Genomic DNA, 57,671 nt, shown 5'->3' with positions numbered 1-57,671 from the left:
AGGCGAGGCCGCGGTCGCCATAGCGGTCGGCCAGGCCGGCCAGGAAGACATCCGGCGGGCACACCAGCACGTCGGTGCCATCGGGCAGGTTTTCGACGATGTCGCGGACGAGCTTGTCGGCCATGGCCGGCGAGCCATGCATCTTCCAGTTTCCAGCGACCAGCTTCTTGCGCATGGCTTGGTTTCCCGGCGGGATCAAGGGGGCGGCAGGATAACGGCGGATACCCGGGCGGCAAAGCTGCAATGCCGCATGGAACCCGCCGCATGTGGCGTTCACCGAGGGTACCGCATGCTTTAGGCCTTTGAGCTTGTCGGTTCCGGCCTATCATCCCCCTATGCGCACCTTGAGAATCCTCTTCATCGCCCTGCTCCTCGCCGGCATGGGCCCCGTTTTCGCCCAGGACGGGGATGCCCCGGCCACGCCTGCCCAGCAGCTGGACGACCTGCGCGGCCAGCTCGACGGCGTCGAAAAGGCCATGAAGGCCAACGACATCACCGATGGCCAGATCGACGACCTGCGTACCCAGGCCAACGACATCAGCGGCAAGGCCGGCAAGGTGTCGGGCTCCATGCAGGGCACGCGCGATGCCGCCAAGGCCCGCCTCGACCAGTTGGGCCCGCCGCCCACGGGTGGCAACAAGGAGCCGCCGGAAGTCGTCCAGGCCCGTCGCGACGCCCAGAAAGCCTTCGATGCAATCGACGGCCAGATCAAGCAGGCCGATGCCATGGGCCTCGAAGCCCTGCAGACGGCGAACGCCCTGTCCGACCTGCGCCGCACCCGCTTCCAGGACCGCATTTCGCGCCAGACGTATTCCCCGTTGTCGCGCCCCTTCTGGTCTGAACCCGCCAAGGCCTTCCCGCGCGATTCGGCCAACATGCGCGATTTCGCCACCCAGGCACGCGCGGATATCGCCGATAGCTGGACGAACGGAAATCGCACCGCGCTCGTCAGCTGTGTCCTGCTCGGCCTGCTGCTCATGACCGCCGTGCGGTTCTGGATCGAGTCGCGCGTGCGCAGCCTGACGGCCAACCGCATGCCACCCGGCCGCCTGCGCCGTTCGGCGCTCATCGTCGGCATCACGCTGACCTCCGCCCTCACGACCGGGCTGGGCACGCAGCTGCTCTATATCGGGCTCAACTGGCGCGACACGTTCAGCGACGAAACCAACGAGGTCGCCAAGGCCATCGTCCGCCTCGTCTTCTTCGGCGCGTTCATCGCCGGGTTGGGCCGCGCGCTGATCTCCGCCAAGCGGCCGTCATGGCGCCTGCCGCCGATCTCGGATGAGACGGCGCTGAGCCTGCGCCGCTTCCCGATGCTTTTCTCGCTCGCGGTGGTGGTGTTCTATTTCCTGCGCGTGCTCAACCGCATCGTGGGCACCAGCCTCGCGGCCGAAGTGCTGACGAGCAGCCTGCAGGCGGTCGTGCTTACCATCCTGACGGCGCTCGCGCTGATCCGCCTCAGCCGCACGCACAAGGCGGTGGAGGAAGGCAGCACCGAGCCGCCACGGCCCATCTGGGCGAGCCTGTTCATCGCCGCCGCGTGGGTCGCCATCGTCGCGTCCTGGGTCGGCCTGCTCGCCGGCTTCATCGCGTTCGCCTCGTGGATGGCGGGCCAGGTGGTGTGGACGCTGATCGTCATCGCCGCCATCTACCTGGCGATGCGCCTGGTCGACGACCTCTTCGAAACGCTGCTTTCGGAGAAAGGCCCGATGAGTGCACGGGCGCAGGCCATCTTCGGCACGCACCCCAAGCTGCTGGACCAGGCTGGCGTGCTGCTCTCGGGCGTGTCGCGCCTCGCGCTGTTCCTGTTCGGTGTCACCGCGGTGATCTCGGGCTTCGGCGCCGGCACGTCCGATATCCTCGACCTGGCCAGCAAGATCCAGCAGGTAAAGATCGCAGGCGTGCCGCTCGCGCCCACCCAAATCCTCGTTGGCATCGGCGTCTTCTTCGTCGGCCTGCTCGCGGTGCGCGTGGTCAAGAGCTGGATGGCCGACCAGTACCTGCCGCGCACCAGCCTCGACCCGGGGATGCGCACGTCGCTCACCACGCTGCTGGGCTACGTGGGTATCGTCATCGTCGTGTCGATCGCCCTGCTCTCGCTGGGCCTTTCGCTGCAGAACATCGCGTGGGTGGCATCCGCCCTCTCCGTCGGCATCGGTTTTGGCCTGCAAGCCATCGTGCAGAACTTCATCTCCGGCCTCATCCTGCTCGCCGAGCGCCCGGTGAAGGTCGGTGACTGGGTGGTGCTCGACGATGCGGAAGGCGATATCCGCCGCATCAACGTGCGCGCCACCGAAATCCAGGTGGCCGACCGCTCCACCATCATCGTGCCGAACTCGTCGTTCATCACCAAGCCTGTCCGCAACATGACGATGGCCAACCCGCAGGGCCGCGTGTTGATCAAGTTGCCGATGCCACTGGATTCCGACCCGGTCGCCGTGCGCGACCACGTGCTCGAAGCGATGCAAGGGCACCAGGGTGTATCCGAGGCACCCGCGCCGTCGGTCACGCTCGACAGCATCGACCGCGCCGCGATGACCTTTTCGATCACGTGCTACGTCGGCAGCCCGCGCGATGTCGGGGGTGTGAAGAGCGACCTGCTGTTCGACATCATCGCGCGCCTGCGCGGCGCGGATATCCCGCTGCTGCGGCCGCAGGACCTCGTGTTGCGCACGGGCGGCAGCATGCAGGACATCGCCGGGCCCACCGGGGCGGGCGCACCGAAGGCATCGACCGACCCGGAAAGTTGACTCCTGCATGTGTAGGAGCCCACTTGTGGGCGACAGCTTCTAGCGAAAGAGCAACAGATCCTGCTGAGTTGTCGCGAAAAGATGTCGCCCACGGAGTGGGCTCCTACATAGGGCGGCTTACTTTGCGGGGGTAAGCCGCAGGTCCTGGAAGTCGAAGCTGAAGTCGGTCAGCGGCGATACCGGCTCCATGCGCACCTCGCGCACCTTGCCGTCGGGATCGAGCTCGAAGTTGACGAACGCGTCGCCGTTGAGCGAGCGGTCGTTCCAGTGGGCGATGAACGTATCGTGCTGCCAGGGGTCGAGGGTGCCGGTGAGCTGCGCGGTCTTCGTAAAGCTCATGACCAGCTTGCCGCCCTGCTTCGCCACCTTGACGTCGCCATACCAGGGGTCGCGGTACGTGCCCACGTAGCCGTCGAGCGGCAACGAGGGCTTCGCACCCTTCATGCGCGCGGCCTCGTGCTTCTTCATGCTGTCGTCGGCATTGCCTTCGGCCTTCTTCACCTGCGCGGCGTACGCGGCGATCCAGTCGGTCTTCGGCGCATCCATGAAGGCGTCGAGCGCGCGCATGGTCACGGCCTGGAACGCCGCGCCGCTCTCCTGGTTGGTGAGCACCACCACGCCCAGGTGCAGGTCGGGCACCATCGTGAGGCGCGAGACCATGCCCGGCCAGCCGCCGGTATGCCACACAAGCTTGTGGCCGCGGTAATCAGAGACGAACCAGCCCTCGCCGTAGCCGGAGAAATTTGGCGTGGCGGCCTTCAGCTCCGGCACGCTGGGCTCGTTGATGCGGATGGGGGTGATCAGCGACCACATCTCCTTCTGACGCGCGGCCGAGAACAGGCGCTGCTGCTTGCCGGCCGCGTCGGTATACACACCGCCCGCGAGCTGCATGTTCATCCACTTGGACAGATCGTGCACGCTGGAATAAATGCCGCCGGCCGACGGGTTGTTGTTCCACGACATGGGCTCGACCGGCTTCAGGTCCTTGAAATCGAACTTGGCATGGCCAATGGCCGTGTCGTCACCGGGGTTGATGTGGTCGGGCGCGCTGGTGATCGATTCACCCATGCCCAGCGGCTGGAAGATGCGCTCGCGGACGAAGTCCGCCCACGGCTTGCCCGAGACCTGCTCGATCACGAGCCCTGCCACCGCGAACAGGATGTTGTCGTACGCGTACTCGGCGCGGAAGCTGTTGGTGAGCGGCACGTAGCGCAGGCGTTCCACCACCTCCTTCGTGGTGTATGAGGTGGCCGGCCAGTACAGCAGGTCGCCCGCGCCCAGGCTGAGGCCGCTGCGGTGGGCAAGCAGGTCGCGCACGCGCATCTCGCGGGTCACGTACGGGTCCGACATCTGGAACCACGGCAGCCGATCCACGACGCGGTCGTTCATGTCGAGCTTGTTCTCGTCGGCGAGGATGGCCAGCGAGGCGGCGGTGAACGCCTTGGTGTTCGATGCGATGGCGAAGCGCGTGTGCGCATCGACCTTGGCCGGGTCGCCCAGCTTGCGCACGCCCGAGCCCATCTCCAGCACGACCTTGCCGTCCTTGACGATGGCCACGGCGATGCCGGGAACGTCGAACTGCTTGCGGGTGGCGTCGACGTAGGCATCGAAATCGGCCAGTGCCGCGGGGCGCGCGGCCGTGCTGGCCGCGGCGGCCGGCGCCATGGCGGTGTCCTGGGCCTGCGCGGCCAGCGCGAAGGCGAACGACGTGACCCCGAAGGCGAGGAGGTGGTGGAGACGCGGCATTGGGTAACCCCTGCTGGAAAAACGGTGTTCCAGACTATGCCGCGCCGGGGCCGCCGGCGGAAGGGACCGCTTAGGCCTTGCTTTTCTGGCTGAAGATAACGCTGCCCAGGATGATGGCGCCCGCGAGGGCCATGGTGGGCGTGAGCGCTTCACCCAGGAACATCCACGCCCATGCCACGCCGAACAGCGGCACCAGGTAGGTGGACGTGGCCGCGCGCGGCGCGCCGATCTTCTGGATAAGGCGGAAGTAGAACGCGTACGCAAGCCCGGTGGAGAGCACGCCCAGCGCCACGACGCAGGCCCATGACTTCGCCGGGATGGGGGCATCCGGCCAGGTGAGCCAGGCCAGCGGCGCGGTGAGGATCGTGGCGCCCAACAGGCAGCCCGCCGCCACGGCGGTGGGCGCGATATCCGAGAGGAACCGCTTGATGAGGTTGCCCGCCAGGCCGTAGCAGAACGACGCGGCGGCACCCGCCAGCGCGGCCATGCCGACGTTGTCGCCCGCCGTCTTGCCGCTGGCGAGGATGACCACGCCGATGAAACCGGCCACCAGCGCGATGGCCTTGCGGGTGCCGATCTTCTCGCCGAAGCCAACGAAGGCCACCAGGGCCGCGAAGAGCACCGTCATGCTGTTGGCGATGGCGCCGATGCCGGCGGGAGCGCGCTCGGCGCCCCACGCGAACAGGGTGAACGGGATGGCGGCGCTGAGGCCACCGAGCAGCAGCATCTTCCACAGGTGCGCCACGCGGATGGTGGCGCGCGCCCGCCACAGTAGCGGCAAGAGGATGGCCGAGCCAAAAGCGAGGCGCGTGGCCACCATGGGGAACGGGCCGAAATCCTTTGCCGCCACGCGCATGAACAGGAACGAGCCGCCCCAGATGGCACCCAGGGCCACCAGCTCGGCGCCAGTGCGCCAGTCGCGCGCGGCCACGGGGGCGATGGGGTCGAGGGGGGTCTGGGCGGCGGCTGACATGCGAACCTCACTTGTGGCTAGGCGACCATTGTCGCTGGAACATGGGGCCGGACAAGCGCATTCTTTGCACGCCAGCCTATCAAACGATTCAACTCTCGCCATGCGCTCCGCCCTGCTACCTGCCCTCGCCGCCTTCGCTTCCGCGGCCCGGCACCAGAACTTCGCGCATGCCGCGGAGGAACTGCACCTCACCGCCAGCGCGGTGAGCCACCACGTGCGGAAGCTCGAGCTTGCGCTCGGGGTCAGCCTTTTCCAACGGCACGCGCGTGGCGTGGCCCTGACACCCGAGGGCCGTTTGCTGGCAGATGCCGCCGGCTCGGCGCTGGGCGAGGTGGAGTCGGTGCTCGACAGCCTGCGCCAGCACCGCCGCGACAACGGCGTACGCATCAGCGTGCTGCCCTCGCTGGCGGGCACGTGGCTGGTGCCGCGGCTGCACCGCTTCGTCGGGGCCCACCCCCATATCCGCTTGTCCATCGACACCGACCGTACCCTCGTGCGCTTCGACGAAGGCGGCCCCGACCTTGGCATCCGCTATGGCCTGGGCGCGTGGACCGGCCTCACCTCGCGCTTCCTCATGGACGACTCGCTGCAGCCACTGGCGCCGCCAGCGCTGGCCGCGAAGGTGCGCGAGCCAGCCGACGTGGCCACCCTGCCCCTGCTTGCCGACATCGCCCCCGAAGGCTGGCGCGAATGGTTCAAGGCGGCGGGCGTGCGCTACCCGCGCACGGGCACCATGCATACGCTCAGCGATTCGGCCGATGGCCTGAACGCCGCGGCGACAGGCCTGGGGGCCGTGCTCGCGCGCTCGCGCCTCGCTGCCGCTCACCTCGCCGACGGCCGCCTCGTGCGCCTGCCCGGCCCCGCGCTGCCCACGCGCTATGCGTACTACGTGGTGCACGCGGCCAACCGCTCGCCGACGGCGGCGGCCCACGCCTTCATCAGCTGGCTGGAGCGCGAAGCGGCAGCAAAACCCTCGTAGGAGCCCACACCCGTGGGCGATAGCTTCTAGCGAAGAGCTACAGGCCCTGCTGCGTCGAGGCGAAAGCTGTCGCGCACAAGTGCGCTCCTACTAATCGACGCCGACGAAGCCGCCGGTCTGGTGGGCCCAGAGACGCGCGTAAAGACCACCACGCGCAATGAGCTCCGCATGGGTACCCGTTTCCACGATCGCGCCCTTCTCCATCACCACGAGGCGGTCCATGCGCGCGATGGTGGAAAGGCGATGCGCGATGGCGATGACCGTCTTGCCCTGCATCAGCGTCTCGAGGCTTTCCTGGATGGCGGCCTCGGCCTCGGAATCGAGGGCCGAGGTGGCCTCGTCGAGCACGAGGATGGGCGCGTCCTTCAGCAGCACGCGCGCGATGGCGATGCGCTGGCGCTGGCCACCGGACAGCTTGACGCCACGCTCGCCGGCATGGGCGTCGTAGCCGGTGCGGCCTTCGCCATCCGATAGCAGCGGGATGAATTCATCGGCGCGCGCCTTGCGTGCCGCCTCGGCCATCTCGGCATCGCTGGCATCGGGCCGGCCATAGAGCAGGTTGTCGCGGATGGACCGGTGCAGCAGCGAGGTATCCTGGGTTACCACGCCGATCTGCGAGCGCAGCGACTCCTGGTTCACCCGGGCGATGTCCTGCCCATCGATGAAGATATGGCCATCCTCGAGGTCGTACAGGCGCAGCAGCACGTTCACCAGCGTGGACTTGCCCGCACCCGACGGGCCGACGAGACCGATCTTCTCGCCCGGGCGCACGATGAGGTCGAGCCCGCTGATGACGCCGCCGGCCTTGCCGTAGTGGAAGTGGATGTCGTCGAAACGCACCTCGCCATGCGCCACGCGCAGCGGCACGGCATCGGGGCGGTCGACCACGGTGCGCTCCTGCGAGATGGTGGTGATGCCATCCTGCACAGTGCCGACGTTGTCGAAGATGCCGTTCACCACCCACATGATCCAGCCGGACATGTTGTTGATGCGGATGACGAGGCCAACCGCCAACGCCACCTGGCCCGTCGACACCGTGCCACGCACCCACAGCCACAGCGCCAGCGCGCTGGTGCCGGCGATGAGCAGGCCGTTGATCGAGGTGATGGAGAAATCCATCGTGGTGATCATGCGGTTCTGCGCGCGCACCTTGTCGGTCTGCTCGCGCATGGCTTCCTTCGCGTAGGCCTCCTCGCGGTTGGTATGCGCGAACAGCTTCAGCGTCATGATGTTGCTGTAGCCGTCGACGATGCGGCCCATGAGCTTGGAGCGCGCCTCGGAGGCATGCCACGAGCGGTCCTTCACGCGCGGCACGAAGAACGCCAGCATGCCGATGTAGCCAGCGATCCACAGCACCAGCGGCAACGCCAGCCAGACATCGGCCTTGGCGAAGAGGTAGATGGACGTGGCCGCGTACACCGAGACGTACCACATGGCGTCGACCACCTGCACCGCCGACTCGCGCAGCGAGGGCGAGGTCTGCATGATGCGGTTGGCCACGCGGCCGGCGAAATCGTTCTGGAAGAACGCCAGGCTCTGCTTCAGCACGTAACGGTGGTGCTGCCAGCGCACCATGTTGGTCATGCCGGGGTTGAGCGTCTGGTTCACCAGCAGGTCGTGCAGGCCGATGGCCACGGGCCTCAGCACCACCACGACGAAGGCCATCCATGAAAGGGTTTGCCAGTGGGTCTGGAAGAACACCGCGGCGGGCGTCTTCTGTGCCATGTCGACCACGCGGCCAAGGAAATCGAACAGCGCCACCTCGATGAACGCCACGGCCAGGCCCACCGCGAGCGCCACGGCGAAGATTTTCCACACCTGGCGCAGGTAGTAGGCGTAGAAGCGCACCACGCTCTTCGGCGGCGCCGTATCGGGCGCGTCGCGGAAGATATCGATAAGGGATTCGAACCAGCGGAAAATCATGGGGCGCATTGTAAACCCACCCCATGTCCAACGCATGCCGCCAAGGTAGGAGCCCACCTCGTGGGCGACATCTCCTCGCGAAAACACATAAGCCCTGCAGCAGCGGTACGAAAGGCGTCGCCCACAGGGTGGGCTCCTACGGGAGCTTGCGGTCCAGGGCCACGTAGAGGAGGCCCAGCCCCAGGAACAGCGCGCCGACGATGGCGGTGTTCACCAGCACCGTGGCGTAGCCCAGTTGGGTGACATCCATGAACGGATACGGGTACTCATGCACCGCGGCGCCGCGCAGGAAGGTCCACGCGGCGAACAGCCCGGGGAACGCGAGCCAGCGCAGCGCGTCGCCCCAGGCGAGCTGGCGGTGCGGCAGCAACGCCGCCCACCAGGCCACGTAGAGCACGGGCACGATGTAATGCAGCAGGCGGTCGGCCACGAGCTGTAGCCCCTGCGGGTGCCACTGGCCCTGCAACACCGTGGCATAGACCAGGCAGGTGACCGTGATGGCCAGCGCCGCCAGCCCACGCCATCGCGCGCCACGCAAGGCGCGCAGCACGCGCCAGTTGCCGCCGGTGGCGGCGGCGCCGGCCACCATCGCCACCAGCAGGTTCGACAGGATGGTGAAGAAGCTGAAGAAGCGCACCGTGGCTTCCAGCACCGGGCCGGACCACAGGATGAGCCAGTACTGCAGCATCAACGCTGGCCACGCCAGCGCGGCCACGACGACGGCAAAGAGGTTGGCAAGGGCGGCACGCTGGGGCATGCCGCGCAGTATCAGCGAGGCCAGCCGTTATTGGAACGGTCGCGGTCGGGCACCTTGTGGTCGGGGTCGATCACGGCCCCCACGATCTTGCGGTTACCCGGCACGGTGAGGTCGAAGCTCTTGTGCTGCTGCCAGGTTTCCACCGGGATGCGGATATCGCGGGTGGTCTTGTCGTCGAAGGTGACCCGCAGCGTCGCCGGCATCACCAGCTGGTCACGGTTCTCGATCGTCACGACCGAACCGGCCACCTTTGCCACGGCGAGGTCGAGCTGCCAGTTGTTGGCGTACCAGCCACGCCAGAACCAGCCGAGGTCCTCACCCGCTTCGCTTTCCATCAGGCGGAAGAAATCCGACGGCGTGGGGTGCTTGTACGCCCACGTGGCGATGTACTTGCGGAAGGCGGGGTCGAAGCGCTCCGGCCCGATGATCTCCTCGCGCAGCAGCACCAGGCCCAGCGCCGCCTTGTAGTAGGTGGCGGGGTGGCGGTACTTCTCCTTCACCATGTCGGCGCCCATCAGCAAGGCGGGCGCGTCCTGGTCGGCCAGCAGCGGCAGGATGCCATCGACGGGGTTACCGCCTTTGGGCGCGTACTCGCCATCGCGCTTGGGCCCGAACTCGCCGTGGTTGAACGCGTCCATCTCGTACACGTCGATGAAGGTGTTGAAACCTTCGTCCATCCACGCGTTGCGGCGCTCGTCGCTGCCCACGATCATCGGGAACCACGTGTGGCCGATCTCGTGCGCGGTGACCATGTGCAGCGGTTTCGCCGGGGCCTTCATCGGGTCGAAGACGATGCCCGGGTATTCCATGCCGCTGGCGGCGCTGCCGCCCTCGTTGATGGCCACGGGGTATGGGTAGGGATACCACTTCGTGGAGAAGTGCTCGACGGACGCCTTCAGGAACTCGGTGGAGCGGCCCCACAGCTGCGGCGTGGCGCTTTCCACCGGGTACACCGACATGGCGAGCGCCTTCTTGCCCTCCGGCAGGTTGATGCGCGCGGCATCCCACACGTACGCGGTGGAGGCGCCGAAGGCCACGTCGCGCGTATCGTGCATCGTGAACTTCCACGTCAGCGTGCCGCCCTGCTTCGGGCGGCTCGACGGGTCGGTGACCTCGGCCGGCGTGCGGATCATCACCGTGGCATCGCTATCGCGCGCCTTGGCCAGGCGCTGCTGCTGCGCTTTGGTCAGCACCTCCCCGGGGTTCACCAGCTCGCCCGAACCCGCCACGATCATGTTGGACGGCACGGTGATCGCGTAATTGAAATCGCCGTACTCGAGGTAGAACTCGCTGTTGAGGTAGGGCGCGGTATCCCAGCCGCGCAGGTCGTCATAGACGCACATGCGCGGATACCACTGGGCCATCTCGTAGATGTTGCCGTTCTTCGAGGGATCGAAGCCCGTGCGGCCGCCGAAATCGCCCGGCAGGTCGTACGAGTACTCGATGGTCACGTCGACCTTGCCGCCCTTCGCGTCGAGCGGCTGGGGCAGGCGCACCTGCATGCGCGTATCGGCCACCACGAACTGCGCCTTGCTGGCCGTGCCGCCCTGCTTCACCGTCACCGAGGCGATGCGGTAGCCGTCGGTGAACTGCTTCGGCATCCTGTCGCCGGTGAAGTTGCCGCGGGCGGACTCGGTGAAGCGGTTCTCGTCCAGCTGCAGCCAAAGCACGTCGAGCGCGTCGGGGCTGTTGTTGGTGTAGTGGATGGTGGCCTTGCCCACCAGCGTGTTCTTTACCGGGTCGAGCGTGGCGGCCAGGTCGTAGTCGGCACGGTTCTGCCAGAACAGCGGGCCGGGCATGCCGCTACCGGAGCGGTAGCCGTTCACGGGCTGCGGGTAGGTGAAGGGGGCATAGGTCTCGCGCGGATCGTAGGTGCCAGCGGTGGCGCCCAGCGTGGTGGCGAGGGCCAGGCCAGCCAGGGAGAGGCGGAAGGTGCGGTTCATGGAGGCGCTCGTGGGTTGACCCACCGAGACTACCCGCCTGCCCGCCGCCGCCCTACCGTGCCGGAAGTCAGGGGTGCCCGCGCGCCGGATGACGAAATCTTGCCACCCGGCGCGGCATCATCGGGGCTTCTCCATGCAAGGCAGGGCCGATGGGACTCCTCGTCGACGGGCGCTGGACCGACACGGGCTACGACACCGGCAAGAGCGGCGGCCGCTTCGAACGCGAGCCCACCCGCTTCCGGCATTGGATCACCCCTGACGGCGCGCCCGGCCCCACGGGCGAGGGTGGCTTCAAGGCCGAGCCCGGCCGCTACCACCTCTACATCGCAAGAGCTTGCCCCTGGGCGCACCGCACCACGATCTTCCGCGCCATCAAGGGGCTGGACGACATGATCGGGTTATCGGTAACCCACTGGCTGATGGGTGAGGACGGCTGGACCTTCGAGCCTGCCGGGGGCGTGGTGCCCGACGACATCAACGGCGTGCGATACCTCCACGAGCTTTACCAGCTCGCTGACCCGGCCGTCTCGGGCCGGGCCTCGGTGCCGGTGCTGTGGGACAAGGCGCGCCGCGCCATCGTGAGCAATGAATCGGCCGATATCATCCGCATGTTCAACAGCGCATTCGACGGCGTGGGCGCACGGCGCGGCGATTATTACCCCGCGGGCCTGCGTACCGAGATCGACGGATTCAACGAACGCATCTACGACACGCTCAACAATGGTGTGTACAAGGCGGGTTTCGCCAGCACGCAGGAAGCCCACGAGGAGGCCATTGGCCCCCTGTTCGCCACGCTGGACTGGCTCGAGCTGCACCTGGCCGGGCACCGCTATCTCTGCGGCGACGAGCTCACCGAGGCCGACTGGCGCCTGTTCACCACCCTGCTCCGCTTCGACCTGGTCTACCACGGCCATTTCAAATGCAATGTACGCCGCATCGTCGATTACCCGGCCCTGTGGGCGTATACGCGGGCGCTTTACCAGCAGCCAGGCATTCGCGAAACGGTCGACTTCGGGCACATCAAAAAGCACTATTACATGAGCCACCCGTGGCTGGACCCCACGCGGATCGTCCCCGTGGGCCCGGAAATCGACTTCGAGGCCCCGCCCTGAAGCCACTTATCCGTTGGTATACCTTGCATCCCGCACGGGCAGCCGCATATTTCCCCCGATATCTCCCACGAGGACCCCACGCATGAAAATCGGTTTGATCGGTCTGGGCCGCATGGGCGGCAACATCGCCCGCCGCCTGATGAGGGATGGCCACGAAACGGTCGTCTTTGACGTCAGCGCGGATGCGCGCGCCGCCCTGGCGAAAGACGGCGCCGAAGCCGTCGATTCCGTCGAAGCCATGGTGAAGGCGCTGCCCTCCCCGAAGGCCGTCTGGGTGATGCTGCCCGCCGGCGAGATCACCGAAGCCACCGTCCAGCAGCTGGCCGGCCTGGTGGGCAAGGACGACATCATCATCGACGGCGGCAATACGTTCTACAAGGACGACGCCCGCCGCGGCAAGGAACTCGCCGCCAAGGGCATCCACTACGTGGACGTCGGCACCTCGGGCGGCGTGTGGGGCCTCGATCGCGGCTACTGCATGATGATCGGCGGCGACAAGCCCACGGTCGACTACCTCGACCCCATCTTCAAGACCCTCGCCCCGGGCGCGGGTGACATCCCCAAGACAGAAAGCCGCGACGGCCGCGATCCGCGCGTCGAGAACGGCTACATGCACGCCGGCCCGGCCGGCGCGGGCCACTTCGTCAAGATGGTCCACAACGGCATCGAGTACGGCATGATGCAGTCGTTCGCCGAGGGCTTCGATATCCTGAAGAACCGCAACGCCGATTTCCTGCCGGAACACGAGCGCTACGACCTCGACATGGCCGACATCGCCGAGGTGTGGCGCCGCGGCAGCGTGGTCTCCTCGTGGCTGCTCGACCTCACCGCCAGCGCCCTGGCCAAGGGCCCGGAGCTCGACAACTACTCGGGCTACGTCAACGACTCGGGCGAAGGCCGCTGGACGGTCAACGCCGCCATCGAGGAAGCCGTACCGGCCGAGGTGCTCACCTCCGCCCTGTTCGCCCGCTTCCGCTCGCGCCAGGACCACACCTACGCCGAGCGCCTGCTCTCGGCCATGCGCATGGGCTTCGGCGGCCACATCGAAGGCCGCGGCACCCCCCCTAAGGAAGGCGAGCACTCGTAAGCAACAAAGCCCCGCTGATGCGGGGCTTTCTTTCTCTTGTAGGAGCCCACTCCGTGGGCGATGCTCTTGGCGATATCGCCTAAAAGCTGTCGCCCACGGGGTGGGCTCCTACAACGCGTTCCAGTCGCCGTTGTCGATCTCCTTCTGCCGCGCCTTCCACTGCTCGGGCGTCTGTGGCTTCACGAACAGCGCCACGATGGGCAGCTTCGCATCGCGCGCCGCGGCCTCCATGCGCCGCACGCAGTCCTCGATGGCCGGCGTGGTCAAGTGGTCCTCGAACTCGGTCGATAGCGCCACCATCACCTGGTCGGGCCCCAGCTGCACGGTTAGCACGCCGTTGACGCGGCGCACGCCCGGCACCTTCGCCGTGATGGCGCATACCTTCTCCAGCAAGTGCGGCGTGGCGGCCTCGCCGATCAACAGCGCCTTGCTTTCGCGCGCCAGCAGCGCCGACGCCAGTGCCAGCACCACGGCGATGCCTACCGAAGCCCAGCCGTCGAGGCGCGGGTCGTTCAAAGCATGCGACAGGTACACGCCGATGCCCGCGATGGCGAGGCCCATCAAGGCGGCGCTGTCTTCGAACAGCACGGTGAACGTGGTGGGATCCTTGGTGCCACGAAACGCCTCAAAGTACCCCATGCGCCCCTTGCGGCGCTGCACGCTCTTCAGCGACAGGTACCACGACGTGCCCTCGAACAGCGCGGCGATGCCCAGCACGATATAGTTGGCCGTGGGGTCGCGCAACGGTTCCGGCGCGAGGATGTGGTTCACGCCCTCGTAGAGGGAAAAGCCGGCGCCCAGCGCCAGCACGAGCAGCGCGACGATGAAGCTCCAGAAGTAAAGCTCGCGGCCATGGCCGAGCGGGTGCTGGCTATCGGGCGGCAGGCGTGAACGGCGCAGCCCGTAGAGCAGGAGGATTTCGTTGACGCTGTCGACAAGGGAATGCACGCCCTCGGACACCATGGCGGCGCTGCCGGTAAGCGACGCGGCGATGAACTTCGCCACGGCGATGCCGACGTTGGCGGCCAGGGCCGCGTAGACGATGAGCTTGTTGTCGCTGGCCATGGCTGATGGTGGCCAGACGGGCGTGTGCGGCCCGTAAATACTTGCATGCCTTGCCTGCGGCCCCGAAAACGACTGTGGGAGCGCGCTTGCGCGCGATGGGGTTACCGCAAGACCCATCGCGTGCAAGCACGCTCCCACAGTTTTCCAGCGTTACCGCTTATTTCGCGAACAGGTGCTCGACGCCGGCGCGCTCTTCGCGCAGTTCCTTGTTGGTGGCGTCGATGCGGGCCTGCGAGAACGCATTGATGTCCAGGCTCTGGACGATGGCGTACTTGCCGCCCTTGACCGTGACCGGGTAGCCGAAGATGACGCCCGGCTCGATGCCGTAGGAGCCGTCGGACGGGATGCCCATGGAGACCCAGTCGCCCTCGGCGGTGCCGTGGGTCCAGTCACGCATGTGGTCGATGGCGGCCGAGGCGGCCGAGGCGGCCGACGAGGCACCACGGGCCTTGATGATGGCCGCGCCGCGCTGCTGCACGGTCGGGATGAAGTCGGACTCGTACCAGGCCTGGTCGACCTGCTCCAGCGCCGGCTTGCCCTTCACCGTGGTGGTGTGCAGGTCGGGGTACTGGGTGGAGCTGTGGTTGCCCCAGATGGTGAGCTTCTTGATGTCGGTGCTGTGCGTGCCGGTCTTCTCGGCCAGCTGCGACAGGGCGCGGTTGTGGTCCAGGCGCACCATGGCGGTGAAGCACTTCGGATCGAGGTCCGGGGCGTTCTGCTGCGCGATGAGCGCATTGGTGTTGGCCGGGTTGCCGACGACCAGGACGCGGACATCGCGCTTGGCGTGGTCGTTCAGGGCCTTGCCCTGCGGGCCGAAGATGGCGCCGTTGGCTTCGAGCAGGTCCTTGCGTTCCATGCCCGGGCCGCGCGGGCGCGCGCCGACGAGCAGGGCGTAGTCGACGTCCTTGAAGGCGACGTTGACGTCATCGGTGGCGACCACGCCCGCGAGGGTGGGGAACGCGCAATCGTTGAGCTCCATCACCACGCCCTGCAGGGCCGGCAGCGCCGGGGTGATTTCGAGGAGGTGCAGGATCACCGGCTGGTCAGGGCCCAGCATGTCGCCGGCGGCGATACGGAACAGGAGGGCATAGCCGATCTGGCCGGCTGCGCCGGTCACGGCAACGCGTACGGGTGCTTTCATCTTTCGACTCCTCAGGGATATCGCGTGGGACAGACGATTACTTCAGCTCGGCGAAGAACTCGACGATGCGGGCCATGCCCTTGTCGAGTGCTTCGTCCGGGCACGAATAGGAAATGCGCAGCGCGCGCGGCTCGCCGAACGCCGAGCCCGGCACGCAGGCCACGCCCTTGGCTTCCAGCAGCACGGCGCAGAAGCTGACGTCATCGGTGATGGCGACGCCGTTGTGCTGCTTGCCGAAGGCCACCGAGATATCGGGGAACGCATAGAACGCGCCCTGCGGCCGCGGGCAGACCACGCCGGGGATGGACACCAGGGCGTTGTAGACGCGATCGCGCTTGGCGGCGAACTCCACGCACTTCTGCGCGGGCACATCCTGCGGGCCGGCGAGCGCGGCGACGGCGGCCGCCGTGACGACTTCGGGCAGGCTGGTGATGTGGTTCGAGTTGAGCGTCGTGACGGCCTTGGCCACGACGGCGGGCGCGGCGATGAAGCCGACGCGCCAGCCCGGCATGCCGTAGGTCTTCGACAGCGAATCGACGAAGATGACGCGATCCTTCAGTTCCGGGCGCACGTGCACGAAGTTGTGGTAGCCCACGCCGTCGAACACCATGGTGTTGTAGATGTCGTCGGTGATGACCCAGGTATCCGGGTAGTTCACGATGACATCGGCCAGCGCGGCGATCTCCTCGCGCGTGTAGACCATGCCCGTGGGGTTCGAGGGGTTGTTGAACAGGAAGACGCGCGGCTTGCGCTTCAGGGCGTCTTCAAGCTGCGCCGGCGTGAGCTTGTAGTGCTGCTCGGGCGGGCACGGCAGGATGTTGATCTTCGCGCCGACGATCTCGGCGATATCGAGGTAGCTGGTCCAGTACGGGGCCGGGAAGGCGATCTCGTCGCCTTCATCGAGCAGGGCCTCGGCCAGGTTGTAGAGGATCTGCTTGGCGCCCACGCCCGTGCTGACGTTTTCGGCCGTGTAGCCGGTGAGGCCCAGGGCTTCGATGTGGGCAAGGAAGGCGTTGACCAGGGCATCGGCGCCGCGGTTGCTGCCGTACTGGCCGGAATCCTTCGCCAGCGCCTCGCGGGCGGCAGCGTAGACGTGCTCGCCGGGGAGGAAATTGGGGACGCCGATCGAGAAGCTGACGATATCGCGCCCCTCGGCTTTCAGGCGCTTGGCCTTCTCGGCAATGACCATGATCGCACTGGGCTTGGCGCGACCCATTCGCGTGGCGAGCTGCGGCATCGTTTCCTCGTCGTGGGGACGGAACAAAGGCCGCCATTCTAACACGCCAGGCCTAACGGAACGCCGTAGGAGCCCACCCCTGTGGGCGACAGCCTTCGCGAGGAACTGTCGCCCACAGGGGTGGGCTCCTACGAAAAGAAACGCCGCCCCGGGAGCGGCGTTCCATCGTGCGGGACGCAGCCGCGCTTAGCGGGCAGCCAGCACTTCGTTCCACTTGGCCACGTTGGCGGCCTGCTTCTCGAGCAGGGCGTCGACATCACCGCTGACTTCCACCTTCTCGATAGTGTCTTCCTGGCGGATCGCGTCGACCACGGCCTGGTCTTCCGCGCCCACGATCTCGCCGAAGACGCTGTGCTTGCCGTCCAGCCACGGGGTGGGGCCGTGGGTGATGAAGAACTGCGAGCCGTTGGTGCCCGGGCCGGCGTTGGCCATGGACAGGACGCCCGGCTTGTCGTGCTTCAGGCTGCTGTCGAACTCATCGCCAAAACGGTAGCCCGGGCCACCGCGGCCAGAGCCCTCGGGGCAGCCGCCCTGGACCATGAAATCGGCGATGACGCGGTGGAACGACAGACCGTCGTAATAACCACGCTTGGCCAGGTTCACGAAGTTGGCGACCGTCATCGGGGTCTTGTCGTCGTGCAGGCGCAGGTGGATATCGCCCTTGTTGGTCTTCATGGTGACGTTGATGGTCATCGTAATTCCTGTAACTCGTTGATAAACGGGACGAACACCTTGCGTGCCGGCCCCGGGGGGGATGCAAAGGCTACCGAAGATGGCGCCCGCCGCCCAATAACTCAAGCGGCGCTGCGTGATGAAAGGCTCAGCCCGTGGGCAGGGCCAGGGCCTCGGCCGTGAGCGCCCCGGGCCCGCGCGGCCGGGTATCGCGGACCAACGCATCCTCCGGCAGGGGGCGCCCGGCGGTGATATGCGCCCAGGCCCGGTCCAGCGCCGCGTAGCCGAACGGCAGCAAGGGCGCGTGGCGGTCGCCGAAATCCGGGAAGGCCAGGAAGGCGTCGAAGTGCTGGGCGTGGGGCACCTTCCAGAACACTGGGGAGCGGCCGGAAGCGCGCAGCCAGGCCACGTAGGGCTCGGAGCTGAAGGCGGTGGGGATCAGGCCGTCCCCGGCCCCGTGGACGACGAGGACCGGCAGGCCCTCCCGGGGTAACGCGGCGGCCGTGCCGGCCACCCCCTGGCGCAGGGCATGGGCATCCACGCCCTGCCCCGTCCACAACTCGCGCAGGCAGAGGCTGCCCGGCAGGGTGGGGTCCAGCGACAGATCGGTGCCGCCGGCCAGTGCGATGCCCGCGTGGGGCGGCACGCCGGAACCATCCGCCCACCAGGCGGCGCGGAGTACCGCATCGATGGGCGACGGGATGCCCGCCGACTGCTGGATACGGTACGAGAACCCGCACGGCATGCGGCCGGCCTCGCGGCGCAGGTAGGCGGAGGCGTAAGCCACCGCCACGGCGCGCCACAGGTCCAGCGACGTGGACGACGCGGCCACCCGCAGCGCGTCGTCGCGCCAGCCCGCATCGCGCAGCATCGCCAGCGCCTCGGCGGCCTGCCCCTGCGGCGTGTTCGCGGTGAGCCTGCCGTGCGCGCGCAAGGCGGCCCCGCGGAGCGCCCAGGCGGGCGGCGATGCGATGCCGACACGGGCGAAGGGCACGCCATCGAACTCAGGCGCGGCGAGCGCGGCGGGAAGCAACACCGCGGCTTCCGTGGCGTAGTCGTAGAACGCGCGCCCGTGGCCCTCCACGTGGATATTGGGCTCAAGCGCGACGACGGCGGAAAGGATGCCGTCCGTGTCGTCGCCCGCCGCGCGCAGCACGGCGCCGCCACCGTTCGAAAGCCCGGTGGCGATGATGCGCGTGTTTGCCGGCGTGAACGGGGCTTCGTCGGGGAAGGCACGGTCCAGCATGGCGAGGCCAAAGCGCGCGGCCTGCAACACGTGCTGGCCCCAGTCCGCTTCCGGGTTGTCGCCGGAATGTGCGTGCTTCACCGCGATGCCGGCGTCGGCATCCACGCCCTTCGGTTCGAATTCCAGCGTTGCGTCACCGGCCTTCGCACGCGTGCCGTCGAGCGCGACGCCGCTTCGATCAGCAGGGTCGAAATAGCCTGCGCCGGTGCCCTTGTCGGTGTAGGCAACGGCACACCCTCGCGGCAGGCCCCATGCACCCGCCAGGGCGATCGGGCCGTAGATACCGCGCGAACCGGATGACGCCGTGACGACAAGGCAACGCTGCCCGTGATCGAACCCATCGGGAACCTGTGCAAGCACGCGGTGCGGGTGACGCGCACCCGGCAGCCATGCGAACGCCGTGAATTCGCGGCCCGGCACATCGGGCACCGCGCCATAGACGGTGCCGAACCCACCAAGCGGGCCAAGGTCGGCAATGCCACGCCAGCTGGCCTGGATGGCGCGGCGGCGCAGCTCGGCAGGCGTGGGTAACGCGGGTTGCGCGAAGCGTGCGGGCGCCCCTGCGAGCGCGCGCAGGCCCAGCCCCGCGCTCAGCAGGTCGTCGCCATCGCGGTGCTCGGTGGTGCGTACGTCGCCGAAGGTATCGGGCATGGCCAGGGCATTCCTGTTAGCGCCGCCGGCTGATGCGGCCGATGCGCGCGGCATGCCAGTGTGCCAGCCAATGGGCGTACTCGGCACGCTCGCCATGCACATGGCGCACCGCCCGCAACGGCGGCAACGCACGCGCGGGGTGCGCGCTCGCCCATTGCGCCCGCTCCGCCACCAGGCGCTCATGCAGCGCTTCAGCGATGCGCATTTCCCCGGACGTGTAGCGCGCATGGAAGATCTCGCCCAGGGACGCACCCCACTGGCAATCGTGCTGCCAGCGGCATACGCCAAAGGTGATCGGGCCATCGGGGCCGCAGCCTCCGACCAGGTCGCATTCGAGCAACATTAGGGCGATGCCCTGGAGCTTGGCGAGGCGCTCGTGATACGGCGTGTTCGCCACCAGGTCTTCGCCGAAGCGCCACGGTACCTGCCCGGGTTCGAGAATCGCCATCCACGCCGTGCGGATGTCGGCTGCGGGCGCGTCGCGCAACACGTCGGCGTAGAACCCCGTCGGCACCTTCGCATGCCTTGCGTGGGGCCAATTCGGGTGGCGTAGCCGGAACTGCGTCGACACACCCTGGCCATACCAGAATGCCCAGCCATCTTGTGGCATGTCATTGCAGTAAGCGGCCTGCCAGTACCGGAAGGCCTTCTCGCTCGCGGAGTACCCACGACGCTGCAAGAGATCGCGGGCCATGCCACCGGCACAGGGCAGCGAGGCCTGCCATAGCGCATAGAGCGCCGTGGGGTCTGTATCGACATGGTTCGCCAGGCGCGCGAACGCCATGGCGTACGAGTCGCCCGGCTGCAGGTACCGCCCCACCGGCGAACGGCTGGCCGCCGCATGCACCGGCAGCCGCGCGGCGAGCAGCGTCGCGATGCTTCCCATGCTGATCAACAGGCTGGCCACGAACACCGGCCACCGCCACGCCTTGCGCACGTCCTTGAACATCGGCTGGATCCCTGAGCCGTAAGGTGCGGCAAGCCTACAACAACACCCTAACAACCTCGCCCCTACCATCCGGGGCGACATCACCTGGCAGCCCCGGGAGGGAACGGATGGAACGGCGCATCGAGATCGACGGCAAGACGATCACCACGGACGACCCCCACGGCGTCCTCGCGCACACGGTGGACCCACGCACGGGCCGCCCCGGCGTCGACACCGAACGCACCCGCAGCGAACAGGCCGCACCCCTTCCACCCGAGGGCTTCCCGAACCCCGCCGAGCCGCTGGGCCAGATCGCAGCGCAGAGCGCCCTCTTCTCGCGGATTTATCACGGCCAGGCGGGTGGTACCGCCCTGTTCGCCACGGCGCTGGTGTGGTTGCTTCCCGTGTTTTTCCTGGCGCAGATTCCGTTCGATCTCGTGGACGTGCCGGCCGTGGGGAAGTACGTCATGGCCGCGGTGCCGGTGGTGCTTTATGGGTGGTTCTTTGGGCATGCGGTGGTGGCGCGGGGGCGGCGGAAGGCCGCTTAAGCGCCACGTATCGCTGCTATCCTCCGGCTTCCCGGCAGGAGCCGGACGAACCCAGGGGATACCGAGCAATGATTGCCCGTCGTACCGTGCTGCTTTCGGCAGCCATTTCCACCGCGCTGGCCCTCGCGGCCTGCCACAAGAACGATGACGCGCCGAAGGCCGACCCGCAGGCGGTGGCGGCCGCGCAGGCCGCGATCTCGGCGCCCGCATGGCTGCGCCAGCACCTGCCCGCGCAGACCGTGGCCTACCTCCGCATCCCCTCGCCGTGGGGCATGCTCAACGGCGTACCGAATGGCCGCCCGCTCGATGCGGCGCTGTCGGCCAAGGCCAACCTCGACGCCATCGCCAAGGTGCGCGAGGCCATCGCGAAGGACAAGCTCCTCGCCGACCTGAAGGCCGGCCCCGCGTTGACCCTGCTGCTGGGCGACCTGCGCTCGACGCTGGAAGTGGCGCTGATCGATCCGCTGGGCATCCCCTCGCCCACGTCGCGCGGCGTGATCACCGCGGTGCTGGATTTCCCCAGTGTCGACGCCTTCAACCAGCGCCTTGCCGCCCTTTCGCCGGCGACGCCACTACTCGAGGCACCGCTCGATGCGCAGGGCAACGGCAAGCTCGCCAGCGGCATGGGTGCCGTGCACTACGACCTGGCCCAGCACCGGCTGTGGATCAGCGCGGGGGTGCCGATGCCGAAGGGCCCGTCGCCCGCCGACCCGGCGACACTCGCCAGCCTCATGGCCGACATCAACAAGGCCACCGCCAACACCGCGCCGGCCTTGCTGCCGGTGCTCGAAGCGCGCATCGATACCACCGGCGAAGGCTTCTTCGGCTGGGTGACGATGCGTGGCGTGGGTGCCGTCGCCGCCGCGCAGGCGGGCGACCAGCCGTTCGGCAAGCTGCCGGGCGATTTCGCCTCGAAGGCCGACGCCATCGCCTTCGGCGCGGGCACGGTCAACGGCCGCGGCCAGTTCCAGTTCCTGGTGCACGCCCCGCAGGCACGCGCCCTGCAGTACCTGGCCCCGTCGGGCTTCGCGCCCACGCTGAAGACGGTGGGCGAACCGCACTGGGCGGTCACCTTTGCCGTGCCCTCGGCCGACGGCTGGAAGGCCTTCGAAAACAACCTCAACCTCGACTTCGGGCCCGACGGCGCGAAGAAGGTGCGCGAAGGCCTCGACAAGCTCGAGAAGCGCTTCCACTTCAACCCGGCCAGCTACACCGCCTGGTTCGGCCCCGAGGCCATCCTCTTCGCCGACGACGCCGGCATGTTCAACGCCATCCATGTGCGTGACTGGAAGGCCTGGCACGATTTCCTCGCGAAGAACACGAACGCCGGCTGGGCCACGGGCACGACGAAGGTGGACGGCACCGAGGTGCACTGGCTGTCGGTGCCGGGGCACTCGGCCGACGACCTGCCCGCCGATGCCGACGCGACCATGCGTGGCTTCATGCAGCTGATCGACCGCGCCGGTGGCAAGGCATGGTGGACGGAGGACGGCGAGTGGGCGGTGTTCGCCAAGGTGCCGCAGGCCCTTTCGGACCGCGCGGCCGCCGGCGCCAGCTTCGCCGTGGACGACTGGTTCAAGGCCCACGGCTACCCGGGGCAGCGCACCTTCATGGGCTACACGGCCACCAGCCAGGGCGCCCAGCGCGACGCGTATTACACCTACCTGCAGCTGCTGCAAGTACTCGCCGCCGCCTCGGGCTCCACGGCCGATATCGCCACCCTGCCCTCGGCCCACACCCTGGGCCTGCCGGACAAGGGCGTGGTCGGCGCGGCGCTGGAGATGGACAAGGAAACGCTGGGCATCTCGCTCACCTACGAGCAGTCGCCGATCGAGCTGGTCGGCCAGGGAGGCGGTGCCACCGGCGTCGCCGCGCTCGCCATCATGGCCGCCGTGGCGGTGCCCCAGTACCAGGAGTACATGATCCGCGCGGAGGTCAAACGCAGCCTCGACGCGCTTGAGCCGGTGAAGGCCGCCGTGGCCGAGCGCCGCCTGGCCACGGGCAAGTTCCCGGCCAGCAACAAGGCCGCCGGGCTCGATGCCCCCGAGGCCCTGGGCAACGACGACCTCGGCAGCATCGAGGTGGGCACGGGCGGCGAAATCACGGCCCAGTTCGACGCCACGGCGCCGCACAAGGCAAATGCCAAGCTGGAAGGCGGCATCCTGGTGCTCAGCCCGGTGGTGGAAGGCAAGGAGGTCACCTGGCGCTGTTCGGCCGAGGGAATCGAGCCGAAATACGTGCCCGAAGCCTGCCGCGAAGAGCCGCTGGAGCCCTGATCCGGGGCCGTCTCGCCGGGGCCCGCGACCGGGCCCCGGCACCGTCATGCGAAAGTTTGAAAAAGTCTTTATAATCGGCGGCTTCCCATCCCAAAGAGGCCGCCCCGGCGCAAAAGCCGGTGCATGACGCATGTCCATCGAATTCCTGCGCAATATCGCCATCGTCGCCCACGTCGACCATGGCAAGACCACCCTCGTCGACCAGCTGCTTAAGCAGTCGGGCACGCTCAACGAGCGTACCGTGCTCGCCGAGCGCGTCATGGATTCGAACGACCAGGAAAAGGAGCGTGGCATCACGATCCTGGCCAAGAACACGGCCATCACCTGGGAAGACAAGAAGAAGGGCGTCAAGAACCGCATCAACATCGTCGACACCCCGGGGCATGCCGACTTCGGCGGCGAAGTCGAGCGCGTGCTGTCGATGGTCGATACCGTGCTGATCCTCGTCGACGCGATGGACGGCCCCATGCCGCAGACCCGCTTCGTCACCCAGAAGGCGTTCGCCATGGGCTTCAAGCCCATCGTGGTCGTCAACAAGGTCGACCGCCCGGGCGCCCGCCCGGAGTGGGTGGTCGAGCAGGTGTGGGATCTGTTCGCCAAGCTCGGCGCCACCGACGAGCAGATGGAATTCCCCATCGTCTACGCCTCGGCCCTCAACGGCTACGCCTCGCTGGACGAGAACGCGCGCGAAGGCGACATGACCCCGCTTTATGAAGCGATCATGCAGCACGCGCCCAAGCCCGACGTCGACCCGGAAGGCGCGTTCCAGATGCGCATCAGCCAGCTCGACTACAACAACTTCGTCGGCGTCATCGGCATCGGCCGCATCCAGCGCGGCACCCTGAAGAAGGGCATGCCGGTCGCCGTCATCGACCGCGAAGGCAAGAAGCGCCAGGGCAAGGTGGTCCAGGTGCTCGGCTTCCTCGGCCTCGAGCGCATCGAGCAGGACTCGGCCGAAGCCGGCGACATCGTCGCCATCTCGGGCATCCCCGAGCTGACCATCTCCGATACCGTCACCGCGCTCGATACCCCGGAGGCGCTGCCGGCGCTGAGCGTCGACGAGCCGATGATCAGCATGACCTTCCAGGTCAACAACTCGCCGTTCGTCGGCAACAAGGATCTCTCCGGCGGCAAGTTCCTCACCAGCCGCCAGCTGCGCGAGCGCCTTGACCGCGAAAAGGTCCACAACGTGGCCCTCCGCGTGGAAGACGGCTCCGACGCCGACAAGTTCCTGGTCTCGGGCCGCGGCGAACTGCACCTCTCGGTGCTGATCGAAAACATGCGCCGCGAAGGCTACGAGCTGGCCGTGTCGCGTCCGGAAGTCATCCTCAAGGACATCGACGGCCAGAAAATGGAGCCGATCGAAGAACTCGTCATCGACATCGAGGAAGTGCACCAGGGCGGCGTCATGGAGCGCCTCGGCATCCGCAAGGGCGACCTGAAGAACATGGTCTCCGACGGCCAGGGCCGCGTGCGCCTGGAGTATGAAATCCCGGCGCGTGGCCTCATCGGCTTCCAGAACCAGTTCAAGACCCTCACCCAGGGTTCGGGCCTGCTGTTCCACGTGTTCAAGCACTACGGCCCGTACACCCCGGCCCCGATCGCCAAGCGCCAGAACGGCGTCATGATCGCGAACGCCCCGGGCACCACCCCGGCCTACTCGCTTGGCCCGCTGCAGGAGCGCGGCAAGCTGTTCGCCGCCGAGGGCGATTCGGTGTACGAAGGCCAGCTCATCGGTATCCACGCGAAGGACAACGACCTGACCGTGAACGCGATCAAGCCCAAGCCGCTGACCAACATGCGCGCCTCGGGCAAGGATGACGCGATCCAGCTCACCCCGGCCACGAAGTTCACGCTCGAGCAGGCGCTGGACTTCATCGACGACGACGAGCTGGTCGAAGTCACGCCGAAGGAAATCCGCATGCGCAAGAAGCACCTGACGGAAAACGACCGCAAGAAGGCCTCCCGCGGTATGTAACGAAAGAGCCCGGCGAAAGCCGGGCTTTTTTTATGCTTGCCCTCCTGTGGGAGCTTGCTTGCACAAGAGTCCCCGCCAGACAACGCCAATGGCGCCTACCCCATGTGGGAGCGCGCTTGCGCGCGATGCTCCAGGTTCCGAAGCGGGCCCTCCACATCCCCCCGCCAGCGCGGCAGGAACGCCGGGCATTCGCGCCTGACAAACGCGATCAACCCCTCCCGCACCTTGCACCGCAGATCGAACGACTTGCCCGAGTTCGTCGAGCTCATCAACGCACGCACCTGCATCGCCTTGTCGTTGCTGTCCACCACCTGCAGCACCATCACGCGGCCATCCCATTCGGGCGCGGCCTTGCAGATGCGTTCCAGCTCGCCGCGCAGTGGCTCCAGCGGCAGCCCGTAGTCGAACCACAGCAGCACCGAGCCCAGGATCTGCGACGACGTGCGCGTCCAGTTCTGGAACGGCGTCTCGATGAAGTACTGCAACGGCACGATCATCCGCCGCTCGTCCCAGATCTTCACCACCACGTAGGTGCTGGTGATTTCCTCCACCTTGCCCCACTCCCCTTCCACGATCACCACGTCGTCGATGCGGATGGGCTGGGTCAGCGCGATCTGTATCCCGGCGATGAGGTTGCCGAGCACGGGTTTTGCCGCCAGGCCCACGGCCAGGCCCGCGATACCGGCCGAAGCCAGCAGGCTCGCGCCGAACTGGCGGACGCCCGGGAACGTCATCAGCGCCACGGCGATGCCCAGCACGATGATCACGACCATCGCCGTGCGCGACAGCACACGCACCTGCGTCTGCAGGCGCCGTGCCCGCAGGTTGTCTTCGAGGTCGATGGGGTTGAAGCGCGTCACCGTGGCTTCGAGTGCGCCGATGCAGCGGACGAGGAACCACGTGCAGGCACCGATGAGCGCGATACCCACCAGGTGTTCGAGGCCATCGATCAGGCGTGCCGGCTCGTCCGGCGCGGCGCGGAACGCCGCCAGCACGGCCACCAGCGGCACGATGGCCTCCAGTGGCGTGTTCGCCCGCGCGACGATGCTGGCGCCCATGGGGTGGCGCAGCGCCAGGCGGCGCAGGAACAGGTCCGCTACCCGGTGGACGAGGCCCGCGACGGCCAGCGCGATGATCACCACCAGCGCAAAACGCGTCCACGGATGCGTGATGTCAGGCATCCAGTCAGAAGAGTTCATGGGCCACTAGCCTAAGAGGCCGGATGTCGACACTTTGTTGTGGTGCATCAAACGCGCGTTAAAGTAGCCCGCATGAGCGATGCCGATTCCGCGCAACACGTGCTGCCCGATGTGCTCGAACCCGGGCTGCGCCTTGTCTTCTGCGGCACGGCCGCCGGCGCGCGTTCCGCGCGCGATGGCGCCTACTATGCGCACCCCGGCAACCGGTTCTGGCGTGCCGTGTTCGCCGTGGGCCTCACGCCCCGGCTGCTCGTGCCTGCCGAATTCCCGCTCATGCCGGGGTTCGGCATCGGCTTCACCGACGTGGCCAAGTTCCACCACGGCAACGACAACCAGCTGCCGCGTGGTGCCTACGACGCCATCGCCTTGCACGCGAAGATCGAACGCGCCGCGCCGCGCGTCGTCGCGTTCACGAGCAAGCAGGCAGGCATGGCCGCGTTGGGGCGCAGAACCGTCGCCACGGGGCGCCAGGCCGAGCCCTTCGCTGGCGCCATCGCTTGGGTGCTGCCCTCGCCCAGCGGCCAGGCACGCGGGTCATGGAACCTCGCCACCTGGCAGGCCATGGCCGACGAAGTGCGTCAGTTGGCGCCGGGGATCGACCGGTAGGCGCGCACGTCGGCGGGCGACACGGATGACGCGCGGTTCGACCACGCATGGCGGATGTACGTCACCACCGCTGCCGCATCCTCGTCGCTGAGCACCTGCGAGAACGGCGGCATGGAGTACGGGCGCGGGTTGCCCGCCGTGGCCGGCGCGAAACCACCCGACAACACCGTGCGGATCGCGTTGATGCCGGTGGGCTCGGTGACCGATGCGTTGGCATCCAGCGCGGGGTACGCCGCGCCCTTGCCGCGGCCGTCGGTGGCGTGGCACGCGGCGCAGTGTTGCGCGTACACCTTCTGGCCGGCCTGCGCGACAGTGGCCGCATCGACGGCGTTGCCACGCTGCGTCACCGGCGGGCGCGGCGGCAGCGACTTGAGGTACACCGCGATGGCGGCGAGATCGTCGTCGGTGAGGTGCTGCGTGCTCTTCACCACCACCTCGGCCATCGGGCCCAGCGCCGTGCCCTTCGCCGAGCGGCCCGTCTTCAGCAGCGCCACCACGTCGGCCTCGCTCCAGCCCGCGAGGCCGCCGTCGCGGCCCATCGACAAGTCGGGCGCATACCAGTTCTGCACGGGCACGAGGCCGCCGGCGAGGAACGGCTCGGTGGCCATCGCGCCGAAACTGTTCCGGTTCGCGTGGCATTCGTTGCAATGGCCCAGGCCCTGCACGAGGTAGGCGCCGCGGTTCCACGCTTTCGATTGCTTCGGGTCGGGCTGGTATTCGCCTTCGTCGAAATACATGAGGCGCCACGAAGCCATCAGCGAGCGCATGCGGTAGGGCCAGCGCAATGTGTTCGGCGTGGCCGGGTTGCGCACCGCGGGCAGCGACTTCAGGTAGGCGAACATCGCGTCGCTATCGGCGCGCGTCACCTTCGTATACGACGTGAACGGGAATGCGGGGTACAGCGACGTGCCGTCGTGCGAGATGCCCTCGTGCAATGCCTTGTAGAAATCGTCGGCGGTCCAGGTGCCCAGGCCGGTTTCAGCGTCGGGCGTGAGGTTGGGCGACGGGATGGCGCCGAAGGGCGTGGGCACGACGCGGCCACCCGCCATGGGTTTGCCGTTGCGGGCGGTGTGGCACGAGGCGCAGTCGCCGGCGGTGGTGAGGTATTGGCCTTCGGTGAGGGGATCGCGCGCGAGCGCGCTCCCACAGGGAGCCAAGAACAAGAATGCGATAACTAGGCGGAGGCGGCTCATGTGCCGTCTCCCAGCACGCCGCAGCGCAGGGGCGGCTTCACGCTGCCCGCGGGCTCGGGGTGGGCGCCGTCAGGCACGGGGCGCGCGGCGAGCCACCCCGCGACGGCGCTGATGTCGGCGTCGGTGAGGCGGCTGACCACCGTGGCCATGCAGTCGGGCGCGGTGGTGCTGCGCGTGTTAGTGCGCCAGGAGCCGAGCTGCGCGCTGATGTAGTCGTACGGCAAGCCGACGAGGCCGGGGATATCGGGCTGCACGCCGGTGAGGTTCGGGCCGTGGCAGGCCATGCAGGCGGGCACGCCCTTCGCCGGGTCGCCCTTCGTCACCAACTGCTCGCCGCGCGCGGTGGCGGTGGGCGGCATGGGCGGCACCGGGTGCATGGCATAGGACACGTCCTGGCTCGCGAAGTAATCGGCGATCTCATGCAGGTAGACGTCGTCGAGCGGCGCCACCATGTACTCCATCACCTCGTAGTGGCGCAGGCCCTTCTGGAATGCCTGCAGCTGCCGCACCAGGTAACCCGCCGGCTTGCCGGCCAGGCGGGGGTTGAAGCCGTTTTCGCCGCCCTCGCCGTGCGGGCCGTGGCAGCTGGTGCACGCGGCGATGCGCTGCTGCAGGGTATCGGGCACGGGGGCGGCATCCTGCGCGCGCACCGCGCACGCCAGCGCGAACAGCACGAACCATCCGAACGAACGTCGCATCGCCTCGCTCCCCTGGGGCCGACCTTGGGTCTGCCTGAGTATAGGGCTACCATCGGTCGCCAAACCCCGGGGGAGAGACCTTATGCCGCAGCCACGCCTTGCGCTCGCCGTCGCGCTCGCACTCGTGCTTCCATTCGCCGCCCACGCGCGCGACGCCGGCGAGGACGACGCCTACGCCTCCATCGCGACGCTGAAGCAGGCCTACGCCCGCGGCGAGCTCACGCCCGCTGGCATGACCCAGCTGTTCCTCGACCGCATCGCGCGCATCGACAAGGCCGGGCCCACGCTGCGCGCCGTGCTCGAGACCAACCCCGATGCGCTCGCCATTGCCGGCAAGGCGAAGGGCAAGGGCCCGCTGGCGGGCATCCCCATCCTGCTGAAGGACAACATCGACACCGGCGACAGGATGCAGACGACGGCCGGCTCGCTCGCCCTCGCTGGTTCCACGGCACCGAAGGATTCCACCGTTGCCGCGCGCCTGCGCAAGGCCGGCGCCATCCTGCTGGGCAAGGCCAACCTCAGTGAGTGGGCTAACATCCGCTCTAACCACGCCACCAGTGGCTGGACCGGCCGCGGCGGCCTCACGCTCAACCCCTACGTGCTCGACCGCAATGCCTGCGGCTCCAGTGCCGGTTCGGGCGCGGCCGTGGCCGCCGGCCTCGCCACCGTGGCCATCGGCAGCGAAACCGACGGCTCCATCATCTGCCCCGCCTCGATGACCGGCCTGGTCGGCATCAAGCCCACCGTGGGCCTCGTGAGCCGCACCGGCATCATCCCCATCTCGCACAGCCAGGACACCGCCGGCCCCATGGCCCGCAGCGTGGCCGACGCCGCCGCCGTGCTCAGCGCCATCGCCGGCAGCGACGCCAGCGACCCAGCCACGAAAGACGCCGACAGGCACGCCACCGACTACACCCGGTTCCTCGACCCCAATGCCTTGAAGGGCAAGCGCATCGGCGTGGTCCGCCAGCTCGCGGGCATCGAACCCAACGCCGACGCCGCGCTGGAAAAAACCATCGCGCTGCTGAAGGCGCAGGGCGCCACCGTGGTCGACCCCGTCGAGATCCCGCACCTGAAGGAACTCAGCGAACACGAACTCGACGTCATGCTCTACGAGTTCAAGCACGATATCGCCGCCTACCTCGCCACCCGCCCCAACCAGCCGATGAAAACGCTGGCCGACCTCATCGCGTTCAACGAGGCGCACAAGGACAAGGAGATGCCGTGGTTCGGGCAGGAGCTGTTCCTGATGTCACAGGAGAAGGCAGGCCTCGATGACCCGACGTACAAGGCGATCGTCGAGAAGAACAAGCGCCTCGCCGGCCCGGAAGGTATCGATGCGGCGCTAGCGAAGGACCACCTCGACGCCCTGCTCGCCCCGAGCTGGGGCCCCGCGTTCGTGAACGACCTGGTGCTGGGCGACCACGTGGTGAGCGGCGACCCGACGGTGGGTGGCGTGTCCGCGCCGGCGGCGATCGCGGGGTATCCGTCGATCACGTTGCCGGTGTCGTTTGCACATGAGTTGCCGGTGGGGGTGGTGTTTTTCGGGGCGAAGTGGAGTGAGCCAGCGTTGATTGCGATTGCGTATGGCGTGGAGCAAAAGGCCAATGCATTCCAGCGGCCGAAGTTTCTTCCTACGTTGCCGGTGAATTAAGCGGTTCATTCGCTTTGGCGAATGCATGTCTTTAGCGGCGTTCGCCGCCTATTACGTGTGGCGTCGAGGCGAAGAGCCCTTGGTGCCCACCCTCGCTGCTCAGACAGGTCCTCCGCGTTCGATAAGGAAATGCGCCTGCCGGCGCACGACGTTATCAATTGGCCTACGGCCGCTCTCTTGTGCGGAACTCGCCTCGAGGGTGGACACCAAGGACTCTTTGCAACACGGAGGCGGCATGAGGTCGAGCCACGCTCGCGGCGCGGGGCGCCCGCACGGACAAGGGGACGCGGACAGCCGGTTGTCCGCGGACAACAACGCGCAGCTCGCGGGTCGTGGTGAGAATGGCTTTCTAGCGGGCTTTGCAGCCTGTTTCTGTGGTTGGCACGGCCGATGCAACTCCTCTGGCGAAAGGGCAAACACGCCCACCCGCAAAGCTTGAGGAGAACCACCATGAAAGTCGAAACCTTCCTGCTGAAGACCTTCTTCGTCGCCGCCGTGCTGGCCTGCATGCTGACCCTGGGCGCGATGGTGACGACCGATCCCGCCCACGCGGCCACCACGCTCATCGCCTCGGCCCGCTAACCCTCGACCCCCAAGCCGCAACACCCACCACCCACCACCCGGCGTGAGGCATCAGGTGCCCTGCACCTCGCAGTGGGCCCAACGCGCCGCGCACGCGCACCCTGCAGGCGGCCACCCGTCCGCGAGGCCCCGAGTCGTCCACGCGCATAGGCGTATCTCGGCCCCCACCCCACCTCCGTGCCGCAAAGAGTCCTTGGTGCCCACCCTCAAGGCGAGTTCCGCACAAGAGAGCGGCCGTAGGCCCGTAGGAGCGCACACCCGTGCGCGAATGGAAAACACGGCGGCGCAGCCGCAGCCTTGGACGCGAGGGTGGGCAGCAAGGGCTCTTTGCCTCAACCCCGCACGCCATAGGCGGCGAACGCCGCTGAAGACATGCATTCGCGCTAGCGAATGAACCGATTAAAAAGAGCATCGCGCGCAAAAAAAAGCCCGGCGGTGCCGGGCTTTTGCTTACTTCGCCGCGTACTCGCGGACGATGGGGGCCAGTTTTGGATCCTCCATCGCCATCGCCAGCGTCGCGCGCACCAGGCCCGACTTGTTACCGCAGTCGAAACGCGTGCCCTCGAACTTATACGACAGCACCTTGCCCTTCGACTTCAGCAACGCCTCGATGGCGTCGGTGAGCTGGATCTCGCCACCCGCGCCCGGCGTCGTCTTCTCGAGGAACCCGAAGATCGTGCTCGGCAGCACATAGCGGCCAACCACCGCCAGGTTCGACGGGGCATCGGCCGGCTTCGGCTTCTCCACCATGTGCTCGATGACGCCAGAGCGGTCGTTCACCTCGCCGCTGAGCTTCACCACGCCGTACTTGTCGGTGTCCTGCTCCGGCACCTCTTCCACCGCGATGACGCCGGCGGATTCCTTGTTTGCCAGGTCGGCCATCTGGCCCAGGGCGCCACGGCCCTTCGTCCAGATGAGGTCGTCGGGCAGCATGACGCCGAAGTGCTCTTCGTTCACCACCGCCTTGGCGCGGAGCACGGCATCGCCCAGGCCCATGGCCTCGGGCTGCGTGACGAACACGCAGCGCACGTGGCGCGGGAGGATGTCGCGGAGGATGCCGAGCAGCTCCGCCTTGTTCTTCTCGGCCAGCTTCTCTTCCAGCTCGTAGGCCTTGTCGAAGTAATCGGCGATGGCGTGCTTGTAACGGTTGGTGACAAACACCAGCGTGTCGGCACCGGCGTCGACGGCTTCGTCCACGGCGTACTGGATGAGCGGCCGGTCGAGCACCGGGAGCATTTCCTTGGCTACCACCTTGGTCGCGGGAAGGAAGCGCGTACCGAGGCCAGCCACCGGAAATACCACCGTGCGCAGGGGTTGGGTCATGCGATGTCTCCACTTTCGTTGCGGCGAAGCGGCAGCACGTTGCCGGACTGCGGCTCGCTCCAGCGGAACGAAGGCAGCAGTTGCGACACGCACCGACGCAGGGTTTCCTCATCGAAGGCCCAGACAGCCTCCTCGGCGCGGGCCAGCTGCGTCTGCAGCAGCTCCCACGACACCTGGCGGTGCTGGGCCTGGAAAATCTTGGCGTGGGTGGTGCTGGTGTAGTTCTCGAGCGGGTGGAACAGTTCTTCGAACAGCTTCTCGCCCGAGCGAAGACCGGTGTAGACGATCTGTATGTCAGAACCGGGACGCTTGCCCGCGAGGCGGATCATCTGTTCAGCCAAATCGCGGATCTTGACCGGGTCGCCCATGTCGAGCGCGAAGATCTCGCCGCCCTTGCCCAGCGTGGCCGCCTGCAAGATGAGCTGGCAGGCCTCGGGGATGGTCATGAAGTAGCGCGAGATCTCCGGGTGCGTGATGGTCACCGGGCCGCCCTGGCGGATCTGCCGGCGGAACAGCGGCACCACCGAACCGGCCGAATCCAGCACGTTGCCGAAGCGCACGGTGATGAAGCGCGTGGCGGTGTGCGCGGCCAGGTTCTGGCACCAGATCTCAGCCATGCGCTTGCATGCGCCCATGACCGACGTGGGGTTCACGGCCTTGTCGGTGGAGATGAGCACGAAGGTCTCGGCCCCGCAGCGGACGGCGGCATCGGCCACCACGCGCGTGCCAAGCACGTTGTTGCGGAACGCCTCGCGCAGCTGGCCCTGCAGCATGGGCACGTGCTTGTAGGCAGCGGCGTGGAAGACGATCTGCGGCTGGGTCTCTTCGAAAAGACGCTGGATGGCCACCGATTCGCGGGCGTCGGTGAGCATGCCGTTGAAGATGAGCTCGGGGTACGCCGAGGTGAGCTCCTGGCCGATGCGGTACAGGTTGTACTCCGACATCTCGACCACGGTGAGCGACGCGGCACCCAGGCGGGCCACCTGCCGGCAGAGTTCCGAACCGATGGAGCCACCGCCACCGGTGACCAGCACGCGGCGGCCGCTGACGGTTTCGCGGATGGCGGTCCAGTCGAGCTCCACGGCATCGCGGCCGAGCAGGTCCTCGATGGCCACTTCCTTGATCTCGTTGAACTGCGCGCGGCCGGCGACCACGTCTTCCAGGCGCGGCACGGTGCGGAACGGCAACCCGGTGCTTTCGCAGAAGGCGACGATGCGGCGCATCTGCGCCGTGGTGGCGCCCGGCACGGCGATGAGCAGCATCTGCACGGCGACCGCGCGGGAGAGCTCGGCCAGCTGGTCGATGGTGCCCAGCACCGGCACGCCACCGATCTGCGCACCGCGCAGGGCCAGGTTATCGTCGACGAAGCCGATGACGCTGTAGCGGCTGTCACGGCGCAGGTCGCGCGCCAGGGCATCGCCGGCGCGGTCGGCGCCGACGATCAGCACGCGCTTGGTCGGCGTGGACTGGAACAGGTCGATGCGGCTGTCTTTCCAGAAGCGGTAGCTGAGCCGCGGCAGGCCAAGCAGCACCACCAGCACCACCGGGTAGACCAGGAGCACCGAGCGCGGCACGCCGTCGAGGCGCGCGTACATGACCATGGCCAGGCCGATGATCAGCGAGCCGATGACGGTGGCCTTGATGATGTTCCACAGGTCGGGAAGGCTGGCGAAGCGCCAGACGCCCTTGTACAGCCCCGTCCAGTTGAACACCGCGCCCTGCACCAGCAGCACCAGCGGGAATTCCATCGGCAGGTAGGTGACCGGGGCGGATTCCGGCATCAGCGCGTAACGCAGCGCCTTCGCGATCCACCAGGCGAGCGCCGCCATGGCCAGGTCGTGCGCGACGACCGCGGTGCGGGGGTGGATGATGCCAATGAACTTACGCAGAAACATGTCGCTCCCTTCGACGCAAGCACGATCGCTTGCCAATACGCCAGGCCGCTGCCCCCAGCAGGTAGGCCCCCACGCAGCACGCAGGCGCCACCGCCGGGTGGCGGAGCGCGATCCATGCGCTGGGTACGCATACAACGAGGTTCCACAAGAGGTAGCCAGAAGCTACCCGGGTATGGGTTTGTCCCCGCCGCACGAGCCATTGGTACAGGTGCTCGCGATGCGGAGTGTACCAGCGCGCGCCGCGCAGCATGCGCACGGCCAGCGTCAACGAGGCGTCGATGACGAAGGCCGAGGACAGGATCAGTTCAGGCCACAGCAGGTCGGTGCGCCACGCCCACAACATGGCCGTGAGGGCAAACACGATGAAACCCACCGTGGCGCTGCCCACGTCGCCCATGAATATGCGGGCCGGGGACCGGTTGAAGTACCAAAAGGCCAGCGCCGCCATGTCGAGGCAGCCCGCGGCGATGCCGATGCCATAGGCCCCTGCCCCCACCGCCAGCAGCGCCGTGGCGCCGCCGAAGAAAATGGCCTGGAGGGCGGCGATGCCGTCGATGCCGTCCATGAAATTGTGCAGGTTGACGCACCAGACACCCGCCAGCAGCAAGGGCGCGGCCCACCACAGGCTGGCCGCATGGCTGGCCACCGCGATGCAGAACAGCAGCGTGGCGGCAAGCTGGATGGCAAGGCGGGGCCGGATGGGCAGCGAGCCATGGTCGTCGAGCCAGCCGATGGCGGCGATGGCGATGACCCCGACCGTGAAGGCCCCCACCACCGCCGGGCCCGGCGAGGGCGGCAGGAGCAGCAAGGCGGCGGGCATGCCCACGAGGGTGCCGATGACGATGCCGATGCCGCCGCCGCGCGGCGTCGGCATGCTGTGCGAGCGGCGCTGGCCCGGGGCATCGAGCATGCCCTTGCGATGGGCATAGCCGATGGTGGCCCGCACGCAGGCGAAAGAAACGATGAATGCAGCGACGAGGCAGCCGACGGCGAACCACGACGGGCTGGGCAAGGCGCTCATTCGTTGGCGACGCCATGGATGGGCCGCACGGTGCCCCAGTTCTTGCAGCTCGGGCACTGCCAGTGGTGCGCCTTGGCGCCGAAGCCGCAACGGCTGCAGCGGTACATCGCCTGGCCCTCGAGCAGCTTGCGCGTCAGGTCGCGCAGGATGAGGTAGTTCTCGCGCGCCTCGCCCGAGACCTTGTCCATCGTCGCATCGATGAGCGCCATGAGGCCGCGCACCGAGGGCCGCTTGCGCAGCTGGCCGGTGAGGAAATCGATGGCCGTGCGCTCGCCGTCGCGCCCCTCGTAAAGGCGGGTGAGCGCCAGCACCGGCGAGATGCCGTGGTAGCGCGCCATGATCTCGCGCAGGAACGTTTCCGCGCGGTCCATCTGCTGCGAGCGGGCGTAGCAGTGCAGCAGCGGCGGCAGTATCTCGGGCACGAAGGCGATGTCGGCCGCGATAGCCGCCTCGTACGACGCGATGGCCCGTGGCATGTCGTCTTCCTCGGACGAGAGCCGGCCGGCGATCATGTGGGCACGGACGCAATCGGCCTGGCAGGCGAAGGCCTCGCGGATGTAGTCGCGTGCCTCGGTGCGTGCGCCATGCTGGCGCGATTGCTCGGCCAGCTCGCAGTAGAACTGGGCGATCATCGCCGACTCGTCCTCGCCCGTCATGGCCTCGAGGCGGCGGGCGTGGTCGATGGCCTTGTGCCACTCGCGCTCGTGCTGGTAGATGGCGATGAGGTGGCGCAGCGCCGACGGCGCCAGCGCGTCCATGGCCACCAGGTCGGAGAAGAGCGTCTCCGCGCGGTCGAGCAAGCCGGCGCGCATGTAGTCCTCGCCCAGCTCGAGCAGTGCCACGGTTTTCATTTCATCGGACAGGCCCTGGCGCGAGACCAGGTGCTGGTGCAGGCGGATGGCGCGGTCGACCTCGCCGCGCTTGCGGAACAGGTTGCCCAGCGCGAGGTGGGTTTCCACGGTATCGCGGTTGTATTCCGCCAGGCGCAGGAACACCTCCAGCGCCTTGTCCTGCTCCTCGTTGAGCAGGTAGTTCAGGCCACGGAAGTAGTCGGAGGAAAGTTCGTTGACCCTGGCCCCCGAGCGCCTGGCATCGGTGCGGCGGGCCAGCCACCAGCCGCAGTAGAAAGCGACGGGCGGGACGAGCGCCAACAGCCAGATCGGGTTCATGCGGGCTTCGCGTTCACTACCTTGCCGCCGCGGAGGGCCCGCCGGCGCTTGCGCTGGTGGGCGAACGACGTGCCCACCCAGGCCGTGAGCCCACCCAGCACCCAGCCGACGAGCAGGAACGCCAGCATGGCGCCGCCCTTGGGCAGGGACGCCCGGGCGAACCCGAAATCGAAGGGGACGAGGTCGGCGTTGAGCGCGCCGAACACGATGCCGGCGGCGACGAATAACAGCAGGAAAAGTAAGGCGATCAGACGCATCCGGCGACTTTACCCGAATCCATGGAGGCTTGGTGGTGTGAGGGTCGGTATTTGTACAGGTTCACGGGGAAGCGGAGGTGGGAAGTGGGGGCGCATGCATGAGTGCTCCCGCGAGGAGTGGAGGTTCACGAAGGCGCAGGGCCATGCGCCCCCACTTCCCACCCCTGCTTTCTCCCCTGCTCCAAAAAAAAACGCCGCGTTAAGTCGCGGCGTCTTCGAGGGCCAGGTTCACGCGTTCGCGTAGTTCCTTGCCCGGCTTGAAATGCGGCACGTGCTTGCCCGGCAGGGCCACCGCCTCGCCGGTCTTGGGGTTGCGCCCCATGCGCGGCGGACGGAAGTGCAGCGCGAAACTGCCAAAGCCGCGAATCTCGATGCGCTCGCCCGTGGAGAGGGCCTGGCTCATCTGTTCGAGCACGCTCTTAACGGCAAGTTCCACGTCGCTGAAGGCAAGGTGGGTCTGGCGCCGAGCCAGCGCCTCGATCAGTTCCGACTTGGTCATGGGTCCCCTGATTCTTCGATAAAGCTGACGCAAACAACAGGTTACAACAAAACGAGGGGCGGGCTAGCCGCCCCTCGCTCCGACTTTAGTCGGCCTTGTTCATCTGCTCCTTGAGGAGCGCGCCGAGCTTCGTCGTACCGCCGGCGGCGGACTGGTAGTCGGCCATCGTATCGGCCAGCTCTTCCTCGTCCTTCGCGCGGATCGACAGCTGCAGCTGGCGGCCCTTGCGATCCATGCCGGTGAACTTCGCTTCGACCGCATCGCCCACCTTCAGGTGCTGGGTGGCGTCGTCGACGCGTTCCTTGGCGATGTCGTTGGCACGCAGGTAGCCCTCGACGCCTTCGCCCAGGTCGATCACCGCACCCTTGGCGTCCACTTCCTTGACGGTGCCGTTAAGGATCGTGCCGCGCGGGTTGGTGGCCATGAACTGGCCGAACGGATCCTGCTCCATCTGCTTGATGCCAAGCGAGATGCGCTCACGCTCCGGATCCACGGCGAGCACCACGGCTTCGACTTCGTCGCCCTTCTTGAAGTTGCGGACGAGGTCTTCACCCGAGGCCTGCCACGAGATGTCGGACAGGTGGACGAGGCCGTCGATGCCGCCTTCCAGGCCGATGAAGATGCCGAAGTCGGTGATCGACTTGATCTGGCCCGACACCTTGTCGCCCTTCTTGTGCATGGCGGCGAAGGCTTCCCACGGGTTCGAGCGGGTCTGCTTGATACCCAGCGAGATGCGGCGACGCTCTTCATCCACGTCCAGGACCATGACCTCGGTCTCGTCACCGACCTGCACCACCTTGGCCGGGTTGACGTTCTTGTTGGTCCAGTCCATTTCGGAGACGTGCACCAGGCCTTCGACGCCCGGCTCGATCTCGACGAAGCAGCCGTAATCGGTGACGTTGGAGACCTTGCCGAACAGGCGGCTACCGACCGGGTAGCGGCGGGCGATGGCGACCCACGGGTCGTCGCCGAGCTGCTTGAGGCCGAGCGAGACGCGGTTGCGCTCGCGGTCGTACTTCAGCACGCGCACATCGAGCTCGTCGCCGACGTTGACGACTTCCGACGGGTGGCGAACACGCTTCCACGCCATGTCGGTGATGTGGAGCAGGCCATCGATGCCGCCGAGGTCGACGAACGCGCCGTAATCGGTGAGGTTCTTGACCACGCCCTTGACGACCGCGCCCTCGGTGAGGCGCTCGAGCAGCTTCTCGCGCTCTTCGGAGAACTCGGTCTCGACGACGGCGCGGCGGCTGACGACCACGTTGTTGCGCTTGCGGTCGAGCTTGATGATCTTGAACTCGAGGTCCTTGCCCTCGAGGTAGACCGGGTCGCGGACCGGACGCACGTCGACGAGGGAGCCCGGCAGGAACGCGCGGACATCCTTGATATCGACCGTGAAGCCGCCCTTGACCTTGCCGGAGATCTTGCCGGTGATGGTCTCTTCCTTGTCGAACGCCTGCTCGAGGTCGTCCCACACCATCGAACGCTTGGCCTTCTCGCGGGAGAGCTTGGTTTCGCCGAAGCCGTCTTCGAGCGCGTCGAGCGCGACCTTGACTTCGTCACCCACCTCTACTTCGAGGGCACCGTTCTCGTCCTTGAACTGCTCGATCGGAACAATGCCTTCGCTCTTCAGGCCAGCGTTGATCACCACGACGTCGTTGCGGATTTCCACAACGATACCGGTGACGATCGAGCCGGGCTTCAGCTTCGAGATAGCCTGCTGGCTTTGTTCAAACAGTTCGGCAAAACTTTCAGTCATGTTGATTCCAGGGTTATGAAAGGCCGTACCCGGCGCACGCGAACATCATTGACGCGAGCGGACGGGGGACCCACCGGTTGTGGGTGCTTGCGCACCGTTACCAAGAACCCACGCGCAACTGCGTGGGCGATGTGCCGGGCGCCCCCTTACGGACGCACCACGGCGAATACCTTTGCCACCACCGCCTCGATGGGCATGCCTGTCGTATCGATGACGACGGCGCCCGTGGCGGGCTTCAACGGGGCGACCGGCCGCGACGCATCCCGCTCGTCGCGCGCCTCGATTTCCCGTTGGAGGCCTGCAAGTGTAACGCTGAGCCCCTTATCCTTCAACTGCTTATAGCGCCTTTTCGCGCGTTCGGCCGCGCTGGCCGTGAGGAACACCTTGAAGGGGGCATCGGGGAAAATCACCGTGCCCATGTCGCGGCCGTCGGCGACCAGCCCCGGGGCCTTGCGGAAAGCCAGCTGCAGGTCGACCAGGGCCTGCCGGACCGAGGGGATGACGGCGATGGCCGAGGCGGCCGCCCCTGCCGTTTCCGTGCGTAGTTCGTCGGTGGCGTCGTGGCCGTTGACCAGCACGTGGGTCTCGCCCCCGTCCTGGCTGGGCTGGAAGCGGATCTTCACGGTCTGGGCGCAGCGGGTGACGGCATCCACGTCGGAGAGATCGATGCCCGCGGCACCGGCCGCGTAGCCCACGGCCCGGTAGAGGGCGCCCGAGTCGAGCATGCGCCAGCCGAGCTGGTCGGCGACGAGGCGGCTGATGGTGCCCTTGCCGGAGCCCGAGGGGCCGTCGATGGTGAGGACGGGGACGGGGGCGTGGGCCATGGGGAACCTCGGTCTGGAAACCCGCATGATACCCGAGGCCACGGGTGGCGGTTCCGATGGACAGCCCCCGGGACGCATGCTACAAGCCCCCAACCTTCCCGCACCACGACGCGCCCGCCCCATGCCTGACGATCTCCAGAGCCAGTTCGAACAGGCATCGCTGGACATCACCCGGCTGGGGCACCGGCCGGACAACGACACCCTGCTGCGCATCTACGCCCTATACAAGCAGGGCGCCGAGGGCGACGTCCACGGCGACAAGCCCGGCTTCTTCGATTTCGTGGGCACGGCCAAGTACGAGGCCTGGGCCACCTTGCGCGGCACCACCCGGGAGCAGGCGATGCGCGATTACATCGCGCTGGTGCGCGCGCTGGGGGCTAGCGGCTTCGTGTAGGAGCCCACCCCGTGGGCGACAGGGTTTCGCGAAAAGCTGTCGCCCACGGGGGTGGGCTCCTACTTTGACGAGAGCCAGGCAGCCACGGGCAACTCGCCCATCAGCTCGGCCAGGGGCACCACGCCCCCGTCCCGCTTCCCGATATCCAGCAGGCTGCTCCACTTGCCGGGCGGCAGCTCCAGCGTGGTGCCTTGCCAGCGATCCGCCGGTATCGCCGGCGCGGAGCTGCCCGCCAGCCAGGGCGCCAGGTGGCGGCCCACGGCCACGACGAGCTTCTGGCCGCGGTGCTCGCGCACGAAGGCCAGTACCTTGCCCGCCGCGGGGCCCGTGGCCTCCAGCGGCCGGTAGGCGCCCCGCGCGAACAGCTCCGGGTGGCCCTTGCGGGCGCAGAGCAGCCGCATGATCACCCCTTGCTTGATGGCCCCGTCGCGCCAGGTGGCCAGCGCCTCGACCGGCGAGGGGTCGCGCTCCAGCGAGGCGGAGCGGGCGAGGAAATCGACAGGCCGGCGGTTATCGGGGTCGACCAGGCTGAAATCCCAGTAGTCCGTGCCCTGGTAGAGGTCTGGCACGCCGGGCGTCGTCAGGCGCAGCACCGCCTGGGCGAGGCCGTTGGCCGCGCCTGGCGTGGCGATGTATTCGGCGAAGGCGTGGATCTCTTCGGCAGCACCGCCGGAGAGCATCGCCCTGAGGAAGTCCTCACAAGCGTCCTCGTACGGCTCGTTGGGCGAGGTCCATCGCGTCCAACGCTTGGCCTCGCGCAGGGCCTTGCGCTGCCAGGCCGCGACACGCGTGGCGAACCGCTCGATGCCGTCGTCATCGTTGGGCGCCAGGCTCAGGGGCCAGGCACCCACCAGCATCTGGTAAAGCATCACCTCGTCGGAGGCCGAGGGCGCCATGCGGCCATCGGCGCGCTGGCGTAGATCGGCATGCCGCGTGCGCCACCGCTCCACGGTGATCACCCAGCGCTCCGCCACCTCCGACAGCACCGCCAGGCGTGCGCGCAGGTCTTCCCCGCGCTTGTGGTCGTGGGTGGCCGTCGCGAGCAGGTTGTGCGGGAACGTGGCCTGGCGCTGCGCGGCGTGGGCGTGGAAGGTTTCCGCCGGGATAGCCAGCCGCGCGGCGTCCACGCCGACTTCGTTACGCGATAGCAGGCGGCCATAACGGTAGCCCGCCGTATCTTCCACGGCCTTCGCCGCGACGGGCGATGTCGCCTGCTGGAAGACGGCGATAGCGCGCTCGCGTGCGCGGCGCACGGGGCCCGGTGGCAGCGAGCGCGGTGCCTCGCCGCCCAACCAGCCGGCGACTAGGTGCAGCAGGTCGGCGTCCTCGAGGCGGATGGTGCGCAGGGCACCTTCCACGGCGCGCGCGAACACGGCTTCGTCGAACGCGTCGCGGCCCGCGCCGCCCGCATAGGTGCGGTACACGGGGAAATGCACGAGCAGCTCGCCCAGCACGCGGCGTATCGCGGACTGCGAGACATCGCGGGTGGCCACGTCCGCACGCGCCGCCGCGAACAGCGCGCGGGCCGTGCGGTCCAGCTCGGTTTCGAAACTGTCGACCAGGATCTGCCTGCGCGCGTTCACCGCCTGCGTTGCGAAATCCGAGGCATCGCCGGTGAGGCGGCGCCACAAATCGGTGAGCGGCGCTTCCCCGCCTTCGTCGTGCAGCACCGCGGACACCTGGTCCATGAATTCGTAACCGGTGGTGCCGTCGGTGCGCCAGTCGAGCCGCAGGGTTTCGTCCTCGGCCAGGATCTTCTCCACCACCACGTACGCGCCATCGCGGGGCGCACCGGCGGGCCGCTGCGTGCGCAGCCGGTCGAGGCGATGGCGCAACTGGCGGCAATAGCGGCGCGGATCGGCAAGGCCATCGACGTGGTCACAGCGCACCCCGTCGATAAGGCCCTCGGCGTACAGCCGGAAAAGGGTGCGGTGCGTATCCTCGAACACCGCCGTGCGCTCGATGCGCAGGCCGGCAAGTTCGTTGATGTCGAAGAAGCGGCGGTAATTCACCATGTCGCTGGCGAGTTTCCAGAACGCGAGCCGGTAATGCTGCTTCTCGATCAGCGCATGCAGCCGTGCCCTGCCCTCGTCGGTCTTCGCGTCGTGCGTGCGCTCCGCGTCATCGGCTAGCGCCGCCGCCGTCTCCGGCGACAACGGCAGGTAATCGTCGTACAGGCGCAGCACCCACTCGCCACGGCGCTTGCCCAGGCGCAGGTGGCCTTCGCGCAACGTTAGGTCGTAGCCGGCCCCGAGGATCGGTAGCAGCAGGCGACCGCGCACCAGCGGATCCGGCGCGAGCCAATCGATGTCGAAATGGTTGGCGTAGCGGCTTTCGCGCCCATGCCGCAGCACATCCATCCACCAGGCGTTTTCGCTGCCCACGCCCATGTGGTTGGGCACGATGTCGACGATGAGGCCCATGCCGTGCTCGCGCAGCGAGGCGACGAGGCGGCGCAGCGCCTCCTCGCCGCCGATCTCCGGGTTCACCTCGTTGCAGTCGACCACGTCGTAACCGTGCGTGGAACCGCGGCGGGCGCGCAGGATGGGCGATGCGTAAAGGTGGCTGATGCCCATGCGCGCGTAGTACCCGACGACGCCGACGGCATCGTCGAGGGTGAAGCCCGCATGGAATTGCAGGCGGGCCAGCGAACGCGGTGGGCTCACGTGCGGTTCCGGGTCTGGTCGATGGCGGCCGCGACCGCGTGGGCGATGGGGCCGTCGAACAGCCGCGACGAGGAATCCGGCATGCGGCGGCGCCAGTTCGGGTGCACGGCGTCGGTGGGGCCCGGCAGGTTGGGCTGCTCGTGCAGGCCGAGCACATCCTCCACGGGGAAGATGGCGATGGGCGCGGGTGCCTGCGCCACATGCTTGGCGGCCGCCACCACCACGGGCGAGATATCGTCCGGGGCGGGCGGCGCTTCGGCGTTGTACGCGGAGTTGGAAGCGTACATCGCGCTCCACAGGCGGTGGCGGTCCACCTCGCGCTGCGCGGCCTCGTCCACGTTGGGATCATCGAGGCCGGTGCGCTTGCGCCATTCAATGTCACGCCCGCTCCACCAGCCGGCCACGGTAGGCACGTCGTGCGTGCTCGTCGTGGCCATCGCGGTATCCGACCACTCGCGCGGCGACACGAAGCCGCCATCCTCCGCGCGCTCGAACCACAGCACGCGGATACCGAGCACGCATTTCTCGCCAATGGCCTGGCGGAAATCCGAGGGCACCGTGCCCAGGTCCTCGCCGATCACCACCGCGCGGTGCAGGTGGCTTTCGAGCGCGATGAGGCGGAGCAGGTCCTGCAGCGGGTAGCGCACGTAGGCGCCCTCGGTGGCGCCCGCGCCGTGCGGCACCATCCACAGGCGCTTCAGGCCCAGGATGTGGTCGATGCGGACACCGCCCGCGTACGCCAGCGCGGCGCGCAGCATGCCGATGAAGCCGCGGAAACCGGTTTCGCGCAAGCCGCGCGGCGAGAACGTGGTGAGGCCCCAGTCCTGGCCGAGCCGGTTGAGCGCGTCCGGTGGCGCGCCCACCGACAGGCCCTTCAGCACTTCGGCCTGGTGGGCCCACGCGTGGCTGCCGCCGGAATCCGCGCCGACGGCGAGGTCGGCGATGAGGCCGATCTTCATGCCCGCGTCGCGCGCCGCTTTCTGCGCGCCCGACAACCCTTGCGCGGCGAGCCACTGCAGCCAGGCATGGAAACCCACCTCGCGCGAATGCTCGCGCGCGAACGAGGCCACCTCGGGGCTTGCCGGGTCATGGAACGCCGCCGGCCAACCCTGCCAGCCGCCAGGACGGCCGTGCGCGGTGAAGTCCGCATGCAACGCTTCGAAACGCGCATGCCGCTCCAGCGGCTCGCCCTGTTCACGGCGGAACGTGGCGAAGCGCTCGGCGTGCGCGAAATCGACCGAGGCCCACTCGTAGACCGAGCGCAGGATGGTCATGCGGGCACGCGCGGCGCGCGGCCAGTCGATGAGCTCCATCCATTCCAGTTCGGCCAGCTCCTGGCGCAGGTTGTGCGTATCGATCACGGCACGCACCGTCTGCTCGCTGCTGGTCTGCACCGGGTCGACGTAAAGCCCATTGAGGAACAGGCGGCTCGACGGCGCGTACGGGCTGTAGCGTTCGGGCGCGGCGGCAAACAAGGCGTGCACGGGGCTGATGGCAAGCGCGTCGGCGCCCTTCTCCGCCGCGGCGCGCGCGCAGATCGATAGCGCGGTGAAATCGCCGATACCGCCATCGGAGGGGCGCCGCAAACCCGAGACCTGCACCGCCATGCCCCATGGCCGGTGCGCACCGGGGATATCGCGCACGCTGAAGGCGCGCGACGGTGCCACGGCCACGGTCACTTCGGCATCGTCGAGGTACAGCGTGTAGTAGCCCGGCTGCTGCAGCGGCGGCAGGCGCGTGTCGCTGGAGGGCAGTTCGCCTTCGGCGATCAACGCATCGTGTTCGTCGAGCAGCTTCCACGCGCGGCCACGCGGTGCCACGGGCACCTCGATGGGCGCACCGGCCTCGGCGGTGATGAGCCGCGGCAGGCTCGCCCCCGCCCGTTCCTGGGCCAGCCGTTCGAGGCTGGCTTCCACGTCATCGCCGTTGTCAGCCGGCAAGCCCAGCGCGCGCAGCACCGCGCGCAAGGTGTCGGCGGGCACCGACTGGGGACGATCCAGCGCATCACGCCAGTGCACGTCCACGCCTGCTTGTTCGGCCAGCAGCGCGAGGCGATCGTCGAGGGGGGCGTTCACGGTCAGGACTCCAGGCAGGCGAGCGCGCGGCGTGCCGGTAGCAGGCCGCGCGAAAGGGAAGCGATGTCGGCGGCGTCGCCATGGAGCCACGCCGCCGCCGGGGATGGGGGCTGGGCGATGGCCACGTCGGCCTCGCCAAAATTCACGTACAGGGTAAGCGTGCCGCCGCCGAGCGACCACGACGCGACGAGGGCCTTTTCACCCAGCGCTTCGGCACGCCTGCTCGTGGCCGCATCGATGTGCGGCGCCACGTGCTTCGCCCGCAGCGCGATGAGTCGTTGCACGAGCGCCATGCGCGCGTCGCCGGTGTGGACATCGCGCTCGGGGATCGACGCAAGGAACGTCCGCTCGTCGCCCGGGTCGGGGATATCGTCCCCGCCGAAATGGGCAAACGCCGCGAACTCCCTGCGCCGGCCTTCGCGCACCGCGGTGCGCAAGGCTTCGTCGGGGAAATCGGTGAAGAACTGAAACGGCGTGGTGCTGCCCCACTCCTCGCCCATGAACAGCATGGGGACGAAGGGGGCGAGCAACAGCAGCACCAGCGCCGCCTCGACGATCTCGGGCGCCACCAGTGTCGTCAGGCGGTCGCCGAACGCGCGGTTGCCGACCTGGTCGTGGTTCTGGATGAAGTTGACGAAGCGCGCGGGCGGCAGGTGCGCGCTGGGCTCGCCACGGCGGCGGCCGGCGAACGCCTCGCCCTGGAACGCGAAGCCTTCGCGGAGGCTGCGCAGCAGCTTGTCCATCGGCTGCTGGTAATGCGCGTAGTAGCCTTCGTGCTCGCCCGTCAGCAACACGTGCAGCGCATTGTGGAAATCATCGTTCCACTGCGCGTCGAACCGGCCACGGCCGAGCAGGTTGGCCTGGTTGGCTTCGTTTTCCAGCACCAGGTGCACGTGGCGGTCGGGGCCCACGGCGGCGTGCACGCGCGCGGCCAGGGCGGCGAGCCAGCCGGGGTTGCCGATGGCGTGCACGGCGTCGAAGCGCAGGCCATCGAACTGGTATTCCTCGATCCAGTACAGCGCATTGTGAACGAAGTAATCGCCCACCTGCGGCGTGGATACGCCGATGGCCGAGCCCCACGGCGTGGCGGCACCGCCATCGAAGAAGCCGGATGCATAGGCGTGCAGGTAGTTACCTTCCGGCCCGAAATGGTTGTAGACCACGTCGAGGAAGACCATGAGGCCCAGGCCATGCGCCGTGTCGACGAGCGACTTCAGTTCATCGGGCGTGCCGTATGCCGCCGCCGGCGCGTACGGCAGCACGCCGTCGTAACCCCAGTTCCGCTCGCCGGCGAACTCGGCGATGGGCATCAGCTCCACCGCGGTGATGCCTAGCGCGGCGAGGTGCGGCAAGGCCGCCTCCACGCCCTTGAACCCGCCCAGCGTGCCGACGTGAAGCTCGTACAACACTACCTCGCGCCATGGCCTGCCCTTCCAGTCAGCATGCCGCCATGCGTAGTCGGCGGCATCCACCACCACGCTGTAGCCGTGCACGTCGCCGGCCTGCTGGCGGCGTGATGCCGGGTCCGGCACGGCCAGGTCGTCGCTGATCCGGAAGCGGTACGCGCTGCCGATGCCGCGCGGGCAGATGCATTCGAACCAGCCATCGTCGAGCGCGCGCATGGCCGCGGCATGGCCGTCCTCGCATTCGAGGGTCACGGCGTCGAGGTCGGGTGCCCACAGGCGGAACCGCGTGGAGCCATCGCCCAGCGCCCTCGCGCCGTAGGGCATGGCATGGACGAACGTGCCGCTCATGCCTGTTCCATCCGTACCGTGGCGGCAAGTAGCACGACGCTGCGCCCTTCGACTTCGATGGTCGGCTCGGCCCATGCCACCTCGGGCGCGGTGGGGTTCGCACTGTCGCAGCGGCGGCGCCACGCGACCCCGGGCTGCGGCAGGTGGAACACGTGCTTCTCGGGCGTGGCGTTGATCATCACGAGGGTGACATCGGCGCGCTTCTCACCGTAGGCCTGCGCGCGACGCAGCGCCAGCAGGCGGCCTTCGGTGTAACCCCACGTATCCTGGGTCATCTCCGAGCCGCTTTCGTCGAACCACGCCACCTCGCGCATGCCCGGCACCACCTCCATGTCGCCGCGAAGGAAGTGCGCGGCGCGCAGCGTGGGGTGCTGTTCGCGCAGCCGGGTGAGCCGCCCCACGTAATCGGTCAGCTCCTTGCCCCGCTCGGAGGTCGCCAGCTTCCAGTCGAACCAGGAGATCTCGTTGTCCTGGCAGTAGGCGTTGTTGTTGCCGTCCTGCGTGCGGCCGAACTCGTCACCGCCCAGCAGCATGGGCGTGCCGTGGGAGAAGAACAGGGTGGCCAGCATGGCGCGCTTCACGCGGTCGCGCTGGACGCGGATGGCCGGGTCATCCGTCGGGCCTTCCACGCCATGGTTGTAGCTTTCGTTGTCGTTGCCACCGTCGCGGTTATCCTCGCCGTTGGCCATGTTGTGCTTGTCGTTGTAGCTGACCAGATCTTCGAGGGTGAAGCCATCGTGCGCGGTGAGGAAGTTGACCGAGGCCCACGGCTTGCGCTTGTGGTGGTCGAAGAGCTCGCCCGAGGCCTGCAGGCGCCCCGCGAGGATGCCGCGCATGTTCGAGTCGCCCTTCCAGAACTTGCGCACGTCGTCGCGGAACTTGCCGTTCCATTCGCCGAACCCCGGCGGGTGGTTGCCAAGCTGGTACCCACCCGGGCCGATATCCCACGGCTCGGAGATCAGCTTGACGTTGGCCAGCGTCGGGTCCTGGCGCATGGCGTCGAACAGGCCGCAGTTCGGGTCGAAGCCGTTTTCCTCGCGGCCCAGGCTTACCCCCAGGTCGAAGCGGAACCCATCGACGTGGAACGTGTTCACCCAGTAGCGCAACGAATCCATCACCAGCTGCAGCACGCGCGGGTGGGCCGTGTTCACCGTGTTGCCCGTGCCGGTGTCGTTGATGCAGTAACGCGGGTTGTCCGCCATGAGCCGGTAGTAGCTCTTGTTGTCCAGGCCGCGGAACGACATGGTGGTGCCGAGCTCGCTGCCTTCGCAGGTGTGGTTGTAGACCACGTCGAGGATGACCTCGATGCCCGCCGCATGCAGCGCCTGCACCGCCGCGCGGATCTCGTTGAGCGCGCCCTCGGCCAGGTAGGCCGGCTCGGGTGCGAAAAACGCCAGGGTGTTGTAGCCCCAGTAGTTGCGCAACTTCATTTCGGTGAGGCGGCGGTCCTGCAGGAACGCGTGCACCGGCAGCAGTTCAACCGCGGTGACACCCAGCTTCACCAGGTAATCGATGACGTAGGGGTCAGCCAGGGCGATGAAGGTGCCCCGCTCGTGCTGGCGGATGCGCTTGAGGTTGCGGGTGAATCCCTTCAGGTGGGTCTCGTAGACGATGGTCTCGTTCCACGGCGTATGCGGCCGGTTGCCCTGGGTCCAGTGCATCGGCTCGTCGACCACCACCGCCTTGGGCATGGCGGCCGCGCTGTCGCGGCGATCGAACGACAGGTCGGCGCGCGGCGACGAGACGCGGTAGCCGTGCAAAGCATCCGACCAGCGCACCTGGCCGTGCAGCAGCCGGGCGTAGGGGTCAAGCAACAACTTGTTGGGGTTGAACCGGTGGCCCTCCTCCGGCGCATACGGGCCATGGGCGCGGAAGCCGTACAGGGTGCCGCCGCGCACGCGCGGCAGGTAGCCATGGAACACCTCGTCGGTGCATTCGGGGAGGTCGTAGCGCGCGATCTCTCGCTTGCCGGACGGGTCGAACAGGCATAGCTCGATGCGCTCCGCGTGGGCGGAAAACACGGCGAAGTTCGTCCCCATGCCGTCACAGGTGGCGCCGAGCGGATACGGCGATCCGGACTGCATGCGTTCGGGTAGTGCGGGCATCGCGTTCCTCGTCAGTCAGCCACGAACATCAGCGTGGCAAGGGGTGGCAGGCTGAGCACCAGCGAGCGGTCGAACCCATGCGCCGGCACGTCCTGGGCATGGCGCTCGCCCTCGTTGCCGATGCCGGACCCGCCGTACTCGCTGGCGTCGGTGTTGATGGCCTCGCGCCACCGGCCACCCTCGGGCACGCCGATGCGGAAGCCGTGCCGCGGCGCGGGCGTCATGTTGCTGACGACCAGCACCGGGCGGCCGTGCTCGGCGAAACGCAGCCACGCGAACACGCTCTGGTCGGCATCGTCGCCAATGACCCAGCGGAAACCGCGCGGATCGGTATCCCACGCGTGCATGGCGGCCGCCTCGCCGAAGAACCGGTTGAGGTCGCGGACCAGCTTCTGCATGCCCAGGTGCAGGGGCGCGTCGAGCAGTTCCCAGGCGATCTGGGCATCGTGGTTCCACTCGTGCGGCTGCGCGATCTCGCCGCCGGTGAACAGCAGCTTCTTGCCGGGGTGGCCCCACATGAAACCGTAGTAGGCCCGCAGGTTGGCAAAACGCTGCCATTCATCGCCGGGCATGCGGCCCAGCAGCGAGCGCTTGCCGTGCACCACCTCGTCGTGGGACAGCGGCAGCACGTACTTCTCCGAGTACGCGTAAATCATGCTGAAGGTCATTTCGCCGTGGTGGTAGCGGCGGTGGATCGGGTCGCGCGACATGTACTCGAGCGAATCATGCATCCAGCCCATGTTCCACTTGAACGTGAAGCCCAGGCCGCCCTCGCCCACCGGCTTCGTGACGCCCGGCCACGCCGTGGATTCCTCGGCGATGGTCATGCAATCCGGGTGGCGCTCGGCCACCAGCTGGTTCACGCGGCGCAGGAACGCGATGGATTCGAGGTTCTCGCGGCCGCCATGGATGTTCGGCACCCACTCGCCGTGCTTGCGCGAGTAATCGCGGTAGAGCATCGACGCCACGGCATCGACGCGCAGGCCATCGATGTGGAAACGTTCCAGCCAGGCCAGCGCGCTGGCCACGAGGAACGCCGATACCTCGTTGCGGCCGAGGTTGTAGATCAGCGTGTTCCAGTCCTGGTGGAACCCTTCGCGCGGGTCGGCGTGCTCGTAGAGCGGCGTGCCATCGAAGTGCGCCAGGCCATGGATATCGGTGGGAAAGTGCGCGGGCACCCAGTCGACGATGACGCCGATGCCGGCCTCATGGCAGCGGTCGACGAAGCGCGCAAAGGCCTCCGGCGTGCCGAAGCGCGACGTCGGCGCGAACTGCCCCAGTGGCTGGTAACCCCACGAGCCGCCGAACGGGTGCTCGGAGACCGGTAGCAGCTCGATGTGCGAGAAGCCCATGCCCGCCACGTACGGGATCAGCCGCTCGCCGATCTCGTCCCAGTGCAGGTCCGCGCCATCCTTGCCGCGCAGCCACGAGCCAGGGTGCAGCTCGTAGATGGAAATGGGCGAGCCGGCGTGGTGCAGGCTGCCACGGCGGCGCAGCCACTCGTCATCGGTCCAGCGGAACGCCGTGGGGTCGGCCACGATCGATGCCGTGGCGGGCGGCAGCTCGGCCGCCAGTGCCACGGGGTCGGCGCGCTGGGTGAACGAGCCGTCAGCGCCCCACACTTCGTATTTGTAGCGCGCGCCGGCCAGCAGGCCGGGCACGAACAGTTCCCACACACCCGCCGGCACGCGCTTGCGCATGGGGAAGCGCCGGCCATCCCAACTGTTGAAATCACCCACCACGCTCACCCGCTGGGCATTCGGCGCCCATACGGCGAAGCGGACGCCGTGCACGCCGTCGATGGTGACAGGGTGCGCGCCAAGGCAGCGGAACAGCTCGATGTGCGAGCCATCGGAAAGGCGGCCCAGGTCGTCGTCGCCCAGCAAGGTGCCGAAGCCGTAGGCATCGTGCGTCTCGTGCGAGGCCGAGGGCCAGCGCACGCGGAGGCGGTATGGCACGTCGCCGTCGACGAAGCCCGCGAAGAGGCCGCCGTCGTGCACCTTGTGCAGTTCGGCCAGCACGCGGCCGTCCGCATCGATGGCCTCCACGCCAAGGGCACCGGGCTGCAAGGTACGGACGCTGCGCCGGCCCTCCACCTCGTGTGGGCCCAGCAGCGCGAACGGATCGCCGTGGCGGCCATCGACAAGGGCGTCGACGGCGGCGCGGTCGGCCAGGCCATGGTTACGCGGATCGGTCACGTGTCCTCCTCCAGTTCGGTCGCGGTATCGCCTTCGGCGGCATGCAACAGGCCGCGCAGCGGCACGTCCAGCCAGCCGGGGCGGTTGGCCGCCTCGTAGCTCACTTCATAGGCCGCCTTCTCGATCACGAACAGCTCGATGAGGGGCGCCAGGGCATCGCTACTGACCCAGCGCCTGGGCGCGGCGTCGAGCACGGCGCGGTATGCCTGCAGGAACACGCGCGACGCGCGCTCGCGGAAACGGGCCAGGAAATCACCAAAGCCGGGGTCTTCCACCGGGGCAAGGCCGTCTTCGCCGCGGCGGGCCATGGCCGCCGCGTAATCCAGCGAGCGCAGGAACCCGGCCACGTCGCGCAGCGGCGTGCCCTTGGCGCGGCGCTCGTCCAGCGACCGTGCCGGCTCGCCTTCGAAGTCGATGATGTACGCGTCATCCTGCACGACCAGGATCTGGCCGAGGTGGAAGTCACCATGCATGCGGGTGAGCACGGCGCCCTTGCCCGCCTTCGCCAGCCGGCCAATGCGTTCCTCGAGCGCGCCGGCAAGGCCGCGGAGGGCTTCGACATCGGCGCGCAGGCCGTTCGGCAGCTCCTTCACGTTATCGACCGAGAGCAGCGCCCTGCCCACCTGGGCACGCACGCCATCACGCCAGCCCTCGGCCGTCGCGGCGGTCGCTTCTTCCGGATCGAACGCAGGGATGTCGAAGGACTGTGCCAGCAAGGCGTGCAGCTCGCCAAGGCGCGTGCCCACGGCTGCCGCGAACGCGTCGTAGCCGCCCTCAAGCTCGGCCTTGCGTTCACTGTCGTTCGAGTGGCTGAACTCGTCGTAGCTGCGGCGCAGGAAGTCGAGCGTCCAGCGCCACGCATCGCCCTGGTTGCGCAGGAAGCCCTGCAGTACCGCGATGGTGGTGCGCTCGCCGTTCTCGCCCACGCGCACCACTTCGCCCAGCAGGGGCGAGGTGTTGGCGTAGCCGTGCTCGGTGAGGAAGCGGCCCACTTCCACTTCGGGGTTGATGCCGGCGGAGGTGCGGCGGAACAGCTTAAGCACGCCCGCGTCGTGGAGGATCATCGAACTGTTCGACTGCTCGCCCGCAAGCCAGCGGCTTTCGATGCTCGAATCGAACGGCGTATCGTCGAAGACGGGCGTTTTCTCGAAGCGCACGGTGCCGCCAGCCACGGGGATCTCGGTGCCGGCGCGCAGGCCGATCAACAGGCCCGTGGCGAACTCCGGTAGCGAGAAGCCGTCGGTGAGCAGGCCGATCCGGCGCCCGCGGCGCACGCGCGCCAGCGCCAGCTGCTGCACGCGCGCGGTGGGGTTGTCCTCCTCCCACGCGATGCCCACCGGCAGGCTGTACCGCTCCTTGCCACCATCGGCGAGGGTCGCCTCCACCTCGGTCAGGATGAGGTCGTCGCCACGGTCGGGCCACGGCGCGGCGTACAGGACATGCACCGACTCGACGCCACGGTCCTTCGCCGCGAACCAGCGGCGCACGCCAAGGTAGCCCGGCAGCACCTGCTTCTCGATGACCCCGCGGTGGTGCTCCATGACCGGGCCTTCCACCAGCGCGCCGCGCACCACCAGGGTTTCATAGTCGGGCAGCGGCTCGGCCGGCACTTCGTGCCAGTCCGGCATCTGCGCATCGGGCAGCAGCTGGAACGCATAGAACCCATACGGTGGCACCGTCATCAGGTACGGCAGCTGCCCCACCGGCGGGAACGACGTACCGCCGACGATATCCACGGGTACCTGCCCGTCGAACGCGGCAAGGTCCAGTTCCACCGCCTGCAGCGAGCGCGACATGTTCGCCACGCACAGCACGTGCTCGTCGCCGAACTGGCGCAGGTACGCAAGCACCTTGCGGTTGCCCGGGTAAAGGAACTTGAGCGTGCCGCGGCCAAAGGCCTTGTAACGGTTACGCACGGAAAGCATGCGCCGCGTCCAGTTCAGCAGCGAATGCGGGTCGCGCTGCTGCGCCTCCACGTTGATCGCCTGGAAGCCATAGAGCGGATCCATGATGGGCGGCAGCACGAGGCTGGCGGGGTCGGCGCGGGAGAAACCGCCGTTGCGGTCCACCGACCATTGCATGGGCGTGCGCACGCCATCGCGGTCGCCGAGATGGATATTGTCGCCCATGCCGATCTCGTCGCCGTAATAGAGCACGGGCGTGCCAGGCATGGTCAGCAGCAGCGAGTTCATCAGTTCGATGCGGCGACGGTCGCGCTCCAGCAGCGGCGCCAGGCGCCGGCGGATACCGAGGTTGATGCGGGCGCGGCGGTCGGCGGCATAGGTTTGCCACAAGTAGTCGCGCTCGTTATCCGTCACCATCTCGAGCGTGAGCTCGTCATGGTTGCGCAGGAAGATCGCCCACTGGCAGTTATCCGGGATGGCCGGTGTCTGCCGCATGATGTCGGTAATGGGGAAGCGGTCTTCGCGCGCGATGGCCATGTACATGCGCGGCATCAGCGGGAAGTGGAACGCCATGTGGCATTCGTCGCCGTCGCCGAAGTAATCCTGCGTATCTTCGGGCCACTGGTTGGCCTCGGCGAGCAGCATGCGGTCGGGGTAGTGCTGGTCGATCTCGGCACGCATCAGCTTCAGGATGCCGTGCGTTTCGGGCAGATTCTCGTTATTGGTGCCTTCGCGCTCGATCAGGTACGGCACAGCGTCGAGGCGCAGGCCGTCCACGCCCATGTCCAGCCAGAACCGCATCACTTCCATCACCGCCTTGAGCACCGCGGGGTTGTCGAAGTTCAGGTCGGGCTGGTGGGAGAAGAAGCGGTGCCAGAAGTACTGCCCGGCGACGGGGTCCCAGGTCCAGTTCGATTTCTCGGTATCGAGGAAGATGATGCGCGTGCCGTCGTAGGCCTGGTCGGTATCCGACCACACGTAGAAATTACGCGCCGCGGAACCCTTCTTCGCGTGGCGGGCACGCTGGAACCACGGGTGCTGGTCGCTGGTGTGGTTGATGACCAGCTCGGTGATCACGCGCAGGCCGCGCTTGTGTGCCTCGGCGATGAAGCGCTTGGCGTCACCCAGCTTGCCGTAATCCTCGTGCACCGCCTTGTACTCGGCGATGTCGTAGCCATCGTCGCGGCGCGGGCTGGGATAGAACGGCAGCAGCCACAGCGTGTTTACGCCGAGGTCCGCGATGTAGTCGAGCTTGTCGATCAGGCCCTGGAAATCACCCACGCCGTCGTCGTTGGAATCGAAATACGACTTCAGGTGCACCTGGTAGATGATCGCGTCCTTGTACCACAGGGGATCCTTGGAAAACTCCGGTGCCTTGGCCTTCGAGGGTTTCTGTGCCTTGCCACGTGTTGCCATCGATCAGACTCCTGGTAGGCGCACATGCCACACCGCGTAGGGCTGGCCGAGGCCAAGCCACACATGCTGGTTGGGCCCGCGCCAGGCGAGGGGTTGGGTATGGAGGAGGTCGTGGATATCGAGCGCGTCGTCGGCCCCGTAGCCCCAGTCACCCACGGGCAGGGTCAGGTCGGCGGCTTGCGCGTTGTATGGGTCCATGCTGATGGCCACCAGCACGATGTCATCGCCCGCGCGCTTCTCGAAGAACAGCACCTGGTCGTTGCTCGCCGGCAGGAAGCGCACGCCCAGGTGCGTCTGCAGCGCCGGGTGTGCGCGGCGGATATGGTTGAGCTGGGTGATCTCGGCCACGATGTTGCCGGGCGCGTCGAAGTCGCGGATGCGGATCTCGTATTTCTCCGAATCCAGGTACTCCTCCTTGCCCGGCATGGGCGCGGCTTCGCAGATCTCGAAGCCCGAATACATGCCCCACAGGCCCGAGAGCGTCGTGGCCAGCGCGGTGCGGATAAGGAAGCCCGGCCGCCCGGAGGTCTGCAGGAAGTACGGGTTGATGTCCGGCGTATTGACGAAGAAGTTGGGCCGGAAGAAATCCTTCGGTGGCGTAGTCGTCAGTTCGGTGAGGTAGTCGATGAACTCCTGCTTCGAGTTGCGCCACGTGAAGTAGGTGTACGACTGGCTGAAGCCCACCTTGGCCAGGCGGTACATCGGCTTCGGCCGCGTGAACGCCTCGGACAGGAACAGGGCATCGGGGTATTTCGCACGCACCCGCGCGATCATCCACTCCCAGAACGGGAACGGCTTGGTATGGGGGTTGTCGACGCGGAACGTGCGCACGCCCTCCCCCGCCCAGAACAGCACGGCGTCGCACAGCGCCTGCCACAACGAGGGGACGGCGCCGTCGGCGTAGAAATCGACGTTGACGATGTCCTGGTACTTCTTGGGCGGGTTCTCCGCGTACTTGATGGTGCCGTCGGGGCGCCAGTCGAACCACTCGGGGTGCTCCTTCAACCACGGGTGGTCGGGCGAACACTGGATGGCGAAATCGAGCGCGAGCTCCAGGCCGTGCGCCTGCGCGGCATCGCGCAGCGCGCGGAAATCGTCCAGCGTGCCCAGCTGCGGGTGGATCGCATCATGGCCGCCATCGGGCGAGCCGATGGCGTAGGGGCTGCCCGGGTCGTCGGGGCCCGGTGTAAGCGTGTTGTTCGGGCCCTTGCGGAACGCCTTGCCGATGGGGTGGATCGGCGGGAAGTACAGCACGTCGAAGCCCATGTCGCGGATGGCGGGCAAGCGCGCGATGGTGTTGCGGAACGTACCGTGCTTCGCCTTGTCGTCGGTCATCGAGCGCGGGAACAACTCGTACCAGCTGGCGAACATCGCCTCGCGGCGATCCACTTCCAGCACGTAGGCCGGCGTCACCGTCGAGCGTGTCCGCGGGTCGGTGACAGCCATGAGCTCCACGGTGCTGTCGGCGAGCAGCAGTGCGACGCGCTGCTCGCCTTCGGCCCTGGCCACCGTGGCCGCGAGGCTCCGCAGCGCCTTGGCTTTCGGCCCGGTCGTATCCTTCGCGCGTGCCTCGACCATCAGGCGGCCTTCTTCCAGCTCCAGTGCCACGTTGACGCCGGCGGCATGCTTCACCTCAAGCTCGTGGTGGTAGCTGCCATACGGGTCGCGCCAGGCTTCCACCTGGAACTCATGGCGGCCCACACGCGTGGGCGTGAATGTCGCGGCGTGGATATCGTTGTTGACCGGCTCCAGGACCACTTCGCGCCACGCCTTCTCGTCCGCGGCGCGATACCGCAGGCGTGCGGCGAGCACTTCGTGGCCATCCACGAACACATCCGCGGTCACGGTCACCGGCTGGCCGACGACGCGCTTGGCGGGGAACTGGCCGCCGTCGACGGTCGGTTGCACGTTTTCAACGGCGACACGCGGGGCCTTGGTCGCCGCCGCGAGCGCGTCTTTCTGCGCCGACGCGCCGAGCTTGCGCTTCACCGGCGTGCCTGGCGTGCCTGTAAGGGTGAGTACCGCACCTGGATCGAGAACCACGCTATCTCCCTGGTCGAATACCTTGCGCCCATCCGGGGTGGTCCAGGGCGCGAAATGGCTGGCGGCACCAGCCAGCGCATCGCCTGCCACCACCAGCGCTTCGCGATCGAGCGAGGCGTTGACGAGGGTGAGCGTCGCGCTGGGTGCCGTGCGGGGGTCGGCGCCATCCACCGTGAGGAAGGTGGCAACGCCACCATGGGTGGTGACGCGGGGTGCGGCGGGCACGTCTTCACCCACCGCCTTGTTGGCGGCCCTCACCGTATCGGTGAGATCGGCCGCGGCCGTTCTTTCAATATCCCTCGGCGTGATGGGCGAGCCACGCCGGGGATCGAGTGCATCGTGCGCCGCGTACTCGAAGCCCATCGGCATGAGCCAGCCGGCGGGTGATGTCGCGGCAAACGCGATGGCGCGGCGGTACGCATGGTCAAGCTGGTTCTCCTCGCCAAGCGCATCGCCGAGCCGTGCGGCGAACGGCTGCTCGGTGCACGCGAGCGCGGGCGCGACGGCCTGCAGGCGCGCGGCCTCCTCGGCGAACCACGGCGCACGGAAATCCCACCACGCGGAGGAACTGACCACGGCATCGAAGCCTGCGCCTTGCAGTGAGGCGAGGTCATCCGGCGTATCGCCCGGTGTCCACGCCACGAAGCCGACGCCGGGCGAATCCGCGTGCACGCCGTCGATCAGGCTCCTCCACAACGACGCCTTCAGGCGTTGCGGATGCATGACGCGAAAACCGAGCACGCCCGCTTTCGCCCACTTGCGCAAACGATCTACCCACCATCGCGTCGCGGCCTGCGCCACATCGGGGTCGTTGAGGCGCCAACGCGCACTATCGCTTTCGCTCGGGGTCCAGCGAGGGTCCGGCGTGCCGTGCTCGGTGGCCACGGCGCGGAACCAGCCGGGGTTCTCGTTGCGCACGGGTGCGTCGGCGGCCAGTTCGTCGAGCGGCAAGTCGAGCCACAGTTCGAGGTTGCGAGCGCGGCACGCCTTCGCCAGTTGCTCCAGCCGGGTGGTCGCATCGCCATTTGCCTGCAGCGCAGGGTTCATGCGATCGAAATCGCGTGTCACGAAAACGTCACCCGCGGGCGAGGTCTCGAACGGTGGCGCGATAAGCAATTGCCGGAAGCCAAGGCCCGCGGCGTGGTCGATCCACGCATTCCACCCCGTCATCGGGCCGGCGAGCAGCGGATGGAGGTAATAGATGCAGAAGGGCGCACGCATGCTTGCCGACATTGCCTCGTGTTCCGCTGGGGATTAGACACAAGCATGCCGGGCCGGATGTGTGCATCGTGCCAATACCCGGACACGCGAAGCACTGACATTGGCGCAGATGGGTGTTGCTATTTCGTGAATTACAAAAAAATGTGGGAGCGCGCTTGCGCGCGATGGGGCTTGTGGCAAGGCCTATCGCGCGCAAGCGCGCTC

The 57,671-nt window shown here is 67.7% G+C and carries 41 protein-coding genes (1 of these 41 running past the window's edge); 11 read left to right on the top strand and 30 right to left on the bottom strand.

Features of this window, described 5'->3' with window-relative positions:
• A protein-coding gene (tpiA, locus tag VI08_RS11545) for a triose-phosphate isomerase (protein ID WP_045829741.1) crosses the window boundary here: on the bottom strand, window positions 1–175 show its beginning. The gene continues 578 nt to the left of window position 1, outside the view; only the first 175 of its 753 coding nucleotides appear in the window; its start codon is at window positions 173–175; its stop codon lies beyond the left edge, outside the window.
• Between the two features lie 160 nt (window positions 176–335).
• On the opposite strand from tpiA, the gene VI08_RS11540 reads away from it, so the two are divergent.
• The gene (locus VI08_RS11540; RefSeq protein ID WP_052697846.1) at window positions 336–2,750 is read left to right on the top strand and encodes a DUF3772 domain-containing protein; all 2,415 of its coding nucleotides are present in this window, start codon (window positions 336–338) and stop codon (window positions 2,748–2,750) included.
• 117 nt (window positions 2,751–2,867) lie between these two features.
• Here VI08_RS11540 and VI08_RS11535 read toward each other — a convergent pair whose 3' ends face one another.
• A complete protein-coding gene (locus VI08_RS11535; protein ID WP_084621463.1) occupies window positions 2,868–4,496 on the bottom strand; it encodes a serine hydrolase in 1,629 nt (542 codons plus the stop codon).
• Window positions 4,497–4,566: 70 nt separating this feature from the next.
• Window positions 4,567–5,469: a DMT family transporter gene (locus VI08_RS11530; RefSeq protein WP_045829740.1), complete on the bottom strand. Its 903-nt coding sequence runs from the start codon at window positions 5,467–5,469 to the stop codon at window positions 4,567–4,569.
• Window positions 5,470–5,569: 100 nt separating this feature from the next.
• On the opposite strand from VI08_RS11530, the gene VI08_RS11525 reads away from it, so the two are divergent.
• On the top strand, window positions 5,570–6,448 hold the full coding sequence (locus VI08_RS11525; protein WP_045829739.1) for a LysR substrate-binding domain-containing protein: 879 nt from the start codon (window positions 5,570–5,572) through the stop codon (window positions 6,446–6,448).
• 90 nt (window positions 6,449–6,538) lie between these two features.
• Here the strand turns inward: VI08_RS11525 and VI08_RS11520 are convergent, their stop codons facing one another.
• The 3 genes from VI08_RS11520 to VI08_RS11510 all read right to left on the bottom strand — a co-directional run bounded on the left by VI08_RS11520 (window position 6,539) and on the right by VI08_RS11510 (window position 11,071).
• Entirely contained in the window at window positions 6,539–8,371 is a 1,833-nt protein-coding gene (locus tag VI08_RS11520; RefSeq protein ID WP_045829738.1) for an ABC transporter ATP-binding protein, read from the bottom strand.
• 136 nt (window positions 8,372–8,507) lie between these two features.
• On the bottom strand, window positions 8,508–9,128 hold the full coding sequence (locus tag VI08_RS11515) for a Pr6Pr family membrane protein (protein WP_045829737.1): 621 nt from the start codon (window positions 9,126–9,128) through the stop codon (window positions 8,508–8,510).
• An 11-nt stretch (window positions 9,129–9,139) separates the two neighbouring features.
• On the bottom strand, window positions 9,140–11,071 hold the full coding sequence (locus tag VI08_RS11510; protein ID WP_045829736.1) for a M1 family metallopeptidase: 1,932 nt from the start codon (window positions 11,069–11,071) through the stop codon (window positions 9,140–9,142).
• A gap of 149 nt (window positions 11,072–11,220) precedes the next feature.
• Between VI08_RS11510 and VI08_RS11505 the strand changes: the two genes are divergently transcribed.
• Window positions 11,221–12,183 (top strand): glutathione S-transferase family protein, encoded by a 963-nt coding sequence (locus VI08_RS11505; RefSeq protein ID WP_045829735.1) that lies wholly within the window; start codon window positions 11,221–11,223, stop codon window positions 12,181–12,183.
• Between the two features lie 82 nt (window positions 12,184–12,265).
• A complete protein-coding gene (gnd, locus tag VI08_RS11500; protein ID WP_045829734.1) occupies window positions 12,266–13,270 on the top strand; it encodes a phosphogluconate dehydrogenase (NAD(+)-dependent, decarboxylating) in 1,005 nt (334 codons plus the stop codon).
• 108 nt (window positions 13,271–13,378) lie between these two features.
• Here gnd and VI08_RS11495 read toward each other — a convergent pair whose 3' ends face one another.
• The 6 genes from VI08_RS11495 to VI08_RS11470 all read right to left on the bottom strand — a co-directional run bounded on the left by VI08_RS11495 (window position 13,379) and on the right by VI08_RS11470 (window position 20,231).
• Window positions 13,379–14,335 (bottom strand): cation diffusion facilitator family transporter, encoded by a 957-nt coding sequence (locus VI08_RS11495; RefSeq protein WP_232309534.1) that lies wholly within the window; start codon window positions 14,333–14,335, stop codon window positions 13,379–13,381.
• A gap of 157 nt (window positions 14,336–14,492) precedes the next feature.
• On the bottom strand, window positions 14,493–15,476 hold the full coding sequence (locus tag VI08_RS11490) for a malate dehydrogenase (protein ID WP_045829733.1): 984 nt from the start codon (window positions 15,474–15,476) through the stop codon (window positions 14,493–14,495).
• A 37-nt stretch (window positions 15,477–15,513) separates the two neighbouring features.
• Window positions 15,514–16,713, bottom strand: coding sequence for an aminotransferase class I/II-fold pyridoxal phosphate-dependent enzyme (locus VI08_RS11485; protein ID WP_045829732.1), 1,200 nt, complete (start codon window positions 16,711–16,713; stop codon window positions 15,514–15,516).
• Between the two features lie 186 nt (window positions 16,714–16,899).
• On the bottom strand, window positions 16,900–17,406 hold the full coding sequence (locus VI08_RS11480) for a peptidylprolyl isomerase (protein WP_045829731.1): 507 nt from the start codon (window positions 17,404–17,406) through the stop codon (window positions 16,900–16,902).
• 127 nt (window positions 17,407–17,533) lie between these two features.
• On the bottom strand, window positions 17,534–19,282 hold the full coding sequence (locus tag VI08_RS11475) for a 3-hydroxybutyrate oligomer hydrolase family protein (protein ID WP_045829730.1): 1,749 nt from the start codon (window positions 19,280–19,282) through the stop codon (window positions 17,534–17,536).
• 16 nt (window positions 19,283–19,298) lie between these two features.
• Window positions 19,299–20,231, bottom strand: coding sequence for a hypothetical protein (locus tag VI08_RS11470; protein ID WP_045829729.1), 933 nt, complete (start codon window positions 20,229–20,231; stop codon window positions 19,299–19,301).
• 107 nt (window positions 20,232–20,338) lie between these two features.
• On the opposite strand from VI08_RS11470, the gene VI08_RS11465 reads away from it, so the two are divergent.
• The 3 genes from VI08_RS11465 (at window position 20,339) to typA (ending at window position 25,012) form a co-directional block, all read left to right on the top strand.
• On the top strand, window positions 20,339–20,758 hold the full coding sequence (locus tag VI08_RS11465; protein WP_045829728.1) for a hypothetical protein: 420 nt from the start codon (window positions 20,339–20,341) through the stop codon (window positions 20,756–20,758).
• 68 nt (window positions 20,759–20,826) lie between these two features.
• Window positions 20,827–23,034 carry a pilin gene (locus VI08_RS20860; RefSeq protein WP_052697844.1) on the top strand — a complete coding sequence of 736 codons (2,208 nt, stop codon included), beginning with the start codon at window positions 20,827–20,829 and terminating at the stop codon, window positions 23,032–23,034.
• Window positions 23,035–23,164: 130 nt separating this feature from the next.
• The gene (gene typA, locus VI08_RS11455) at window positions 23,165–25,012 is read left to right on the top strand and encodes a translational GTPase TypA (RefSeq protein ID WP_045829727.1); all 1,848 of its coding nucleotides are present in this window, start codon (window positions 23,165–23,167) and stop codon (window positions 25,010–25,012) included.
• A gap of 95 nt (window positions 25,013–25,107) precedes the next feature.
• Here typA and VI08_RS11450 read toward each other — a convergent pair whose 3' ends face one another.
• Window positions 25,108–26,211: a mechanosensitive ion channel family protein gene (locus tag VI08_RS11450; RefSeq protein ID WP_198148928.1), complete on the bottom strand. Its 1,104-nt coding sequence runs from the start codon at window positions 26,209–26,211 to the stop codon at window positions 25,108–25,110.
• 72 nt (window positions 26,212–26,283) lie between these two features.
• Here VI08_RS11450 and VI08_RS11445 point away from each other — a divergent pair, with 72 nt between their 5' ends.
• Window positions 26,284–26,817, top strand: coding sequence for a mismatch-specific DNA-glycosylase (locus VI08_RS11445; protein ID WP_045829725.1), 534 nt, complete (start codon window positions 26,284–26,286; stop codon window positions 26,815–26,817).
• Here the strand turns inward: VI08_RS11445 and VI08_RS11440 are convergent.
• Window positions 26,790–28,010, bottom strand: coding sequence for a cytochrome c (locus VI08_RS11440; protein ID WP_052697843.1), 1,221 nt, complete (start codon window positions 28,008–28,010; stop codon window positions 26,790–26,792). The two genes, VI08_RS11445 and VI08_RS11440, sit on opposite strands and share 28 nt — an antisense overlap.
• On the bottom strand, window positions 28,007–28,708 hold the full coding sequence (locus tag VI08_RS11435) for a c-type cytochrome (protein WP_045829724.1): 702 nt from the start codon (window positions 28,706–28,708) through the stop codon (window positions 28,007–28,009). The genes VI08_RS11440 and VI08_RS11435 overlap by 4 nt, the downstream gene beginning before the upstream one ends.
• Window positions 28,709–28,790: 82 nt before the next feature.
• On the opposite strand from VI08_RS11435, the gene VI08_RS11430 reads away from it, so the two are divergent.
• On the top strand, window positions 28,791–30,362 hold the full coding sequence (locus VI08_RS11430; protein WP_045829723.1) for an amidase: 1,572 nt from the start codon (window positions 28,791–28,793) through the stop codon (window positions 30,360–30,362).
• Between the two features lie 450 nt (window positions 30,363–30,812).
• Window positions 30,813–30,944, top strand: a complete 132-nt coding sequence (locus VI08_RS22375) for a hypothetical protein (RefSeq protein WP_269745837.1) — start codon at window positions 30,813–30,815, stop codon at window positions 30,942–30,944.
• Window positions 30,945–31,394: 450 nt separating this feature from the next.
• On the opposite strand, the gene VI08_RS11425 is transcribed toward VI08_RS22375, so the two are convergent.
• The 8 genes from VI08_RS11425 to cmk form a co-directional block, all read right to left on the bottom strand.
• A complete protein-coding gene (locus VI08_RS11425; RefSeq protein WP_045829722.1) occupies window positions 31,395–32,267 on the bottom strand; it encodes a UTP--glucose-1-phosphate uridylyltransferase in 873 nt (290 codons plus the stop codon).
• Entirely contained in the window at window positions 32,264–34,162 is a 1,899-nt protein-coding gene (locus VI08_RS11420) for a polysaccharide biosynthesis protein (protein ID WP_045829721.1), read from the bottom strand. The genes VI08_RS11425 and VI08_RS11420 overlap by 4 nt, the downstream gene beginning before the upstream one ends.
• The gene (locus tag VI08_RS11415; protein WP_045829720.1) at window positions 34,149–35,183 is read right to left on the bottom strand and encodes an MraY family glycosyltransferase; all 1,035 of its coding nucleotides are present in this window, start codon (window positions 35,181–35,183) and stop codon (window positions 34,149–34,151) included. Before VI08_RS11415 ends, VI08_RS11420 begins: the two co-directional genes overlap by 14 nt.
• A complete protein-coding gene (lapB, locus tag VI08_RS11410; protein ID WP_045829719.1) occupies window positions 35,180–36,352 on the bottom strand; it encodes a lipopolysaccharide assembly protein LapB in 1,173 nt (390 codons plus the stop codon). The genes VI08_RS11415 and lapB overlap by 4 nt, the downstream gene beginning before the upstream one ends.
• Window positions 36,349–36,609, bottom strand: coding sequence for a lipopolysaccharide assembly protein LapA domain-containing protein (locus VI08_RS11405; protein WP_045829718.1), 261 nt, complete (start codon window positions 36,607–36,609; stop codon window positions 36,349–36,351). Before VI08_RS11405 ends, lapB begins: the two co-directional genes overlap by 4 nt.
• A gap of 199 nt (window positions 36,610–36,808) precedes the next feature.
• Entirely contained in the window at window positions 36,809–37,108 is a 300-nt protein-coding gene (locus VI08_RS11400) for an integration host factor subunit beta (protein ID WP_045829717.1), read from the bottom strand.
• Between the two features lie 85 nt (window positions 37,109–37,193).
• On the bottom strand, window positions 37,194–38,867 hold the full coding sequence (gene rpsA / locus VI08_RS11395) for a 30S ribosomal protein S1 (protein ID WP_045829716.1): 1,674 nt from the start codon (window positions 38,865–38,867) through the stop codon (window positions 37,194–37,196).
• Between the two features lie 146 nt (window positions 38,868–39,013).
• Complete coding sequence (gene cmk / locus VI08_RS11390; protein WP_084621459.1) at window positions 39,014–39,691, bottom strand: (d)CMP kinase; 678 nt, start codon at window positions 39,689–39,691, stop codon at window positions 39,014–39,016.
• 121 nt (window positions 39,692–39,812) lie between these two features.
• On the opposite strand from cmk, the gene VI08_RS11385 reads away from it, so the two are divergent.
• Window positions 39,813–40,085 carry an acyl-CoA-binding protein gene (locus tag VI08_RS11385; RefSeq protein ID WP_045829715.1) on the top strand — a complete coding sequence of 91 codons (273 nt, stop codon included), beginning with the start codon at window positions 39,813–39,815 and terminating at the stop codon, window positions 40,083–40,085.
• A 59-nt stretch (window positions 40,086–40,144) separates the two neighbouring features.
• On the opposite strand, the gene treY is transcribed toward VI08_RS11385, so the two are convergent.
• The 7 genes from treY to VI08_RS11350 are packed head-to-tail and all read right to left on the bottom strand — an operon-like array spanning window position 40,145 to window position 57,467.
• On the bottom strand, window positions 40,145–42,751 hold the full coding sequence (treY, locus tag VI08_RS11380; protein WP_045829714.1) for a malto-oligosyltrehalose synthase: 2,607 nt from the start codon (window positions 42,749–42,751) through the stop codon (window positions 40,145–40,147).
• Window positions 42,748–44,826 carry a 4-alpha-glucanotransferase gene (gene malQ, locus VI08_RS11375; protein WP_198148927.1) on the bottom strand — a complete coding sequence of 693 codons (2,079 nt, stop codon included), beginning with the start codon at window positions 44,824–44,826 and terminating at the stop codon, window positions 42,748–42,750. The genes treY and malQ overlap by 4 nt, the downstream gene beginning before the upstream one ends.
• Window positions 44,827–44,828: 2 nt before the next feature.
• The gene (gene treZ / locus VI08_RS11370; protein WP_045829713.1) at window positions 44,829–46,580 is read right to left on the bottom strand and encodes a malto-oligosyltrehalose trehalohydrolase; all 1,752 of its coding nucleotides are present in this window, start codon (window positions 46,578–46,580) and stop codon (window positions 44,829–44,831) included.
• Complete coding sequence (glgX, locus tag VI08_RS11365; RefSeq protein WP_045829712.1) at window positions 46,577–48,685, bottom strand: glycogen debranching protein GlgX; 2,109 nt, start codon at window positions 48,683–48,685, stop codon at window positions 46,577–46,579. Before glgX ends, treZ begins: the two co-directional genes overlap by 4 nt.
• 11 nt (window positions 48,686–48,696) lie before the next feature.
• The gene (glgB, locus tag VI08_RS11360) at window positions 48,697–50,883 is read right to left on the bottom strand and encodes a 1,4-alpha-glucan branching protein GlgB (RefSeq protein WP_084621458.1); all 2,187 of its coding nucleotides are present in this window, start codon (window positions 50,881–50,883) and stop codon (window positions 48,697–48,699) included.
• On the bottom strand, window positions 50,880–54,203 hold the full coding sequence (gene treS / locus VI08_RS11355) for a maltose alpha-D-glucosyltransferase (protein WP_045829711.1): 3,324 nt from the start codon (window positions 54,201–54,203) through the stop codon (window positions 50,880–50,882). Before treS ends, glgB begins: the two co-directional genes overlap by 4 nt.
• A gap of 3 nt (window positions 54,204–54,206) precedes the next feature.
• A complete protein-coding gene (locus VI08_RS11350) occupies window positions 54,207–57,467 on the bottom strand; it encodes a maltotransferase domain-containing protein (protein ID WP_232309532.1) in 3,261 nt (1,086 codons plus the stop codon).
• Between the last annotated feature and the right edge of the window lie 204 nt (window positions 57,468–57,671).

This window comes from Luteibacter yeojuensis, from assembly GCF_000964085.1.
Lineage (GTDB): Bacteria > Pseudomonadota > Gammaproteobacteria > Xanthomonadales > Rhodanobacteraceae > Luteibacter > Luteibacter yeojuensis_A.
Note: the sequence above shows the minus strand (reverse complement) of the source record. Positions and strands in the feature narration are given on the sequence as shown.

Coding starts and splice junctions, on each gene's coding strand:
- VI08_RS11540 (WP_052697846.1), top strand. CDS start 336: ATGCGCACCTTGAGAATCCTCTTCATCGCCCTGCTCCTCGCCGGCATG.
- VI08_RS11535 (WP_084621463.1), bottom strand. CDS start 4,496: ATGCCGCGTCTCCACCACCTCCTCGCCTTCGGGGTCACGTCGTTCGCC.
- VI08_RS11530 (WP_045829740.1), bottom strand. CDS start 5,469: ATGTCAGCCGCCGCCCAGACCCCCCTCGACCCCATCGCCCCCGTGGCC.
- VI08_RS11525 (WP_045829739.1), top strand. CDS start 5,570: ATGCGCTCCGCCCTGCTACCTGCCCTCGCCGCCTTCGCTTCCGCGGCC.
- VI08_RS11520 (WP_045829738.1), bottom strand. CDS start 8,371: ATGATTTTCCGCTGGTTCGAATCCCTTATCGATATCTTCCGCGACGCG.
- VI08_RS11515 (WP_045829737.1), bottom strand. CDS start 9,128: ATGCCCCAGCGTGCCGCCCTTGCCAACCTCTTTGCCGTCGTCGTGGCC.
- VI08_RS11510 (WP_045829736.1), bottom strand. CDS start 11,071: ATGAACCGCACCTTCCGCCTCTCCCTGGCTGGCCTGGCCCTCGCCACC.
- VI08_RS11505 (WP_045829735.1), top strand. CDS start 11,221: ATGGGACTCCTCGTCGACGGGCGCTGGACCGACACGGGCTACGACACC.
- gnd (WP_045829734.1), top strand. CDS start 12,266: ATGAAAATCGGTTTGATCGGTCTGGGCCGCATGGGCGGCAACATCGCC.
- VI08_RS11495 (WP_232309534.1), bottom strand. CDS start 14,335: ATGGCCAGCGACAACAAGCTCATCGTCTACGCGGCCCTGGCCGCCAAC.
- VI08_RS11490 (WP_045829733.1), bottom strand. CDS start 15,476: ATGAAAGCACCCGTACGCGTTGCCGTGACCGGCGCAGCCGGCCAGATC.
- VI08_RS11485 (WP_045829732.1), bottom strand. CDS start 16,713: ATGCCGCAGCTCGCCACGCGAATGGGTCGCGCCAAGCCCAGTGCGATC.
- VI08_RS11480 (WP_045829731.1), bottom strand. CDS start 17,406: ATGACCATCAACGTCACCATGAAGACCAACAAGGGCGATATCCACCTG.
- VI08_RS11475 (WP_045829730.1), bottom strand. CDS start 19,282: ATGCCCGATACCTTCGGCGACGTACGCACCACCGAGCACCGCGATGGC.
- VI08_RS11470 (WP_045829729.1), bottom strand. CDS start 20,231: ATGTTCAAGGACGTGCGCAAGGCGTGGCGGTGGCCGGTGTTCGTGGCC.
- VI08_RS11465 (WP_045829728.1), top strand. CDS start 20,339: ATGGAACGGCGCATCGAGATCGACGGCAAGACGATCACCACGGACGAC.
- VI08_RS20860 (WP_052697844.1), top strand. CDS start 20,827: ATGATTGCCCGTCGTACCGTGCTGCTTTCGGCAGCCATTTCCACCGCG.
- typA (WP_045829727.1), top strand. CDS start 23,165: ATGTCCATCGAATTCCTGCGCAATATCGCCATCGTCGCCCACGTCGAC.
- VI08_RS11450 (WP_198148928.1), bottom strand. CDS start 26,211: ATGAACTCTTCTGACTGGATGCCTGACATCACGCATCCGTGGACGCGT.
- VI08_RS11445 (WP_045829725.1), top strand. CDS start 26,284: ATGAGCGATGCCGATTCCGCGCAACACGTGCTGCCCGATGTGCTCGAA.
- VI08_RS11440 (WP_052697843.1), bottom strand. CDS start 28,010: ATGAGCCGCCTCCGCCTAGTTATCGCATTCTTGTTCTTGGCTCCCTGT.
- VI08_RS11435 (WP_045829724.1), bottom strand. CDS start 28,708: ATGCGACGTTCGTTCGGATGGTTCGTGCTGTTCGCGCTGGCGTGCGCG.
- VI08_RS11430 (WP_045829723.1), top strand. CDS start 28,791: ATGCCGCAGCCACGCCTTGCGCTCGCCGTCGCGCTCGCACTCGTGCTT.
- VI08_RS22375 (WP_269745837.1), top strand. CDS start 30,813: ATGAAAGTCGAAACCTTCCTGCTGAAGACCTTCTTCGTCGCCGCCGTG.
- VI08_RS11425 (WP_045829722.1), bottom strand. CDS start 32,267: ATGACCCAACCCCTGCGCACGGTGGTATTTCCGGTGGCTGGCCTCGGT.
- VI08_RS11420 (WP_045829721.1), bottom strand. CDS start 34,162: ATGTTTCTGCGTAAGTTCATTGGCATCATCCACCCCCGCACCGCGGTC.
- VI08_RS11415 (WP_045829720.1), bottom strand. CDS start 35,183: ATGAGCGCCTTGCCCAGCCCGTCGTGGTTCGCCGTCGGCTGCCTCGTC.
- lapB (WP_045829719.1), bottom strand. CDS start 36,352: ATGAACCCGATCTGGCTGTTGGCGCTCGTCCCGCCCGTCGCTTTCTAC.
- VI08_RS11405 (WP_045829718.1), bottom strand. CDS start 36,609: ATGCGTCTGATCGCCTTACTTTTCCTGCTGTTATTCGTCGCCGCCGGC.
- VI08_RS11400 (WP_045829717.1), bottom strand. CDS start 37,108: ATGACCAAGTCGGAACTGATCGAGGCGCTGGCTCGGCGCCAGACCCAC.
- rpsA (WP_045829716.1), bottom strand. CDS start 38,867: ATGACTGAAAGTTTTGCCGAACTGTTTGAACAAAGCCAGCAGGCTATC.
- cmk (WP_084621459.1), bottom strand. CDS start 39,691: ATGGCCCACGCCCCCGTCCCCGTCCTCACCATCGACGGCCCCTCGGGC.
- VI08_RS11385 (WP_045829715.1), top strand. CDS start 39,813: ATGCCTGACGATCTCCAGAGCCAGTTCGAACAGGCATCGCTGGACATC.
- treZ (WP_045829713.1), bottom strand. CDS start 46,580: ATGAGCGGCACGTTCGTCCATGCCATGCCCTACGGCGCGAGGGCGCTG.
- glgX (WP_045829712.1), bottom strand. CDS start 48,685: ATGCCCGCACTACCCGAACGCATGCAGTCCGGATCGCCGTATCCGCTC.
- treS (WP_045829711.1), bottom strand. CDS start 54,203: ATGGCAACACGTGGCAAGGCACAGAAACCCTCGAAGGCCAAGGCACCG.
- VI08_RS11350 (WP_232309532.1), bottom strand. CDS start 57,467: ATGCGTGCGCCCTTCTGCATCTATTACCTCCATCCGCTGCTCGCCGGC.